The following is a 57,671-nucleotide window of genomic DNA, read 5'->3' on the forward strand; positions in this document are numbered from 1 at the left end:
CCCCGCCCCCGCGCCACCCCGCACACCCCCCCCCCCCCCCGCGGGGGTGGCTTGCGCGCCCGCCTCTCTCGGGGGGGGGGCCGCACCGGGGGGGGCGCCCCCCCACCGCCGTTCGAACAACCGGGAAACAGGCCGCTGCTGCGGCCTGCCGCCTACTTCTCCCGCTGCTTGCGCCAGCGGATGCCCGCCTCCAGGAAGCCGTCGATCTCGCCGTTGAAGACCGCCTCCGGATTGCCCATCTCGAACTCCGTACGCAGGTCCTTGACCATCTGGTACGGGTGCAGGACGTACGACCGCATCTGGTTGCCCCAGGAGTTGCCGCCGTCACCCTTGAGGGCGTCCATCTTGGCCTGCTCCTCCTGGCGGCGCCGCTCAAGGAGCTTCGCCTGGAGGACGTTCATCGCGGACGCCTTGTTCTGGATCTGCGAGCGCTCGTTCTGGCAGGAGACGACGATGCCGGTCGGGAGGTGGGTCAGGCGCACCGCGGAGTCCGTGGTGTTGACGCCCTGGCCGCCGGGGCCCGACGAGCGGTACACGTCGACGCGCAGCTCGGACTCGTCGATCTCGATGTGGTCGGTCTGCTCGACCACGGGCAGCACCTCCACGCCCGCGAAGGACGTCTGGCGGCGGCCCTGGTTGTCGAAGGGCGAGATCCGGACGAGCCGGTGCGTGCCCTGCTCGACGGAGAGCGTGCCGTAGGCGTACGGCACCTGGACAGCGAAGGTGGTCGACTTGATGCCGGCCTCTTCCGCGTACGACGTCTCGTAGACCTCGGTCTTGTATCCGTGCCGCTCGGCCCAGCGGATGTACATGCGCTGGAGCTTCTCGGCGAAGTCCGCGGCGTCGACGCCGCCGGCCTCGGCGCGGATGTTGACCAGGGCCTCGCGGGAGTCGTACTCGCCGGAGAGGAGCGTACGGACCTCCATCTCGTCCAGCGCCTTCCTGACCGACTCCAGCTCGGACTCGGCCTCGGCCAGGGCGTCGGCGTCGCCCTCGTCGTGGGCGAGCTCGAAGAGGACTTCGAGATCGTCGATCCGGCCGCGGAGGGCCTCGGTCTTGCGGACCTCGGCCTGGAGGTGCGAAAGCTTGCTGGTGATCTTCTGCGCCGCCTCCGGGTCGTCCCAGAGGGAAGGCGCGGCCGCCTGCTCCTCGAGCGCGGCGATGTCCGCCCTCAGCGCATCCAGGTCCAGGACGGCCTCGATCGACCCCATGGTGGAGGAGAGGGACTTCAGCTCTTCGGAAATATCGACGACTGCCACGGGTCCAGCGTAACGGCTGTCGGCGCGGACATTCCTCGGGCCGCATGATCACGACTCGGTGACCGTGCGCGCGAGACCCCCGCGGGCCGTACGGCGACGGGGGTGCCCGCCGGTTTCCCCCTCCGGCCCCGCACACCGCCGAAAGCCGCCGGGAGCCGCCTGCGGGCCCCGGCTCAGGGCGCTCCGGGTGCCGAGTTCTTCGTGTCCTGCGCGGGCGCGTCCGTGCTGTCGCCGCCCAGTGCGAGCCAGCCGCCCACGCCGAGGGCCACCACCAGCACCAGCGCCGCGGCGCCCAGCGTCAGCCGGCGCTTGCGGACGGCGGCGGACTTGTTGCGGGCCGAGCCGGGCCGGGGCCGGCCCGGGGAGCGGGGCGCCCGCGCGGTGCCCCGGGGGCCGCCGGAGAGCTCGTCGGGGGCCGGGACGCGCATGCTCGTGTGGGTGTCGCGGTTGGAGTCGGCGGACGAGCCGGGGACCAGGGGCACCGCGCCGCGGCGGCGGGGTTCCTCGGGCGCGGGGGTGTACTGCTGCTCGTCGTACGTCCGCGGCTCCGGTTCGGTCTCCGGCTCGTCCACGTCCAGCGGCGGGATGCCGGCCAGCTGCGGGAGCTGCTCGCGCAGCCGGGCCGCGAGCTCGGAGGCGCGCAGCCGGGAGGCCGGGGCCTTGGCCAGGCACTGGATCAGGAGCTGCCAGAGTTCCTCGGGGATGCCCGGGAGGGGGACGACCGTCTCCGTGACGTGCCGGCGCAGGACGGCGCCGGGGTGTCCGCCGCCGAAGGGTGTGAAGCCGGCGAGGAGTTCGTACAGGACTGTGGCGAGGGCGTAGATGTCCACCGCGGCGCGCGGCGGCAGCCCCTCGACTATCTCGGGGGCCAGGTAGTCCGGCGTGCCGATGATCTTGCTTGCCTTGGTGCGGCGCGGGGTGTCGATCAGCTTGGCCACGCCGAAGTCGGTGAGCAGCGCCGGGTGCGAGCCGCCGGGGCCGAGCGGTCCCTCCATGTCGAGCAGGATGTTCTCCGGCTTGACGTCGCGGTGGACCACTCCGGCGGCGTGCGCGGCGGCCAGGCCGTCGGCGACGTCCGCGATGATCGCGACGGCGGCCTCGGGCGCGAGACGGCGTTCGCGGTCGAGGCGGGTGCGCAGGTCCGTGCCGCGGACCAGGTTCATGACCAGTGCCAGGTCGTTGCCGTCCACCACGAGGTCGCGGACGGCGACCACATGGGGGTGGTCCAGTCCGAGCAGGGCGGTGCGCTCCTGGACGAAGCGGCCCACGAGCTCCTGGTCGGACGCGAGGTCCTCGCGGAGCAGCTTGATGGCCACCGGGCCCTCGGGCCCGTCGCCGAGCCACACCGTGCCGGCGCTGCCGCGCCCCAGGATCTGGTGGGCGGTGTACCGGCTGCCGATATTCCGTGCCAAGACTGCTCCCTCAGCGGCTGGCGATGGACCGTCGCTCATGACCCCCGGTCGACAAAGTTACGCGTCGATCGGGGGGTTGAGTGCCCGGGATGGGGCCAACCCTCACTTCCGCGGGCGAATTGCGGGGGAAACTGGCCCACGGAAGTCGATATAGCTACAGAGTTGATGATGTGCCGGCGACTCAGGAGCCGCTGCCGCCACCCAGTTGCGAGACCCAGTCGGTCACGCTGGAGAAGGCGTCGCTGATCGCCCGCCAGAAGCTCTTGCCCTGGCCGATCCAGTCCTGCAGCGGCGTCAGTTCCCAGATCAGCCAGCCCGCGACGAACAGCAGCACCAGAGTGAACAGGCAGCCCTTGAGGCAGCCGAGGCCGGGAATCCTCATCGGGTTGGCACTGCGCTGCCTCGGCTCGCGGGGCTGCCGCGGCGCCGGCTGCTGCGGCGGTGGCTGCTGGGGCTGCTGCGGCGGCGCGTACTGCTGGCGCTGGTACTGCTGTTGAGGCTGGTGCTGGGGTTGCGGCTGGTACTGCTGCTGCCGGGGCTGGGGGTACTGCTGCGGCTGCTGGTACTGCTGATGCTGCGGCGGCTGCTGCTGTCGCTGGGGCTGCCGCGGCTGCTGCTGCGGCTGGGGCCGCTGGGGGCGGCGGCGCAGCGGGTCCTGGTCCGGGTCGAGGTACTGGACCTGCGTCGGCTCGTTGCGGTCGCGGGCCGCCTGGAGCTGGGACTGCCAGGGGTGCGGCCCCTCGGGCTGCGGGGGGCCGTCGGGGTGCGGCGGTACGGGCGGCATGACCGAGGTCGGGTCGGCGTGCCCGCCCGCGCCCGGGCCGGGGGCGTGCTGCATGACGCTGGTCGCGGCGTTCGGGTCGTACGAGCCCGCGTTGCTCGGCAGCACCTGTGTCGGGTCGGCGGCGCCGGGGGTCCCCGGCACGGCCGCGGGCGCCGGGTCGGGCGCGAGCAGGGCGCCCACGCCGTCGGCCGCCGCGATCTGGGCGGCGTTGGCGTGCACGCCGATGCCGGCCGCGACGGTGCGCAGTCCGCGGGCCAGGTTCTCGGCGCTGGGCCGCCGGTCCGGGTCCTTGCTCAGGCAGCGCTCTATCACCGTCCACAGCGGCGCCGGGACGGTGGTGGGGCGGCGGGGCTCCTCGCTGAGGTGCCGGTGCAGGACTTCGAGGGCGGTGCCGCCGGCGAACGGCGGGCGGCCGGTGACCAGCTCGTACAGCAGGATGCCCGCGCCGTAGATGTCGACGGCGGAGGTCTGCGGGCGGCCCTCGGCGGACTCGGGCGCCACATAGGCGGGTGTGCCGACGAACTCGTGGGTCCGGGTGAGCCCCGGGGAGTCCGCCAGGCGCGCGATGCCGAAGTCGGTGAGCATCGGGTGCATCTGGCCGTCGCGCTCGTCGAGCAGGACGTTGGCGGGCTTCAGGTCGCGGTGGACGACGCCGTCGGCGTGGCTGGCGGCGAGCGCGTCCGCGATCTGCGCGGTGAGCAGCGCGGCGGCGACCGGGGTGAGCGGGCCGTTCTCGCGGAGGTAGCGGTGCAGGTCCGGGCCGTCGACCAGGTCCATGACGAGGGCGAGGAGATCGCCCTCGACGACCAGGTCGCGGGTGCGCACGATGTTCTCGTGGGTGAGCCGGAGCAGCACCGAGCGCTCGCGCAGGAACCGCATCACGATGTCCGCGTCGTTGGCGAGCTCTTCCTTCAGGACCTTGATCGCCACGGTCTCACCGGGCTGGCCGGCGACGGCCGCCTCGGCACCTGCGGTCTCCCGCTGGCGGGCACGCCAGACGGTGCCCGTGGCGCCGCGTCCCAGCGGCTCCTCGAGCAGGTACTTGCTGCCTACCGGCCGCACGTCATGCGCTCCCTGCGATCGTGGTGCTTGCGGTGCTCCCGGACACACCCGGGAGTTCCGGCCCACTCTAGTGGGGTGACCGGCGGGGTCGGGCCGCTCCGTCCGGTTGCCGTCGCCCGCCCTGTCCGCTGTGCCCGAGTGCCTCCCGGGGGAGGTAACGGCCGGTTGCGGAACAAGACGCTCACACCGGGCGGATGGTTGCCGCACACACGTGCGACGAACCGTGCCGGACACGCACCGTGAACGGTTCCGACGTGACGCAAAAGCTTCCCAGCAGGCATGGGGGAGCCTCCCAAGCAGGCACGTATGGGCGTACAGCCGACCTTTCATGATCACTTAGCGGTGGCCCCCGGGCGTGTTGTCAGTGGCAGGTGCGAGGATGCCTCCAGCACGGACTGTGGGGTAGGGAGCCCCGCGGTACGTGACGAACCTGTACCGGACGACGCGTCCGTGTCGGGTGGGGGGAATCACAGGGCGTTTCCCCTGCCCGGCGCCCCGCGCAGAAGGGACCGCTGACGGCGATGCAGATCCGGCTGACCGTCCTCGCGCCGCGCAGCGGCCAGACCCCGGCGCGCGCCTGCGACGTGCTGGTCACCGCCCCGTCGGGGACGGCGCTCGCCACCGTGGCGTCCCATCTGGCCGCGGCCGTCTCCGGGCCGGACGGCTCGCTCGGCAGCGGCGCGGTGGTGCTGTTCGCCGGGCGCGAGCGGCTCGACGCGCAGCGGTGCGCGCTGGGTGAGCCCCCGCTGGTCGACGGAGCGGTGGTCTCGCTCCAAATCCCGGGCGAGGACGAGGCGGCGGACGACGCCGTCCCGGCGCAGCTGCACGTGGTCGCGGGGCCCGACGCGGGCGGGGTCCATCTGCTGCACGGCGGCCGGATCCGGATCGGCCGCTCCGCCGACGCGGACGTCCCGCTCGACGACCCCGATGTGTCCCGGCTGCACTGCGCGGTGACGGTCTCCGCGGACGGCCTGGTCTCGGTGGCCGACCTGGGCTCCACCAACGGCACCTCGCTCGACGGCACGGAGGTACGCGACCGCCCGGTCCGCCTGCGGCCCGGTGATCTGCTGCGGCTCGGCGAATCGACGCTCCGGCTGACCTCCGGCGCGCGTACGCCGACGCTGCCGACCGCCCCGGACGGCGAGGGGCATCTCCGGGTGTCCGGTACGGCGGGCGCCGCCGAGGGGTGCGGCTCCGGCCACGGGTACGCCCCGGCCGCCGCCCCCGGCTCCGGGCCCGCCGCGCACGCAAGGCCCGGCGACCGCCATGCGTACGGGAGCGGCGAGGACGGGCCTGCCGACACCCGCCGCCCGTCCGTCCCCGGGCTTCCGGCCCGCGCCCCGGGGGAAGAGGCGCCCCGGCGCGGCGGGATAGGCGCCTGGGCGCGCAGACTCGCGGGCAACAAGGGCGAGCCGGTCCACGAGGCGGCGCCCGACGAGACGGGCGCGGCCGCGCAGCCCTTCACGGCCGCCGCCCCCGAGGCGCCCGCGAGGGGCGCCGGGGAGAGCACCTGGCCCGACCCCGCGGCCGTGCTGCTGACCGCGCTCGGCCCCGGCCCCCGGCTCTGGGAGCGCGACACCGCGCACCCGGAGGCGCTCGTGGTGCGCCTGGGGACGACGGACCGGGCCGAGCTGCCCGCCGTCCCGGTGACCGTGGGGCTCCGGGAGGCCGGTTCCCTCGGGCTCGCCGGGCCGCGGACCCGGCTGGCCGGACTCGCCCGCTCGACGGTCGCGCAGCTCGCCGCGCTGCACTCCCCCGCCGATCTGGAGATCGTGCTGATCAGTACGGACCGCGCCCGCACCGCGGACGAGCGCAGGCGCGAGTGGGCCTGGCTCGGCTGGCTGCCCCACCTGCGCCCGATGCACGGCCAGGACTGCCGGCTGCTCCTCGCCTACGACCGCGAGCAGGCCCTCGCCCGTACGGCGGAGCTGGTGCGCCGGCTGGACGAGGGGCCGCTCGGGCCCGGCTGGCCGAGCCTGGACCGGGACACGGTCGCCGAGGCCGCCGCGCGGTACGCGGGGCCGTACACCGTGGTGGTCGTCGACGGCGACCCCGGCTCGGCGGTGCTGCGCGAGAACACCGCCCGGCTGGCCTCGGCCGGCTCCGCCGCCGGAATCCATCTGATCTGTCTGGCCGAGACCCCGGCCGCCACACCCACCTCGCCGGTCGCGGCGACGTACGAGGCTGCCTGCCACGCCTCGATCGCGTTCCGCGAGTGCGGGGCCGTGGCGATGCTGAGCGGCGATGTGGCGACGGCCCTGCGGCTGCTGCGCACGGCGGACGGGCGGGCCGCGGGCCGCGGCACGGTCGCGACCGTGGACGCGGTGTCGGCGCACTGGGCCGAGCGGTTCGGCCGGGCGCTGGCCCCGCTGCGCACGGAGGGTTCGGTGACGGCCCACGGCCGGCCGGCCTCGGCCGCGCTCCCGAGGACGGCCCGCCTGCTGGACGAACTGGGCCTGGCCCGCGCCACCCCGGCCTCCCTGATGGCCCGCTGGGCCTCCACCGCCGACGACCAGCCCGGCGCCACGGTCCGCGGTTCGGGCCGTACGGAGTACCCGCGCGGCGCGAGCTCCCGCGTGGGCGCCCAGCGCACGGGCGGCGGCCCGGGACCGGACGCCCCGGGACCGGGGCGCACCCCGTACCCCGGCAGCGATACCACCACGCACGTCGGCACGGTGAGCCACGGCCTCGCGCGCGACGAGGGCCACGACACCCGCGGCTCCGGGCGCACCCCGTACCCCGGCACCGCCGCGCCCCGTGTCAGCGGCGGGCGTTACGGCGGCTCGCCCGGGGGCACCCCGAGCTCCCGCACCGTTCCCGGGTCCGGTTCCTGGGGCGGCGGTGATGTCCAGGGCGCCGACGGCCTCCGTCCGGGCGGGTCCGGCCGGAGCACGAACCGGGTCAGCGGGCCGCGCGGCAACGACACGCCCCAGATCGCGGCGCGGGCCGCCGTGGACCCGGGGACGGGCACACCCGCGCCCGCCTCCGCCTCCGCGCCCGCCTCCGCCGAGGGCACCGTCCTCGTGGCCGCCGGGCGGCCCGTCGTGGTGCTCGGGGCCGGGCCCCGGGGCGCGGTCAGCGTGGATCTGTCGGAGGAGGGCCCGCATCTCCTCATCGAGGGTCCGGCCGGCAGCGGACGTACGGAGTTGCTGCGGGCCGTCGCCGCCTCGCTGGCCGCGGCCGCCCGGCCCGACCTGCTGGGCATACTCCTGGTCGACGGCGCCGGTGGCGAGCGCGGCGAGAGCCTGCGCCCGTGCACCGAGCTCCCGCACGCGTTCACGCATCTGGTGGCCTGCGACCCGGTACGGATGCGGGAGTTCGCGCAGGCGCTGGGCGGCGAGCTGAAGCGGCGCGCCGAGCTGCTCGGCCCGTACGACTTCACCGAGTGGCACCACCGGCACGAGGTGGCGCAGCGGATGGTCGGTCAGCGCCCGCCGACCGCCGCGGAGCAGCGCGGTGACGTGGACTCCGCGATGAGCGGGACACTCCGGCTGCGCCCCGCCGCCGCACGGTCCGCGGAGTCCGGTCCGTCCCCGCTGCCCCGGCTCGTCGTCCTGGTCGACGACTTCGACGCGCTGGTCGCCCCGGCGCTCGGCAGCCCCGGCCGCCCCGCCGCCGGTTCGGTCGTGCGGGCCCTGGAGGCCGTGGCCAGGGAGGGCGGCCGGCTCGGCGTGCACCTGGTCGCGACGTCCGCCCGCCCCGACCGCACCGAAGACACGGATCTGGCCCACGGGGCCCGGCTGCGCATCGTGCTCGACGCCCCGGTCGTCCCGCCGTCACCGGAGGATCCGGCGCCCGGACGCGGCCGGCTGGGACATCCGGACGGGCGGGTGACCCCGTTCCAGGGCGGCAGGGTGACAGGACGCATTCCGCGTACGGCGACCCAGCGCCCCACCGTCGTCCCGCTGGAGTGGGAGCGGATGGGCGATCCGCCGACCCGGCGCCCGGTGCGCGAGCTGGGCAACGGCCCGACGGACCTGGCGCTGCTGGCCAGTGCGCTGGAGCGGGCGGCCCGGTCGGTGAACGCCGAGCCGATAGCCCCGTTCGGGTCCGTCCCTTCCTGAGCCACGGCCCCGAACACGTACTGACATCACGTCACGAGCCCATCACGATCAAGGAGTTGAGGCCGGGAGCGGTATTGCGGCGCTCGTACACCCGGCGTAGGACTGTGCGCACACGACGATGTGAGAGACGGGGCAGCGATGCGCACAACCCTTCGGATCAGCAGGGCCGCCATGGCGTTCACCGCCATCGGCGCACTGGCCCTCACCGGCTGCAGCGACGACGGCGGCGGCGGAAAAGGCACGTCGGACAAGGACTCCGAGGGCGGCAAGGAGAGCTCGTCGAGCGTCGTACTACCGAAGCTGGACGGTGAGAAGCTCTCGGTCGCGGCGGTCTGGACCGGGGCCGAGCAGGCCAACTTCGTCAAGGTCCTCAAGGAGTTCGAGAACCGCACGGGTGCGAAGGTCACCTTCGTCCCGGCGCAGGACCCGATCGTCAACTTCCTCGGTACGAAGATCGCGGGTGGTCAGCCGCCGGACGTCGCGATGATCCCGCAGGTCGGCGCGGTCCAGCAGGCCGCGCGGAAGAAGTGGGCCAAGCCGGTCGGCGCCGAGGCCAAGGCCCAGCTGGCCAAGAACTACGCGAAGGTCTGGCAGGATCTCGGCGCGGTTGACGGCACCCAGTACGGCGTCTACTTCAAGGCCGCCAACAAGTCCCTGGTCTGGTACAACACCAAGGCGTTCGAGAACGCGGGCGCGTCCGAGCCGAAGACCTGGAAGGACTTCCTGGCGACGGCCGAGACGGTCTCCGCCTCCGGTGTCACCCCGGTCTCCGTCGGTGGCGCGGACGGCTGGACGCTCACCGACTGGTTCGAGAACATCTACCTCTCCCAGGCGGGCCCGGAGAAGTACGACCAGCTGGCCCAGCACAAGATCAAGTGGACGGATCCGTCCGTCAAGGACGCGCTGACCACGCTCGCGCAGCTCTTCGGCAAGCCGTCACTGATCGCGGGCGGCGCCGACGGCGCGCTGCAGACCGAATTCCCGGCCTCGGTCACCCAGACCTTCACCGGCGGCGACCAGCCCAAGGCCGCGATGGTCTTCGAGGGTGACTTCGTGGGCGTCAACATCGCGCAGACGAAGGCGAAGATCGGGACCGACGCCAAGGTGTTCCCGTTCCCGGCGGTCGGCGCCGAGTCCCCCGTCGTGACGGGTGGCGACGCGGCGGTGGCCCTGAAGGACGGCAAGGGCGCCCAGGCCCTGCTGACCTGGCTGGGCTCGACCGACGCGGCGAAGATCATGGCCGAGCAGGGCGGGTTCATCTCGCCGAACAAGGCCCTGGACGCCGCCGCGTACCCGAACGAGGTGCAGCGCACGATGGCGAAGGCGCTGATCGCGGCGGGTGACGCGGTCCGGTTCGACATGTCCGACCAGGCCCCGCAGTCGTTCGGCGGGACGCCCGGGAAGGGCGAGTGGAAGACCCTCCAGGACTTCCTGAAGAACCCGAAGGACATCACGGGGACTCAAGCGAAGCTGGAGTCCGACGCGGCCAAGGCATACAAGAGCTGACGCGATGACGACAGCCGCAGCGGGGGGCGCCGACGCGGTGCCCCCCGCCGACAAGCATCCGTCCGGCCGGCCACCGGTACCCGGGCCCAGGACGCCGTCCGACGGTCCGGCCGGCGGCCCCGGGCGCAGTCGCCGGAGCGTGACCGGCACCCGCCGGTTCATCGCGGCGCTGTTCCTGGCGCCCGCGCTGGTACTGCTGGGCGCGCTCGTGGTCTATCCGATCGTGTACTCCGTCTACCGGTCGTTCCTCGACCAGGCCGGGACGGGCTTCGCCGGATTCGACAACTACAAGGCGCTGTTCACGGACGACACCATCCGTACGGCGGTCAAGAACAACGCGATCTGGGTCGTACTCGCGCCGACGGTCTCCACGGCTCTCGGGCTGATCTTCGCGGTGCTGACGGAACGGATCCGCTGGGGCACGGCGTTCAAGCTGGTCGTCTTCATGCCGATGGCGATCTCCATGCTCGCGGCCGGCATCATCTTCCGGCTGGTGTACGACGCGGCCCCGGAGCGCGGGATCGCCAACGCCGTATGGGTGGGTGTGCACGACACGTTCACCGAGTCGGCGGGCTACCCGAAGGCGCATCCGCTGCCCGTCCACCCGCTCAAGGCGGGCGGCGGCGGCTCGTTCGTCACCAAGGCGCCGGTGCGGGCCGGACAGCCGGTGCTGCTGCCGCTGGTCGGTGTGGCACCGGCGAAGATGCCGAAGGACGCCGAGCCCGCGAAGGCGGCGAAGGCCGGCTCCGGGGAGATCACCGGGACCGCCTGGCTGGACTTCACCAGGGGCGGCGGCGGCCGGCCGAACGTCATCGACGCCAAGGAGCTGGGGCTCAAGGGCATCAAGGTCGAGGCGGTCAAGGAGGGCGAGGTGGTGGCCTCGGCGACAGCGGGCGCGGACGGTACGTTCACCCTGCCCGCCGCGGCCGACGGTGCCGAACTCCGGCTCCCGGCCTCGAACTTCAAGGAACCGTACAACGGGGTCGAGTGGCTCGGCCCGACCCTCGTCACCCCGGGGATCATCGGTTCCTACGTGTGGATGTGGGCCGGATTCGCGATGGTGCTGATCGCGGCGGGCCTGGCGGGTCTGCCGCGTGAACTCCTCGAAGCGGCCCGGGTGGACGGCGCGAACGAGTGGCAGGTGTTCCGCCGGATCACGGTGCCGATGCTGGCGCCCGTCCTCGCGGTGGTGCTGGTCACGCTGATGATCAACGTGCTGAAGATCTTCGACCTGGTCTTCATCATCGCGCCCGGCTCCTCGCAGGACGACGCGAATGTGCTCGCGCTCCAGCTCTACCGCTCCTCGTTCGGCACGGACGCGGACCTGGGGATCGGCAGCGCCATCGCCGTACTCCTGCTGCTGCTGGTACTTCCGGTGATGTATGTCAACATCCGCCGGATCCGGAAGGAGGGGCGCCGATGACGACGCCGAACACGGCCGCGGCACCGGGCCCGGCCGCCGCGACCACGACAGCCGGAGCCGGACCGGCGAAGGCCGAGCGGTCCCTCGGTGCGCGCATCGCCGCCCGTACCGGCGGCGGCGCGATGCGGGTCTTCCTCGTCCTGGTGGGCCTGTTCTGGCTGATGCCGACCATCGGGCTGCTGCTCTCCTCGCTGCGCAGCGCGGACGACATCGCCTCGACCGGCTGGTGGAAGGTCTTCACGGCCCCGTCCCAGCTCACTTTCGACAACTACTCCCGGCTGCTGGACAATCCGACCATCACGCACTCCCTCCTCAGCACGGTCATGATCACCGTCCCGGCGACCGTTCTGGTCGTCGTGATCGGTTCCCTGGCCGGATACGCCTTCGCCTGGATGGAGTTCCCCGGTCGCGACTGGTGGTTCCTGGTGGTCGTGGGGCTGCTGGTGGTGCCGGTGCAGGTCGCGCTGGTCCCGGTCTCCAAGCTCTTCGGCGCGGTCGGGATCTTCGAGACGACCTTCGGTGTGGTCATCTTCCACACGGCCTTCGGACTGCCCTTCGCGATCTTCCTGCTGCGGAACTTCTTCGCGGAGATCCCGAGGGAGCTGCTGGAGGCGGCCAGGCTCGACGGCGCGGGCGAGATCCGGCTCTTCACCCGGGTCGTGATGCCGCTGGGCGGACCGGCGATCGCTTCACTCGGGATCTTCCAGTTCCTCTGGGTGTGGAACGACATGCTGGTCGCGCTGATCTTCGCCGACTCCGGTTCCCCGCCGATCACCGTGGCCCTGCAGCAGCAGGTGCGGCAGTTCGGCAACAACATCGACGTGCTGGCGCCCGGCGCCTTCGTGTCGATGGTGATTCCGCTGGCGGTGTTCTTCGCCTTCCAGCGCCAGTTCGTCTCCGGCGTGATGGCGGGCGCGGTGAAGTAGGCGGAGCGGAGCCGGTACGCACAGCTGTACGTCAACACGGGGCGGTCCTGTTGCTCACAACAGGACCGCCCCACCTGCCGTTTTGCGGATTTGCCATATTTTGACGTAACCCTGTCACTCCAACGGACGTTTGCGGACCGCCCGCCCGCGCTGCGAACGACCCATGGATGTGTTGTGCCCCGGTTCAGTGTCATCGTGCCCGCGTACCGGGTTCAGGCGTATCTGCACGAGAGCCTGGACTCGGTGCTGGCCCAGTCCTTCGAGGACTTCGAGCTCATCGCGGTCGACGACTGCTCCCCCGACGCCTGCGGCGCCGTCATCGACGAGTTCGCCGCCCGCGACCAGCGGGTACGGGCCCTGCACCTGCCGGAGAACGTGGGCCTGGGCCGGGCCCGCAACGCCGGGATCGCGCAGGCCACCGGCGACTACCTGATCTTCCTGGACAGTGACGACACCCTCGCCCCCGGCGCCCTGCGGGCCGTCGCCGACCGGATCCGGGCGACCGGGGAACCGGACGTCCTGGTCTACGACTACGCCCGCACGTTCTGGACCGGCGAGAGCGTACGCAACACCTTCGCCGAGCACCTCGCCGAGACCGGCCCCGCCACCTTCACGCTGGCCGGCCGCCCCGGGCTGCTGAAGGTGCTGATGGTCGTCTGGAACAAGGCATACCGCCGCGCGTTCGTCGAGGCCGAGGGGTTCACCTTCCCGCCCGGCTACTACGAGGACACCCCGTGGACGTACCCGGTGCTGATGGCCGCCCGCTCGATCGCGGTCCTCGACCGGGTGTGCGTCGGCTACCGGCAGCGGCGCCAGGGCAACATCCTGGCCACCACCAGCCGCAGGCACTTCGACATCTTCGAACAGTACGACCGGGTCTTCGCGTTCATCGACGCCCGACCCGGACTCGCGCCCTGGCGACCGGTGATCTACCGCAGGATGCTCGACCACTTCTGCACGCTGTTCACCGCCCGGGGCCGGCTGCCGCGCGACAGCCGGGCCGAGTTCTTCCGCCGGGCCCGCGCCCACTGCGGCCGCTACCGCGCCCCCGGCATTCCCGCCCCGCGCCGCGCCCGGCTGCGCCACGGCCTGATCCGGCTGGGCGCGCACCGCACCTACCGTGCGCTGTGGGCCGCGCAGTCGCTGCACAGCCGGCTGCGGAGGGCCGGCGCGGCCGTCCGCCGGGTGCTGCGGGCCGCCGCCCTCCAGGCGTACTACCGCGTCCAGTTGCGGCTGCCCGTCCAGGCGGACCGGGCGGTGTTCGCCGCGTACTGGCACCGCGGCTACGCCTGCAATCCGGCGGCGATCGAGGCGAAGGCCCGTGAGCTGGTCCCCGGTCTGCGGACCGCCTGGATCTGCCGCCCCGAGGACGCGCACACCGTGCCCGCGGCGACGCGCCGGATCACCCCCGGGACATACGGCTACTGGCGGGCGCTGGCCCGCTCCCGGTATCTGGTGAACAACGTCAACTTCGACCGGCGGCTGGTCAAGCGGCGCGGCCAGGTGCTGCTCCAGACCCACCACGGCACCCCGCTCAAGACCATGGGCCTCGACCTTCAGAACCGGCCGGCCGCGGCCCGCGGGACGGACTTCGGGCAGCTGCTGGCCAACGTCGACAAATGGGACTTCTCCCTCTCCGCGAACCGGCACTCCACCCTCGTCTGGGAGAGGGCCTATCCGTCCGCCTCCGCGAACTGCGTGATGCTGGAGTACGGATACCCCCGCAACGACATCTACCAGCGGGCCACCGCCGAGGACGTGGCGCGGCTGCGCGCGTCGCTCGGCATCCCCGAGGGCGCCCTGGCCCTGCTGTACGCGCCCACGCACCGCGACTACCGGCGCGACCAGCACCCCGGGCCCGACCTGGCACGCGTCCTGCGGGTCCTCGGGCCCGGCGCCGTGGTCCTGACCCGCGCGCACTATTCGTACGGGGACGTGCCGGCCGGCGAACCGCACCCGCGGATCATCGACGTCAGCGGCCATCCCTGCGTCGAGGCGCTCGCGCTCGCCTCGGACGCGCTGATCACGGACTACTCGTCGCTGATGTTCGACTACGCCAATCTGGACCGGCCCGTCGTCATCCACTGCGGCGACCGCGAGGCGTACGAAGCGGCCCGCGGCACCTACTTCGACCTGCACTCCTGCCCGCCCGGCGCGATCGCGCACAGCGAGGACGAGCTCGTCGACGTCTTCGCGACCGGCCACTGGCGCGGCGCCCGCTCGGCCCGGCTGCGGGAGGCGTTCCGGGAGCGCTTCTGTCCGTACGACGACGGGCACGCGGCGGAGCGGGTGGTGCGCCGGGTCTTCCTGGGCGACACGGCCGCACAGCCGCGCGCGATCCCGCCCGCCGAGCGGCGGCCGGCACCGGCGGCGGGCCGTCCGGCGCAGATCCCGGCCCCCGCCGCGGCCCCCGCGGACGCGCAGGCGCCCGCCGGCCTCGGCCTCGCCGCCGCCCGGCCCGCCAACCGCCCCTGAGCGCGGCCTCCCCTCCCCGCGCACCCGAGAATCCCGAGTCCGAGAAAGAGCCCGTATGCCCCGGCTGAGTGTCATCGTCCCCGTCCGCCGCGCCCGAGGGCAGCTGCGCGAGTGCCTGGAGTCGGTGCTCACGCAGTCGTTCACGGACGTCGAGGTGATCGGGGTCGACGACGGCTCGCCGGACGGTTCGGGGCTGCTCCTCGACGAGTTCGCCGCACGGGACAGCCGGGTGCAGGCCATCCATCTGCCGCCGGGGGCGGGCGCGGACGGCCGGCGCAACGCCGGGGCGGAGCGGGCCGTCGGCGACTACCTCCTCTTCCTGGAGGGCACCTTCGTCCACCTGCCGGGCGCCCTGCGGGCCGTGGCCGACCGGCTGGACGCCACCGGCGACCCCGAGCTGCTGCTGTTCGGCCATCACCGGCGCCCGTTCCGGGGCCGCCCCCGGCCGACCCGCTCGCTGGAACTGCTCGGTGAGCTGCCCGGCGGCCGGCTCACCCTCGCCGGCCACCCGGGGCTCCTGGACATCGCACCGGTCTCCTGGAACCGCGCCGTGCGCCGCACCCTCCACGAGGGCGAGAAGCTGGCCTTCGGGCCGGGGCAGCACGGGGAGCGGATGTACGCGCTCCAGACCCTGGCCGCTGCCGAGTCCGTCGCCGTACTCCCCGCCGCCTGTGTCGAACACCGCAGCCGGCGCCATCCGCCCGCCGTGGCCGACGCGGCGGAGCCGGTGGACGGCTCGACCCCGCACGAGCTCGTCGACGCGTACGCCGGTCTGATGGAGTTCGTACGGGAGCGGCCGCGCCTGGACCCCGTACGCACCCCGCTCTTCGAGCGGGCGATCCAGGAACTCCTCGCCGGGTACCCGGCGGTGAGGCGGCGGCGCAGACGCTACGTCCGGTCCGTGGCGGCGTTCCACCGCGCGCACCGGCCCGGGGGGCAGCGCTTCCCGGGCGGCGCCAAGGGGCTGCGGCCGCGGCTGATGGGCGGCGGCCGGTACGTCGCCCTCGGCGCCCTCGACACGGTCCTGGCCCTGCGCCGGAGCCTGCGGGCGGCGCCCGGCGCGGTCCGGGCACTGGCCAGGCGCACCCTGGCCGCGCGCTACTACTGGTGGCAGCGCAGGCTTCCGCTGGACCCGGGGCTCGCCGTCTACGCCGCGTACTGGAACCGCGGGGTGAGCTGCAATCCGGAGGCCGTCTTCCGCAAGGCCCGGGAGCTGGCCCCGCAGGTGCGCGGGGTGTGGGTGGTGTCGAAGAACCAGGTGGACACGGTGGACGGGGACATCGACCACGTGGTGCCGGGAACCCGCCGCTACTGGCGGCTGCTGGCCCGTGCGACGTACTTCTTCAACAACGTCAACTTCCCCGACCATCTGGTCAAACGCCCCGGCCAGGTGCATGTGATGACCCATCACGGCACCCCGCTGAAGATCATGGGGCTCGACCAGCAGGACTACCCGGCCGCGGCCCAGGGGCTGAACTTCGACCGGCTGCTCCAGCGCGTCGACCGGTGGGACTGGAGCGTCTCCGCCAATCCCCACTCCACCGAGGTGTGGGCCCGCGCCTATCCGGGCGCCGCGCGGTCCCTGGAATCGGGCTACCCGCGCAATGACGTCTTCGCGACGGCGACGGACGGGCAGGTCGCCCGGATCCGCGAGAGCCTCGGCATCCGGCCCGGCCGGCGCGCCATCCTGTACGCGCCGACGCACCGCGACTACGAGGCGGGCTTCGCCAGCCGGCTCGATCCCGTCCGGCTCTGCGAGGCGCTCGGCCCGGACACCGTGGTGATGGTCCGTGCCCACTACTTCTACGAGGGTGCCGGGCTGCCGGAGCACCCTTCGCTCCTCGACGTCTGCGGCCATCCGCGGATCGAGGAGCTCTGCCTGGCCGCGGACGCGCTGGTGACGGACTACTCGTCGGTGATGTTCGACTACGCCCATCTGGACCGCCCGATCGTGGTGCACGCCCCCGACTGGGAGACGTACCGCACGGTCCGGGGGGTCTGCTTCGATCTGCTGTCCGGCAAGCCCGGTGACACCCCCGGTGCGGTCTCCACCGACACCGAGGAGCTGGCCCGGATCTTCCTCGACGGCAGCTGGCAAAGCCCGGCGAACGAGGCGCTGCGGGCCGCTTTCCGGGCCCGGTTCTGTCCGTACGGCGACGGGCGGGCCGCGGAACGGGTCGTGCGCAGGGTGCTGCTGGGTCAGGTGGCGCCGGCCGGCGGACGGGCCTGAGGACGGGGCCCGTCCGGCGGCGGGCGCTCAGCGCTGCTGGCCGGCCATCACCGTGACGAGGCCGATGACCACGAGCAGCGAGCCGCCCCAGGTCCACATCGAGGTCCGCTCGTGCAGCACGGTCGCACCGGCCAGCACGATCAGCAGATACCCGAGGGCGTTGAACGGGTAGGCGATGGACAGCGGCACCTTGGCCAGGGTGGTCATCCAGGCGAGGGCGGACACCGCGAAGACCACCAGGCCGAGGACGACCCACGGGCTGGCAGCGGCACGCAGGGCGACGGACCCCCCGCCCTGGGCGGCGGCGGTCGCGGCGCCCTTCATCCCGTGCTTGAGCATGATCTGGCCGCCCGCCGACGAGAACACGGCGAACAGCAGCAGCAGCAGACTGGGGAGGGTCAAGACCTTGCTCCTGACTGCGGCGCCCGGGGTTCCGGACGCCGGGGCGGGGGTGGGACGGGGGGCGGCCGCCTCAGACGCCGACCCGGTCGGCAAGGGCGTACTGTCGGTTGAGGATGTCCTGTACATCGACGTGCTCTCCAGCGATGATCGTCTCGGCCGCGTGCGGGGTGAGCAGGGCGACGTGCTGATAGCCGAACAGCGTCGGCCGGATCCGGGTGAGCAGCTTCGACATCCCGCCGAGGACCGCGGGGAGCGGTCCGCCGCCGAGCAGCGCCCAGAACGGGGCCCCGGTGGAGGCGATGTGGAGGACGTCGTAGCCCGCGCTCCTGACCGTACGGCGCAGGCTGGCCCGGGTGAAGAAGCGCAGATGCGTTTCGTCGAGGATGCCGCGCCGGTCGTAGTCGAAGACCCCGAGCGCGACCCGCAGCCTGGAGTACCAGTGGCTGAAGTTCGGTACGGAGAGCAGCACATGGCCGCCGGGCCGCAGCACGGTGGCGACCTCGGCAAGCACCCGCTCGGGGCGCGAGAGGTGCTCGATGACATCGCCGGCGACCACGTAGTCGTAGTCGGCGCCGATCTCCACGGGCAGCCCCTCCTCCAGGTCGGCGAGGTGGAAGCGGGTGCATTTCTCGCGTACGCCGGGGACCTCGACGTAGTCCACGCCCGTCACCTCGTGGCCGAGGGCTTCGAGGCGCTCGGCGAACAGGCCGCCGGAGCAGCCGAGATCGAGGACCCGGCCGGGCGGGAGGGCCCGCATCTTCTCCAGGATGACGGCGTGCGAGGAGCCGTCGCCCTCCTTGAACGCGTACTCGACGGGTTTGGGGATCCAGGCGCAGGTGCCGAAACCCTTGACGGCGAGCCGGTATTCGAGGACGTCCTTGACGACGTCCTTCGCGTACTTCATGCCGTTGACGTAGCAGATCTCGTCGCCGTAATAGGTGGGGACGGGGATCTCCTTGATCCGCATTCCTTCGTTGAGCAGCTGCACGATGATCTGGGTGTCGAAGTCGAACGCGTCGGTGTTCCGGTGGATGGGCAGTTTCTTGAGTGCCGCGACACTGTAGGCGCGGTAACCGGAGTGGAATTCGGTGAGCCGCGAGCCGAGGAGGGTGTTCTCCACACGGGTGAGAATGCGGTTGCCGAGCCATTTGTACAGCGGCATGCCGCCCTTGAGCGCGGATCCGGATTTCATCATCCGTGAGCCGAACACGGCCTCGCATTCGCCGCGTTCGATCGGCGCCACCATCTCGGGAAGGAATTCGGGGGCGTACTGCCCGTCGCCGTGCAGCAGGACGACGATGTCGAGTCCGTGTTCGGCGGCCAGCGCGTATCCGGCCTTCTGGTTTCCGCCGTAGCCGAGGTTCTTGGTGTGCCGCATCACCACGGTCCGCGGCATCCCCTCCGTCTGCGACCAGCGGCAGCCCGCGGTGAAGGTCGCGTCGTGGCTCGCGTCGTCGAGGATGAGGACCTCGGCGACCTTGGACCGGAAGTCTTCCGGAATGCGGTCGAGGGTCCTCTCCAGCGTCGTCTCGGCGTTGTACGCGACCACCAGGATGCCGATCCTGGGGCTCGGGCTTTCCTTCACGGGGCGTTCTCCAGTGTGCTCGGTGCTCAGGGCTTGGCGGGAGCGGTCAGTTGACGGCGGAGCCGGTGGGCTGCGCGGTGCGGGGCGCCTTGACCAGGGGCCGCTCGGCGCAGGATTGCGGGGGCACGGCCGCCGGCGCGGCGAGGATCTTGCGGATTCCGCTGAGGAGGCCGGCGGCGAGGACGAACCAGCCGGCCTCGCCGAAGTGCAGCACCGTTTCGCTCCAGCGCACGGCCGAGCGCCCCTGGTAGCCGAGGACCGCCGTCAGGCCGAGCAGGCAGCCGTACGAGGCGCCTTCCCAGAACCCGATGACGAACAGCCCGGCGGCCGCCCAGGTCAGGTACTGCAGGGCGGACGCGGTGGAGAGCAGCAGCAGGAGGCCCATCGTGACGCCGACGACGCCGGGCAGCTGCGCGGGTCGCATCCAGGCGAGCCAGACCCCGGCCGCCACGCAGACCAGCACGAAGAGGAAGTGGCCCTGGCCCTGGACGAAGGTGATGAAGGACTGCGGCAGGCCGAGCGCGTCGGCGAACCGGACGAGACCCCACAGGCGGTAGCTGCCGCCCGCGTACTCCAGGACGTTCTCCTTGAGGTTCTGCGGCACGGTCACCAGGACCGGCCCCCAGACGAGGGCGATCAGGGCGGTGAACCCGGCGGTGAACCGGACGAGTGCGGGCCGGCCGGCCCGCAGCGCGACGACGAACAGCGCCGGGATCACCACCACCGGGATGAACTTGACGCTGATGGAGAGCGCCGCGGTCACCCCGGCGGCCAGCGGTGCCTTCCGGTCCACGAGCAGATGGGCGGCGGCCAGGGCGAACGTGATCGCGACCGCGTCGGTGTTGCCGTGATAGCCGGACGTGGCGATGAGTACGGGGCTGAGGGCCACGCCCGCCCCGCAGGCGACCGCCGTGCCGAGGGAGCCTCGCCGCCGCACGATTTCGAACACGATGAGCGCACAGCAGAAGTCGGCGATCGAGGCAGGTGATCTGATCAGCGTTCCGAACGGGATTCCGAGTTCGGAGAGCCTGTCCAGTCCGAGGAGCATCCAGCCGGCCAGCGGTGGGTGGTTGTAGACGGGAAGTCCGGGCAACGGCTGTTCGTAAATCCGAATGGGGCCGTAGCGCACGATGGCCCGCGCGAATCCATGAAAGATCCGCACGTCGGCCGGGCCCGGCATATTCGCCGCGATCAGCATTCGGATCAGGAGTCCGATGGCCGCGGCGATGAGCACCACCGTTCTTGCCCGTCGTACGTCCCAGTTCTCGCATCGCATTCGGATACCCATGAAAACAGAACGTAGCAACCAGAGGACGCTGAGCAACGCACCGTCGGCCATGCTTATGGGGATCGGACTTCGATGCCCCGTCCATGTGCGCAGACGTCCGAATTCCCGAATCACTCGAACGGTTCAGACGGCGCGGGCCGCCCCGGGGCCGCTGCCCGGCCGGTCAGGGCCGGGCGCGGTCCTGGAGCATCCGGTCGACCACCCCCGCCGCCGCGTGTCCGTCGTCCAGGTCGCAGAAGTCCCGGCGAAACGCCTCGTACGCCTGCGCGTGTCCCGCGGTGGCGCGCTCCGGGTCGCGCAGCGCCTCGATCAGCCCGTTGGAGCCGGGGATCAGCGGGCCGGGCGCGCGGGCCTCGAAGTCGAAGCAGAACCCGCGCAGGGTGTCGCGGTAGTGCGCCAGGTCGTAGGTGTGGAAGAGCATCGGGCGGCCGGTCTGGGCGAAGTCGAACATCAGCGAGGAGTAGTCGGTGACCAGTGCGTCGCTGATCAGCATCAGCTCGCCGACGTCCCCGTAGCGCGAGACATCACGGACGAAGCCGCTGCCGCTGTCCGGCAGGCGGTCGGTCACCAGGTAGTGGCGGCGTACCAGCAGGACGGTGTCCGCGCCCAGTTCGCGTTCGGCGGCGGCCAGGTCGAGCCGCAGGTCGAGGGCGTAGCGGCCGCCGCCCTGCGGCCGGTCCTCGCGCCAGGTCGGCGCGTACAGCACGACCCGCTTGGCCGCGGGGATGCCGAGCCTCTCCCGGACCGACGCGGCGACCTTGGTCCGGTCGGGGGCGTGGAACAGGTCGTTGCGGGGGTAGCCGCACTCCAGGACCTCGCCCCGGTAGCCGAACGAGCGGCGCAGGACGGGGGTGGAGAAGCGGTTCGGGGAGACCAGGACGCTCCACTGCCGGGCGCGCTGCTCGATGGAGGCGAGGTAGGCGGCGTTGGCGTGGGCGGTGCCCGCGAGGTCGAGGCCGATGCGCTTGAGGGGGGTGCCGTGCCAGGTCTGGACGACGCACTGGCCCTCGCGCCGCTCGAACCACTCCGGCAGCTGGGTGTTGGTGACGAGGTGGCGGCTGGTGGCCAGGGCCTCGTGCCAGGCGGTGGAGCCGTGCTCGACGGCCGTGGCACCGGCCGGGACGCGGGCCTGCTGGTCGCTCACCACCCACAGATGCTCCGACTCGACGCCCCTGCGGGTCATTTCCTCATGGATGGCGCGGGGCGAGTCGGAGTACTGGCGGCCGTCGAAGCTGCTGTACAGCACGGTGTCGCGCAGGGGTGCGGTGCGTCGGCCCCGGTACGCCTCGCGCAGCAGCCGCTTGCCGCGCGCGCCGCGTTCGGCGGGGGTGAGCACCGATGCGCTGTTGATCAGCAGCTGGTCGTGGTAGCGCCGTTCGACGAGGTACGTCCGGCCGGTGAGGGTGCGGGCGGCCGGCAGGGCGCGGTGGGCGGCGGCCGGGATGCGCAGCGGGGCGTCGTACGCGTCGTCCCGGGCGCCCTTCTCGTGGAGGAAGAGGTACCAGTGGCCCTCGCCCAGCGGCGCCTTCCCGCCCGGTCCCTCAACGGCGTCCGGCCGGAGCGCGGCTCTGAACCGGCGTGCGCCGACGGCCCCGGAGAGGGTCAGGGGGAAGACGGCCTCCTCGCCGTGTCCGCTGTGCCGGGCCACCAGCTCGACGGGCCGCTGCGGGTCGTCGGGGAAGGTGCCCTCCAGGAGGAGTTGTCCGTCCTCCGTCCAGGTCGCCAGGTCGACGGCGGGCTGCACGGTGCGGTCGCTGATCAGCAGGTTGCCTCGCGAGCTCGCGGTGAGACCGAGCTCGCGCCGCCGGCCGCCGTCCCCGCCCAGCGGGTAGCGGCCCGGCGGTACGGGCCCCGGGACGTCGATCGGCGTCCTGCGCCCGTCCGGGCCGACGAGGTGCAGGCTGTACGGGACCTGCGCGGCATCCGCTCCCTCCCCCGCGCCCTCGCGGGCGTCGGCGAAGGCGGCGAGCGGGACGTCGGTGGTGAAGCGGCGCCATCCCGCCGCCGAGGGCACGGCCCCCTCGTGCACGGCCACCGGACAGTCGAAGGAGGTGCCGGAGGCCCGGTGGGTGAGGGCGAGGCGCAGCGGCCCCTTGCCGAGGCGGTCGCGGATCATGCCGTCGATCACCACGGTGGCGGCGCCGTCGCCCGTGTCGCCCGCGCGGTGCGTCTCGAAGCGGGCGTCGATCCGCTCGGCGTGCAGCACCAGCCTGCCGTTCTCGAAGGCGGGCACGATCCGGTGGTCGCCGTCGGGGCGGTGCGCGGGCGGCGGTGCGGCCGCCTCGTTCGTCGAGAGGTCGGAGCGGCGCAGCATGCCGTGTCCGGCGATGCCGATCTCCAGGCGCCAGGTGAGCCGCTCGACGCCGCCGTCGGCGCCGATGCGGAGCCTGGCCGGGTCGATGACGGTCTCGAAGCCGGAGCGGTCGTAGTCGTGCAGGCTCTGCCGGGAGCGGACGGTGGCCTCGGGGTCGGCGACCGTACGCAGCCGGAGCGGCACCACATGCCGTCGCCCCGCCCGCAGCCAGCCGGCCCGGAACTCGCTGCCGCGCGAGGTGGCGGGCAGGTTCCGGATGTAGGCGTACCCCTTGAGGTGCAGCCTGCCGCCCTGCCAGTGGGCGTCCCGCAGGCGGGCGGTGAGCGGCAGGTCCCGGTCGGTGACCCGCAGCACCGGGCGCGGCACCGGCCGGGTGAGGGCCGGGAAGGAGGCGCTGCGGCGGCGCACGCCCCGTACCGCGAACGCTCCCGGCTCGGCCTTGTCGGCGGCGAGCAGCGCCAGCAGTTCACCGGTCCGCCGCTCGCGCACGAGGTGCCACATCAGCCGCAGCCGCAGCGGGAGCGCGTCGAGGACGGCGGGGTCGACCTGGTCGGTGAACTCGTTGGCGTACGTGAGGAAGGCACGCCGGTACTCCTCGTCGCCGTCGGGCAGCGCCTCCATGAAGTACCAGAGGTCATGGGCGAGGACATGGGCCTCGTAGCGCCGCTTGTCGGCGGCGCCGCGGTGCTCGTCGAGGAAGGTGGAGACGCCCAGCACGTGCGAGGCCCGGTCCTGGACGCCGCGGACGACGGCACGGCGGGTGGTGATCGAGCCCGCGCGGTCGCGCCAGTGGTAGACGGCGTCCTTCAGTACGTCGACGGAGCGGGCCAGGAAATGGGCGGGCAGGACGACCGGGATGTCCTCGTAGAGGGCGCCGACCGGGAAGGCGAAGGCGTGTTCGTCCCAGAAGGACCGGCGGAAGACCTTGTTGCAGGCGATCCGGTCGGCCGCGAGGTCCCAGTCGCGGGAGATGTGGGTGCGCAGCCGGGTCGTCGCCATCGGTTTGCGGAAGTTGGGCGACTGCTGCAGCTTGCCGGAGGCCCGCAGCCGCAGCACGTTGCCGGACGCGAGGTCCGAGCCGGTCTCGTCCAGGGCGCCGACGAGGAGTTCGTACGCGCGGGGCGGCAGCACGTCGTCGCTGTCGACGAAGGCGAGATGGCGGGCGCCCGGGTCGCAGTGGCGGACCCCGGTGTTGCGGGCGTGTCCGAGGCCGCCGTTCTCCTGGCTCACCAGCCGGAACCGGCCGTCCTGTGCGGCGAACCCGGCTGCCAGGTCGGCACTGCTGTCGGTGGACCCGTCGTCGACCATCACCACCTCCAGGTCGCTCATGGTCTGCTCCGCGAGGGACTTCAGGCAGTCCGTCAGATAGAGCTCGACGTTGTGGACGGGTACGACGACACTGAGCCGTGGCGGCATGTTGAGCACGTCCGTTCATCGGGGGCCTGGTTGTCCGTACGGCTCAACCCCGTGACGGGCCGGGGGTCACCGGTCGCGGTCTCTCCCGAACGGGTGACATCGGCTGCGCCGGGCTTACGGCCTCCCCCGGGAGGCCGCGGGGGGAGGGCCGCTACAGGAAGAGCCGCCGCACCACGCGTTCGGCCGCGTGCCCGTCGTCGTACGGGCAGAAGCGCGCGCGGAACGCCGCCCGCAGCTCCGCCGTCCGCGCCGAGCGCCATTCGCCCGTCCTGAACAGTTCCAGCAGCTCGTCCTCGGTGGTGGCGACCGCGCCCGGGGTGTCGCCGGGGCGCCCCGAGAGCAGGTCGAAGTAGGTGCCGCGCGAGGCCCGGTAGGCGGCCCAGTCCGGGGTGTGGCTGATGATCGGGCGGTCCAGGCAGGCGTAGTCGAACATCAGCGACGAGTAGTCGGTGATCAACGCGTCGGAGACCAGGCAGAGTTCCTCGACGGACGGATGTGCCGTCACGTCCACCACCCGGGAGCTGTCCAGCCCCGCCGAGCGGCCGTAGAAGTAGTGCGCGCGGACCAGTACGACGTACTGCGGCCCGAGTTCACGGGTCAGCCGGTCCAGGTCGAGGTGGGGGACGAAGCCCTTGCGGTAGTCGCGGTGGGTGGGCGCGTACAGCAGCACGGTCCGGCCGGGGTCGAGGGAGAGGCGCTGCCGGATCGCCGCGACCTGCTCGGGGGTGGCGGTGAAGAAGATGTCGTTGCGCGGGTAGCCGAGGTTCAGATGCTCGTATCGGGACGGGTAGACCCGGTCCCAGATCTCGGTGGTGTGCGGGTTGGCGGAGAGGGAGAAGTCCCACTGGTCGGCGTGGGCGACGATCCGCTCGAAGCTGATGCCGTTGGTGAGCGCCGGGTAGGCGCGCTGGTCCAGGCCCATGGTCTTCAGCGGGGTGCCGTGGTGGGTCTGGAGATAGCGCTGGCCCGGACGTTTGGTGAAGCCGCCGGGGAAGCTGGAGTTGTTGATCAGGTACGTGGCGGTGGCCATCGCCCGCCAGTAGGCGCGGGAGCCCTCGATGACGTACGGGATGCCGGGCGGCACGCGGTCGAGGTGACGGGACGAGACGGCCCAGACGCCCCGGATGTGCGGGGCGAGTTCGAGGGCCTTGGCGTGGATCGCCGCCGGGTTGCAGGCGACGCCCCGGTTCCAGTAGGCGCCGTACACCGCGAGGTCGGGGTCCAGGGGGCGGTGCAGGTCGGCGCGGTAGGCGGCGCGCATGACGCGGGCCCGGACCGTCTTCTTGCGGCGGCGCAGGGCTGCTCGGGCCCGGACGCGGCCGGTGCGGGCGGCCTCCCGGGCACGGTGGCCGGGATAGCTGCCGGGGAGGGCCGCGGCGCGGTGGAAGGCGGCGCGGTCCCCGGGGGCGATCCGGCCGGGGTCGGCGAGGACGGCGCGCAGGTGGCGGGTGCGGGCCGCCCGGATCCGCGGGTCGCGGCCGGTCGCGGCGAGCAGCCGTTCGTACGCTTCGAGGATCGCGAAGTGGTGGCGCCCGGGGGTGGTGGCGAAGGTGCCCGAGCGGCGGATGCGGTGGCGGACGCAGATCCGGTCGAGGGCGTCGAGGGTGCCGGCGTCGGAGGCGAGGAGGGCGGCGCGCAGGACGGGGAGGACGTCCTCGTAGGGGCCGTCGGTGAAGCGGAGGCCGTGTGCGGTCCAGAAGGCGCGGCGGAAGAGGCGCGGGGTGCCGACGGAGAAGGCGCCGGCCCGGAGGCCGTCGGCCCCGGGTGCGGGTGCCCCGGGCGCGGGTGCCGGCGACCGGACGTCGCCCCACCAGTCGATGTGGTCGTGGCCGAGGAGGAGTACGTCCGGTTCGCTCCCCGCCAGCCGGTCGCCGATCGCTTCGAGCGCGCCGGGGCGCAGCAGGTCGTCGCCGTCGAGGAAGAGCAGATAGCGGCCGCGCGCCCCGTCCGCCCCGGCGTTGCGGGCCGGACCCGCGCCGCGGTGCTCGGGGAGGGTGAGCACCCTGACCCTCGGGTCGCGCGCCGCGAACTCGGCGGCGATCCGGGCGCTGCCGTCCCGCGACCCGTCGTCGACGACGAGCAGTTCCAGTCCGCCGGGGCCCCGGCCGAGCACGGACTCCAGGGTCGCCCTGAGATATCCCTGAGCGCGGTGGACGGGCACGACAACACTGAGGAGCATGGCAGCCGAGCGTAATCGCGCATCCACCGCGCACCGAATCGCGTGTTCACCCGTTCGGGGCAGTGTCGGTGACCCGGGGCGTCCGCCCCGGTTGAGCGGGCATGAAGCCGCGCCTCAGTGTCGTCGTCCCGGTCTACAACGTCGAGGAGTATCTGGAGGACTGCCTGCGCTCGGTGGCCGAACAGTCGGCCACCGACATCGAGGTGGTCCTCGTCGACGACGGTTCGACGGACGGCAGCACGGCCGTCGCCCAGACGTTCGCCGCCCGCGACCGCCGCTTCCGCTATGTCCGCCAGCCCAACGCGGGGCTGAGCGCGGCCCGCAACACCGGCGTGCGGCACACCAGGGCGGGCGTGCCGTACCTGGCGTTCGTCGACAGCGACGACATCGTCGTCCACGACGCCTTCGCGCGGATGCTGGCCTCGCTGGAGTCGACCGGCTCCGACCTCGCGACCGGCAATGTGTGGCGGCTGAACGAGCAGGGGCGGCAGCAGGCCTGGCAGTACCGCTGGCTGACCGCCACCCGGACGCGCACCCACATCAGCCGCGATCCGCGGCTGCTCGCCGACCGGGTCGCCTGGAACAAGGTGTTCCGGCGCTCCTTCTGGGACCGGCACGCCTTCGCCTTCCCGGAGGGCAGGCTCTACGAGGACACCCCGGTGATGATCCCGGCGCACTTCCTCGCCGGCTCGGTCGATGTGCTGCACGAGCACGTCTACTACTGGCGGGTGCGCGAGGGGTCGATCACCCGGCGCCGTACGGATGTGCGGGGCGTGCAGGACCGCATCTCGGCGTGCGAGCAGGTCAGCGCGTTCCTGGCGGGCCGGGGCGGGGTGGCGAACAGCGGGGCGCGGCGCCGCTACGACCTCTCGTGCCTGCGGGACGACTTCGTGTACTTCCTGGAGGGGCTCACGATGGGCGGGCCCGAGTACCGGGAGGCGTTCATGGCGGGCGCGGGGGCATTCCTGGACCGGATGGAGCGGATGGACGGGGCGGCCAGATCGAGCCGGGCCGTGGCCCATGAGCTGCCGGCGGAGCTGCGGATCAAGTGGCGGCTGGTGAAGGAGCGCCGGCTCACGGAGCTGCTGGCCGTGCTCGCCTTCGAACGGGCCAACGGCGCCGGAACGTTCCTGGTCGGCGGTGTGCCGGGGCGGCGGCAGGCCGACTTTCCCGGCATCCCGGACACCACCCGTCTCGCCCGTACCGATCTCCCGGCGGTGGCACGGCTGCTGGAGGCGCAGTGGGGCGACGACGGCAAGCTGCGGCTGCGCGGATACGCGTACATCCGCAATCTGCCGACCTCGTCGCCGCGCCACTCGCTGAAGGTGGGCATGGTGCGCGCGATCCGCGGCCAGCAGTTGCGGACGATGCCGGTACGGAACGTTCCCGCGCCCGAGGCGACCATCAACTCCGGTCAGCAGTCGCACCGTTACGACCACTCGGGCTTCGAGCTGACCCTCGACCCGCGCCGGCTGCGGCCCGGTGGCTGGCTGGTGGGCATGATGGTGGCCGCCCACGGCACGGTCCGCCGGGTGGCCGTGCGTGCCGTGGAGTCGGGGGCGGTCCAGCCCCACGTACGCGACCTGGGTGACGGGCGGCGTGCGGTGCTCGACTACCAGGGCGGGCGGCTCCGGCTGACCCTGGCGCAGCTGCCGGCCCGCTGCGAGGACCGGCGCATCGGCGCGGAGCTGGAGCTGACCGGCCGGCTGTACGGGGGCGACCGGCCGAAGGCCCTGGTGCTGACCTGCGACGGGGTGGCGGACCAGGAGTTCGGCCACCCGGTCGAGTGCCGGGCGGACGGTCGTTTCACGGTACGGATTCCGCTCGCCGACCTCGCCGGGATGGCGGCCGCGCCCCGGGCGCCGCACCGGGCGCCGCGCGAGGTCGAGCCGGAGCCCGGCGGGCGGTGGCGGGCGCGGCTGGTGCTGGCGGACGGGTCGCGGGTGCCGCTGGCGGCGGCCCCGGAGCTGGCGCCGCCGGTCGTGGCCGATGCGGCGGGCGAGCTGGTGCTGGACCTGAGCGGGCAGCCGTTCGTGGACGGGGCCGTGTGGACCTCGGACGGGGCCCTGCGGATGGAGGGGGTGACCGGCGCCGGGGCGGGCGTACGGCAGGACGGGGGGCCGGCCCACCTCGTCCTGCGGCACGAGACGCTGCGGGAGACGGTGACGGTCCCCGTCACACACCACGAGGAGCCGCGCGCGACGGCGTACGAGGAGGCGCGCGCGGGAAAGCCCGAAGGGGGGCGCGAGAGAGCACCCGAGGGGCCGCAGACGGAGGCGGACGGGAGGGCCGAGCCGGCGTACGCGGGGCACCGCTTCACCGCGTTCCTCGCCCCCTCCGTGGCCGCGGGGCTGCACGAGGGCCGCTGGGACGCCTGTCTGGGCGGCCGGCCGGTCCGGGTGCTGGCCGCCCTCGGCACCCGGCTGCCGCTCCGCCGCACCGGCGCGCACACCGCGGCCCACGCCCCCGCCCCCGGCCGGGAGTTCGCCCTGGACCGCCGGTTCGGCGACCGGCTGACCGTGCAGGCCGGGCCGGTCCTCGCGGTCTCCGAGCGGGGCGCGTACCACCGGGCCGAACTGCGCGGCACGTACTATCCGGCCCGGCGCGCGCTGCCGCTGCGGGACGCCGTCCTCTACACGGGCGGCGACTCACCGCGCGCCGTCCACGCCGAACTCCTGCGCCGGGGAGTGGAGTCGGAGCACCTCTGGGTCACCGACGGGCTCCACGGCCACGTCCCGTCCACCGCCGCCCCGGTCGTCGAGCACAGTGCCGCCTGGCACGAGGCGCTGGCGCGGTCCCGCCGGATCGTCACCGCCGAGCAGCTGCCCGAGTGGTTCGAGCGGCGGCCCGGCCAGATCGTCGTGCAGACCTGGCACGGCACCCCGCTCGGCCGCTTCGGCGCGGACCTGGGCGGCACCCTGTACGCCGACCACCACGAGCTCGCCTCGCTGCCGCACCGGGCGGCGCAGTGGTCCGTGCTGGTCTCCCCGAGCCGCCACTCCACGCCGCTGCTGCGCCGTGCGCTCGCCTACCGGGGCGAGGTCCTGGAGGCCGGTTCCCCGGCCAACGACCTGCTCTTCTCGGCCGACCGGGCCAAGACCGCCGAGCGGGTCCGGCACCGGCTCGGCATTCCGGACGGCCGCCGGGTCGTGCTGTACGCGCCGACCTACCGCGACCAGCTGGCCCACCCGCCCGGTACGGGCGGCGAGCGGCCCCGCTACCGCTGGGATCCGGCGCTCGACCCGGCCGCCCTGGCGCGGTCCCTCGGCGACGGCCACACCCTGCTGGTGCGGCGCCATCCCCGGGTGACCGGGAGCGTGCCCGAGGGGCACGGCGTACGCGACGTTTCGTCGCACCCGGACACCGCTCAGCTGCTGCTCATCGCCGACGTGCTGGTCACGGACTACGCGGGACTGGTGTTCGACTACGCGCACACGGGCCGCCCGATGCTCTTCCACACCTACGACCTGGAGCACTACCGCGACACGGCGCGCGGATTCTGCCTGGACTTCGAGACCCGGGCGCCGGGGCCGCTGCTCACCGGCACGGACGAGGTGGCCGGGGTCCTGCGCGACGCCGGTGCCCTGACCGCGTCGGCGGCCCGGCACGCGCAGGCGTACGAGAGTTTCCGCCGGGACTTCTGCGACCTGGACGACGGCGGCGCGGCGGCACGGGTCGCGGACCGGCTGCTGGCCGAGGGGTGAGACCTCCCCGGCCCGCGAAGGCGCTCAGCTCTTGAGCGCGGCGACGGCGGCCGCGGCCAGGTCGTCGAGGTAGCCCTTGGGCAGCGGGGCGCGGACGACGGCGAGCCGCCAGTAGAGCGGCCCGACGATCAGGTCCAGCGCACGGTCCGGGTCGCTGTCCTCGGGCAGTTCGCCGCGCGCCACGGCGTCCCGTACGACGACGGCGGCGATGCCCTGCTGCGGGTCCAGCAGGGCGGCCTTGATCGTGTCGGAGATCTCCGGACTGCGGGCCGCCTCGACCAGCAGGTCCGGGATGACCTGCGAGGCGACGGGGTGGCGCAGGGCGTAGGAGGCGAGTTCCAGTACGGCGCGCACGTCCCCGTACAGCGAACCGGTGGCCGGAGCCGGCATGCCCTGGACGGCGACGGCGGAGACCAGGTCGAGGACCAGGGCCAGCTTGGACTTCCAGCGGCGGTAGACCGCGGTCTTGCCCACGCCCGCCCGCCGGGCGATGCCCTCGATCGACATCCGGGCGAAGCCCACCGCGGCCAGCTCCTCGAAGACGGCGCTGCGAATCGCATCGGTGACGTCCTCGCGCAGCACAGCGGCTCCGGCGGGGACGCGGCGGCGGGTTCCCGGGTCGGTGGTCATGGCCGAATCATAGTCCGTAGCGACGAAACGGTTGCGTTGCGACGCGGATGCGCCCTACTCTCGGCGTTGCGACGATACGGTCCCGTCCCGTCGACCGTCGTGATCCCGCCCTCCCGTCGAAAGCGATCGTGGTGAGCCAGACAACAACCCCAGCGGCCCCGGCCGACACCCCTGCCGCGACACCCTTCCCGGTGTACGCGCCGGGTGAGCTCGCCGCGCTCGCCGCCCGGCACGGACTGACCATGAGCGGGGCCCGGCCCACGCTGGGCGCGTACATCCGGCAGCTGTGGGGGCGGCGGCACTTCATCACGGCGTTCGCCACCGCCAAGCTGACCGCGCAGTACAGCCAGGCGAAGCTCGGCCAGATCTGGCAGATCATGACGCCGCTGCTGAACGCGACGGTCTACTACTTCATCTTCGGCGTCCTGATGAACACCAAGCGCAACGTCGAGGACTTCGTTCCGTTCCTCGTCACGGGCGTCTTCATCTGGACCTTCACCGCCAGCTCGATCACCGCGGGGACCCGTGCGATCAGCGGCAACCTGGGCCTGGTCCGGGCCCTGCACTTCCCGCGCGCCTCGCTGCCGGTCGCGCTGGCCCTCCAGCAGCTCCAGCAGCTGCTGTTCTCGCTGGCCGCCCTGGTGCTGATCCTGGTGGGGTTCGGGCAGTTCCCCAAGCCGTCCTGGCTGCTGGCAGTTCCGGCGCTGTTCCTCCAGGCCGTGTTCAACACCGGTGTCTCCATGGTGGTGGCGCGGCTCGCCGCCCGGACGCCGGACATCGCCCAGCTGACACCGTTCATCCTGCGCACCTGGATGTACGCCTCCGGCGTCATGTGGAGCGTCGACACGATGCTCAAGGGGGACCGGGTCCCGCACTACGTGATGGTGATGCTGGAGTGCAATCCGGCCGCCGTCTTCATCGACCTGATGCGGTTCGCGCTCATCGACAGCTTCGGTGCGTCCCATCTGCCGCCGCACGTGTGGGCGATCGCCGCGGGCTGGGCGCTCGTGTGCGGGGTGGGCGGCTTCGTGTACTTCTGGCAGGCGGAGGAGCGGTACGGACGTGGCTGACAACCTGGCCGGGAACCCGGCCGACAACGACGAGCGGGTACCGACCGTCGTCGTGGACGACGTGCACATCACGTACAAGGTCAACGGCGCCCGTACCGGAAAGGGCAGCGCCACCTCGGCGCTCAGCCGGATCGTCTCGCGCCGGCAGGCCCCCGGGGTGCGCGAGGTGCACGCCGTGAAGGGGGTGAGTTTCGCCGCGTACAAGGGCGAGGCCATCGGCCTGATCGGCTCCAACGGCTCGGGTAAGTCGACGCTGCTGAAGGCCATCGCCGGTCTGCTGCCCGCGACGAAGGGCCGGGTGCACACGCAGGGCCAGCCGTCGCTGCTCGGGGTGAACGCGGCGCTGATGAGCGATCTGACCGGCGAGCGCAACGTCGTGCTCGGCGGCCTCGCGATGGGGATGACACGGGCCGAGATCCGCGAGCGCTACCAGGGGATCGTGGACTTCTCCGGCATCAACGAGAAGGGCGACTTCATCACCCTGCCGATGCGGACGTACTCCTCCGGCATGGGCGCCCGGCTGCGCTTCTCGATCGCGGCCGCCAAGAGCCATGACGTCCTCCTGATCGACGAGGCGCTGTCCACCGGCGACGCCAGGTTCCAGCGGCGCAGCAAGGAGCGGATCATCGAGCTGCGCAAGGAGGCCGGCACGGTCTTCCTGGTCAGCCACAGCAACGGGTCGATCACCGAGACCTGCGACCGGGCGATCTGGCTGGAGGCGGGGACACTGCGGATGGACGGTCCGGCGGACGAGGTCGTGGCCGCGTACGAGAAGTTCACCGGCAAGAAGTAGCGGAAGCCCCCCGCGGGGGGGGAGGCGACGGAGCGCGGCGGCGCGCGGCGGATCGGAGGGGCGGGCGGACCTGACGGGCCGGGCGGATCGGGATCGATCTGGACGAGCCCCGGGTCGCGGGCCCCGACGAATTCACCGGCAGCGACGACGAACTGGAGCTGAGCGAGGCGTCGGGCGGCAGCTGGAGGTTCCGCACCCCGATGGGCAAGAGCACCGGAGCGACCCCCGAAGAGTGCCTGCAGGGCTCGCAGTCCGACGTGCTGCGAACTCACCCTGTGGCAGCGGTAGGTGCGTCGCCGCCGCGGCTCCACAGCCGCAGCAGCACCCGCTCCTCCGGCTCCCCGCGCGCCGGCAGCGCGGCCGCCCGCGACCAGGCGGCGGCGGGCAGCCCGTAGCCGGAGGTCAGCCGGTGCAGTACGGGAGCCGGGCCCGGCAGCATCAGGAGTTCGCCGAGCAGCCGGGCGTCGGCCGGCGGTGCGTCGGTGGCGAGGACCAGGGCGAGCGCGTCCGAACCGAAACGCTCGACGAGCGCGAGTCCGTCCTCGCCGGCCGCCGGCAGCCACGGGGTGAGCCGCCCGCTCTGCCCGCCGTGCTTCTCCCGCTGCTCGCGCTGCCCGGCCCGGCGTTCGGCGGCTTCGGTCCGCTCCCTCAACTCGGCCTTCGGGCAGGCGAGTTCCTGCCCGGCGATCGGGAACAGCCCCGGGCACGCGGCCCGGGTGCCGTACCGTCCGATCCCGTCCCGCCCCGCTCCGTCCCGCCCGATCCCGTCCGCTCAAGTCCGGGTACGCGAGGGCGGGGGGGGGGGGGCCGCCCCCCCCCCCCCCCCCCCCCCCCCCCCCCCCCCCTCCGCCGGGGCGCTACGCGCTGAGCGGGAACACGTCGCCCAGCTCCCGGAACACCGCCGTGTTCAGCGCGAACGCCCGCTTGCACTCGTCGACGACGCGCTGCTTCTCCAGGTCGCCCGCGTTCACCGCGTCCAGCAGCTCGCGGTAGCCCCGCTTGAACGAGGCGGGGTTGGAGATCTCCTCGAAGACGTAGAACCGGACCCCGTCGCCCTTGCGCGCGAAGCCCCAGGTCTTCTCCGCCTTGTCGCGGATGATCTGGCCGCCCGAGAGGTCGCCGAGGTAGCGGGTGTAGTGGTGCGCGACGTATCCGGCGGGCCAGGTGCGGGCGCACTCCTCGACCCGGGCGGCGTACGCGGCCGTGGCGGGCAGCGGCTCCAGACCGTCGCGCCAGCCGGCGCCCCGCAGATGGGCCAGATCGCGCTCCAGCTCGGCGGTGCGCATCAGCTCGGGCTGTATGAACGGACCGGCGACCGGGTCGTTCCGCAACGCCTGGGCCCCCTCCTCCAGCGCCTGGTACACGAACCACAGCTGCTCGGTGTAGCGCGTGTACGCGTCCACACCGAGGCGTCCGCCGAGCAGGTCGCTCATGAAGGTCGAGGTCTCCGCCTCGGTGTGCTGCTCGTGCGACGCGGTGCGGATCAGCGTCGAGAAGGGAGTGGCGGCGGTTGCGTCCAAGGCGGGCCTCCGGGGACCGAGGGGGACGGGAAGTCCAGAAAGGATCAGGAACGGGGACAGAAGTGTCGGCAGCGACTGCGTGCGGCAGCGGCTGTCGACATCTCCGATCTTCCTACTTAGGCTTACCTAAGTCAACAACTTCCCGACGGTCTGTCGGTAAAAACGATACGCCTGCTTCCGCCGCCGCGCGGGAGGAGGGGCGTACGCGAAAGCGGCCGCCCGGGAACGGGCGGCCGCTTTCGGTGGGGCTGTCCGCGTGGTTACGGGAGCGTCAGGATCTCGGCGCCCGTCTCCGTCACCACCAGCGTGTGCTCGAACTGGGCGGTGCGCTTGCGGTCCTTCGTCACCACGGTCCAGCCGTCGTCCCACATGTCGTAGTCATGCGTGCCCAGCGTCAGCATCGGCTCGATGGTGAAGGTCATGCCCGGCTGCATCACAGTGGTCGCGTGCGGGCTGTCGTAGTGCGGAATGATCAGCCCGGAGTGGAACGACGCGTTGATCCCGTGCCCGGTGAAGTCCCGCACCACCCCGTACCCGAAGCGCTTCGCGTACGACTCGATGACCCGGCCGATCACATTGACCTGCCGCCCCGGGCGGACCGCCTTGACGGCCCGGTTCAACGACTCCTCGGTGCGCTCCACGAGCAGCCGGGACTCCTCGTCCACGTCGCCGCAGAGGTATGTGGCGTTGTTGTCGCCGTGCACACCGTTGATGTACGCCGTGACGTCGAGGTTCACGATGTCGCCGTCGCGCAGCACCGTGGAGTCCGGGATGCCGTGGCAGATCACCTCGTTGAGCGAGGAGCAGAGCGACTTGGGGAATCCGCGGTAGCCGAGCGTCGACGGGTAGGCGCCGTGGTCGCACATGAACTCGTGGGCGACCCGGTCGAGTTCGTCCGTCGTGACGCCCGGGGCGATGTGCTTGGCGGCCTCCGCCATCGCCTGGGCGGCGATCCGCCCCGCGATGCGCATACGCTCGATGGTGTCGGCGTCCTGGACCTCCGGACCGGTGTACGGGGTGGGGGCCGGCTTGCCCACGTATTCGGGACGCCGGATGTTTCCGGGTACGGAACGGACGGGAGTGATCTCCCCGGGTACGAGCAGCGACTGGCCAGACATGTCAGCGAGTCTAACCAGCGTGCGTGGGGCAGCATGGCCCCGAGGGAAGGAGCCGGAGATGGCCCTGTTCAAGAAGCGCACGGTCGGCAAGCCGGGCGAGTGGTACTACTGCCTGCAGCACCGGAAGGTCGAGGAGGGCCCCGAGTGCCCGGCCAAGGACCGCTTCGGGCCGTATGCCTCCCCGGAGGAGGCACGGCACGCGATGGAGACGGCGCAGGAGCGGAATCTCGAATGGGAGACGGACCCCAAATGGCAGGACCGGGGGGAATCCGGCCCGTCCGGCGATTGAGGACCGGGGAGCCGGGGGCGGCGCCCCCGCTCCTCAGACCGCGGAGGGGCTGGCCTCTCTGGCCTCGCGCCTGCGTACCGCGTCCTCGTCCGTCTCGGAGTCGTACGTCAGCAGCTTCGGCAGCGCCGCCGTGAGCAGCGCGACCGAGGCCAGGCACGCCACGCCCCCGCTCCAGATCGCGGAGCGGGTCCCCGTCCAGCCCGCCATCGCGCCGGCCCGCACCTGGCCCAGCTGCGGGCCGACGCTGTACGAGAGCACCTCGATGCCCGCCAGCCGGCCGCGCAGCTCCTCCGGGATGGTCTGGTTCCAGATCGTGGAGCGGCCGAGACCGCTGAGCATGTCCCCCGCGCCCGCCACCGCCAGGCAGACCAGCACGAGCCATACGTTGGCGAACCATCCGGCCGCCGCGATCGCCAGCCCCCAGGCCGCCGCGCCGAACACCACGAACAGCCCGTGCCGCCGCACCCGCGACGTCCAGCCGCTGGTCAGGCCCAGGACCAGCGAGCCGACCGACCCCGCCGCATACATCAGCCCCAGGGACCAGTCGGCGTCCAGCTCGTCCGCGAGGAACGGGAAGATCGTGTTCGGGAAGGCGAAGAACATCGCCGCGAGATCGACCGCGTACGTCCCCAGCAGCACCGGCCGGCTCCAGGCGTACCTCGCCCCCTCGGCTATGCCGCGCAGCGAGGGCTTTCCGCTGTCCTGTGCGGGCGGCGCGGGTGCCAGCCGCAGACACAGCAGCACGGACACGGCGAACGTGACCACCGTGACCGTGTACGCCGTGGCGTGCCCGGCGTAGGCCACCACCAGCCCGGCCACCGCCGGGCCGGTGATCGCGCCGAACTGCCAGCGCAGCGAATTCAGCGCGGCGGCCGCGGTCAGCTGCTCGTGCGGCACGATCCGGGCCATCAGCGAGTCCAGCGCGGGCCGCTGGAGCCCGGAGAGCGCGGAGACCCCGCCCGCGACGAGGTAGAGCGGCCAGAGCATCGGGTCGGGCAGCGCGGCGTTCACCAGGAGCACGAGAGCCAGCAGCCCCAGCCCCGCCTCGGTGCCCAGGATCACCTTGCGGCGGTCCGCGGAGTCCGCGAGCGCCCCGCCGTACAGACCGAAGACGACGAGCGGCACCAGCTCGACCGCCCCCATCGCACCGACGGCCAGGGGCGAGCCCGTCAGTTCCTTGATCTGGAGCGGCAGCGCGATCAGCGCCATGAAGCTGCCGAAGTAGGTCACCAGGCCCTGGATCCACAGCAGCCGGAAGTCGGCCGAGGAACGCAGGGGCGAGAGATCGGGCAGCAGCGCGGCGAGCCGGCCTGCCGGTGAGGGAGCTGAGGTCACGAGGGGTCATGGTCCGGCGCCGCAGATGCTTCCTGCAACAGGTTTTCTCTGGCGGCAGGGGAGGCCCGGCGGCCCGGAGGACCCGGCGGCGGACCGTCCGGCGGCAGGGCTGCGCGTACGGCGTCCATGGCCCGGCTTCATGGTGCGGGACCCGTCCCCCGCACCGGTGGACGGCACCGGACCAGCCGAACGGGGGCAGGTGCCGTGACGGATGTCGCAGGGGCACGACGCTGCGTTCCCCTCCATGGCGCGCAGTAGTGTCGGGCCCATGACTACGAACGACAGCGGCAGCGCACCCAAGCCCCCCGCCAAGGACCCCTGGGACCTCCCCGACGTGTCCGGGCTGACCGTCGGGGTGCTCGGCGGCACCGGGCCGCAGGGCCGCGGACTCGCCTACCGGTTCGCCCGCGCCGGGCAGAAGGTGATCATCGGCTCCCGCGCCGCCGACCGCGCACAGGCCGCCGCCGACGAGCTGGGCCACGGCATCGAGGGCGCCGACAACGCGGAGTGCGCACGGCGCAGCGACGTCGTGATCGTCGCCGTGCCGTGGGACGGCCACGCCAAGACCCTGGAGTCGCTGCGCGGCGAGCTCGCGGGCAAGCTCGTCATCGACTGCGTCAACCCGCTCGGCTTCGACAAGAAGGGCGCCTACGCCCTGAAGCCCGAAGAGGGGAGCGCCGCCGAGCAGGCCGCCGCCCTGCTGCCGGAGTCCCGGGTCACCGCGGCCTTCCACCACCTCTCGGCGGTGCTGCTCCAGGACGAGGCCATCGAGGAGATCGACACCGATGTGCTGGTGCTCGGCGAGGCCCGCGCCGACACCGACCTCGTACAGGCACTGGCGGGCCGGATCCCCGGCATGCGCGGCATCTTCGCCGGGCGGCTGCGCAACGCCCACCAGGTCGAGTCGCTGGTCGCCAACCTGATCTCGGTCAACCGCCGCTACCAGGCGCACGCCGGTCTGCGTACCACCGACGTCTGAGGGCGTTCCCGGCGCACCCTGCGGTGAGCGGAACGGGGCATGAGGGACACTGGACGGGACCGTGCACCACCCCGGACAGGAGCCGCTCCCCATGCCCCGCCTCGCTCTCTACGCCCTCGCCGTCTGCGTCCTGGCCGTCGTCGCGGCCGTGCTCTCGTTCGTCCAGGGCAGCTGGCTCGGGATCGTCTGGGTGCTGCTGGCCGGGCTCTCGTCCAACATGGCGTGGTTCTACCTGCGCCGACGGCGCGCGGAGAGCGCCGCGGGCTAGGTGTACTGCCCTGTGAGGTCGGGGACCGCCGCGGCTCAGCCGCCGACCGCGCAGACCGGGTCGGCCGTCCGCCAGAAGCGGTAGGTGTCGAATCCGCAGTACGTCGTGAGATCGCTGACGCCCAGCGCCCGCAACAGGGAGTGGATCGCGTCGAAGAACGCGTGGTTGGCCTCGGGAATCCACAGGATGCCGAAGACCGCGATCAGCCCGAACGGGGCGAACGGCTCGACCTGCCGGCGGATCCGGTACGAGAGCCAGGGCTCGATCACGCCGTAGCCGTCCAGCCCCGGTACCGGGGCGAAATTGAGGATCGCCGCGGTGACCTGGAGCAGTGCCAGGAACCCCAGCGCGTACCGGAAGAGGACCGGGACGCCGTCCAGCGCGTGCAGCCAGAACGGCGCCGTGCAGACGAACGCGAACAGCACATTCATCAGCGGGCCCGCCGCCGAGATCAGGCTGTGCTTCCAGCGCCCCCTGATCCGGCCCCGCTCGATGAAGACCGCACCGCCGGGCAGACCGATACCGCCCATGATCACGAACAGCACCGGCAGGACGATGCTCAGCAGAGCATGGGTGTACTTCAGTGGATTCAGGGTCAGATAACCCTTCGATCCGATGGAGATGTCCCCGCTGTGCAGCGCGGTCCGGGCGTGCGCGTACTCGTGCAGACAGAGCGACACCACCCAGGCCGCCGTCACGAAGAGGAAGACGGCGACTCCGGGCTGCTGTGCGAAATCCGTCCACACCGCCCAGCCCGACACCGCCGCCACGGCGGCGATTCCGAGGAAGACCGGGCTGATCCGCCGGTCGCTGCGGGCTGCTGCGGTGGTCATCGGCGAACTCCTGGTGGCTGGCCGGAAGGGGGACGGGGAGATGCGCGGCGAGAGCGACCGTACAGGCGACACGTCACGAACGTCTCGCGTCGGGGCAGTGGTTCCGTGAAGGGTGGGGCCATGAAGAGCGATCCCGGCACACGGCGGACCCCGTGCACAGGGTGCACACGGGTGCGGCCGCACGTATGTCCACTTCCCGATCCCGGTCACGGAGAATAGGCGCGTGCGCTACTGCATCCTCGGGACCACCCAGGCACTCCGCGACGACGGCACGGCCGTCACCCTCGGCGGGGCACGGCTGCGTGCCCTGCTCACCGTCCTCGCACTGCGCCCCGGCCGCACCGTTCCGGCCGCCGTGCTCGTCGACGAGGTGTGGGACGGCGACCCGCCGGCCGACGCGGTGGGCGCCCTGCAGGCGCTCGTCGGACGGCTCCGGCGGGCCCTCGGCCACGCGGCGATCACCTCGGCGGAGAGCGGCTACCGGCTCGCCGCCGAGCCGGACGCGGTCGACCTCCACCGCTTCGAGCGGCTCGCGGGGGAGGGGGCGCGGGCGCTGGAGGAGGGCGACGCGGCGAAGGCCGTGACCGTGCTCGACGACGCCCTCGCCCTGTGGCGTGGACCGGCCCTGGCCGATCTGCCCGACCGCGGCGCTCTCGCGGCCCGCTGGGCGACCCGGCGGCTGGACGCCCGCCGCGGCAGGCTCACCGCGGCGCTCGCCCTCGGCCGCGCGGACGAGGCCCTGCCCGAACTGGTCGCCCTGTGCACCGAGCACCCGCTCGACGAATCCCTTCAGGCGCTGCGGCTGCGGGCCCTGCGTGATGCCGGGCGCACGGCACAGGCGCTGGCCGCGTACGACGAGGTGCGCACCGTGCTCGCCGACCGGCTCGGCGCCGACCCCGGACCCGAACTGCGCTCCCTGCACGCCGAGTTGCTCCGCCAGGAACCGGCGGTCCGGACGAGCCCGACGGGCCCGACGGGCCCGGCCGCGGCCGCGGCCGCCGCACCGGCCGCGGAGACCGCCCCCGCCGCGCCCGCCGCAGCGGCCGCACCGGCCGCACCGGCCGCCACCGTGGTCCACCCGCACCGGCCCACCTGTCCCCGGCCCCCGGCCGCCGCCCCGCAGGGAAACCTCCGGGCCAGGCTCACCAGCTTCGTCGGGCGCGAGGGGGACATCGACGCCCTGCGCGTCGACCTCTCGCACGCCCGGCTGGTCACCCTCCTGGGCCCCGGCGGCGCGGGCAAGACCCGGCTCTCGCAGGAGGCCGCCGAATCCGTCGCCTCCGCCTGGCCGGACGGCGTCTGGCTGGCCGAACTCGCCCCCGTCGACGACCCCGAGGCCGTACCGGAGGCCGTGCTCACCGCGCTCGGCGCCCGCGAGACCGTGCTGCGCGGGGCGGGCGCCGAGGAACTCCGGGTCGCCGAGGGGTACGCGGGCGACCCCCTCGTACGCCTCACCGAGTACTGCTCCCGGCGCCGCATGCTGCTGCTCCTGGACAACTGCGAGCACCTCGTCGGGGCCGCCGCCGCCCTCGCCGATCATCTGCTCTCCCACTGCCCGGAACTGACCGTGCTCGCGACCAGCCGCGAACCCCTCGGCGTGCCGGGCGAGTTCGTCCGCCCCGTCGACCCGCTGCCCGACCCGATGGCGCTCCGGCTGCTCGCCGACCGCGGCGCCGCCGCGCGGCCCGGCTTCCGGACCGACGCCGACGAGGAGACCGCGGCCGCCGCCGCCGAGATCTGCCGCCGCCTCGACGGACTGCCGCTCGCCATCGAACTCGCCGCCGCCCGGCTGCGGATGCTCACCCCGCGCCAGATCGCCGACCGGCTCGACGACCGGTTCCGCCTGCTCACCAGCGGGGCCCGTACCGTACTGCCCCGTCAGCAGACCCTGCGCGCCGTCGTCGACTGGTCCTGGGACCTGCTCGACGCCCCCGAACGCGCCGTCCTGCGCCGCCTGTCGGTCTTCTCGGGCGGCTGCACCCTGGCCGCCGCCGAGGCCGTCTGCGCGGACGGACCGCGGGACGCGCGCGAGGTCGCGGGGCTGCTCGGCTCGCTCGTCGACAAGTCCCTCGTCGTCGCCGCGCCCGCCGACGACGGCGAGATGCGCTACCGGCTGCTGGAGACCGTCGGCGAGTACGCCGCCGAACGGCTCGACGCGGCGGCGGAGCGGAACACCGTGGAACGGCGCCATCTGGTGTTCTTCCGCGAGCTGGCCCGAACCGCGGAACCCCGGCTCCGCGGCGCCGGACAGCGGTCCGTCATCGAACTCCTCCAGCGCGAGTACGAGAACCTCCGCACCGCCCTGCGCCGTGCCGTCGCCGCCCGCGACGAGCAGGAGGTGCTCTGCATGGTGCTGTCGCTGTGCTGGTACTGGCAGATGCGCGATCTGCGCAGCGACGCCCTGCAGTGGGCCGACGCGGCCGCCGCGCTGGGCCCCGACCCCTTCGCCCCACCCGCCGAGCCCGCGCCGTCCCTCCACGAGCGGTGCATCGACGCGCCGCCGCCCATGTCGCCCGAACTGCTCCAGGAGGCGCGGCGCGAGGTCGCCCTGGTCCAGCTGGTCAGCATGGACCACGCCAAGGACGTGTGGGTCGACGAGAAGGGCATGGCCCGGCTCCGGGTCATCGCGGAAACCTACCGGGCGGGCCAGCCGCAGACCTGCCGCACCCCCGGGTCGCTCTGGTTCTTCGCGGTCATGATCACCGGGCAGGTCGGTGAACTGCGCGAGGTGCTGGACGAGACGGTCCGCGCCGGCCGGGAGTACGGCTACGAGTGGGAGCTGGCCGGAGCCCTCCAGATGCGGGCGACCGTGCTCGCCAACCGGCCCGACTGGGCGGGCGACGCCCAGCGGGACGCCGACGAGAGCCTGGAGATCTTCAGCCGGCTCGGCGACGACTGGGGCGCCGCCGAATCGCTCTCCTGCCGGGGCGAGGCCAGCGAGAGACGGGGCGAGTTCGCGCGCGCGGCGGAGGACTTCCGGGCCGCCATCGGCTACGCGGAGAGGCTCGGCGCGCAGTCCCAGGTGGCGGTCCTGCGCGCCAGGTACGCGTCCGTCCTCACCGAGCTGGGCCGGGGCGACGAGGGCGAGAAGATCCTGCGCGAGGTGCTCGCCGAGGATCACCGGGCGAGGCACGAGGCGCGGCCGGCCGCCCGGCTCTATCTCTCCATGTGGCTGGGCCGCAGTGGCCGTACCGATGAGGCGCGCGAGCAACTGACCGTGCTGCGCGAGGAGTTCAAGTCCGAGACGGTGGCGATCTTCGAGGGGTTCGTGGTGGGCGGGCTGGCCTGGCTGGACAACCAGGACGGGCTGTACGCCGAAGCCCTGCCCCAGGGCCTGGAAGCGCTGGAGCGGTCCCAGGAACCGCTGTCGCAGATGGTGGCGCCGCACATGTCGGTCATTCATCTCCTCTCCCTCGCCCGGTCGCTGGCCGGAATCGGCGGCGAGGAACGGGCCGCGCTCGCCGCCCGGCTGCTGGGGGCCGGCAAGGAGCTGCTGCCCCAGGGGCATGTGCCGACGTCGATGGAGCGGCACGACTGCGCCCAGACGGAAGAGCTGGCCGTCGCCGTCCTCGGCCGGGCCGCCTACGACGCCGCGTACGCCGAGGGCGGCGGCCTCACCCTGGAGGAGGCCACCGCCCTCGTCGACGCGTACCGGGAATGAACCGCGGCGGGGCCGCGCCTCAGGACTTCTTGCGGAACTTGGCGACCGCGAGCGGTGCCGCCACCGCGGTGATCACCGCGGCCCAGCCGAGCGTCACCCACACCGAGTGGGCGATCGGACCGCCCATCATCAGACCGCGCACCGCGTCCGCCAGATTGGACAGCGGGTTGTACTCGGTGAACGTCTGGAGCCATCCGGGCATCGTCTTGGTCGGGGCGAAGATCGAGGAGCCGAACTGGAGCGGCATCAGTACGAGCATCCCCGTCCCCTGAACCGCCTGGACCGTCTTCATGGTCAGCCCGAGCAGGATGAAGATCCACATGATGGCGGCGCCGAACACCGCCGACAGCGCGATCGCCTCGATCAGCCCGAACACCGAGGACTGGAGCTCCATGCCGAGCGCGAAGCCCATGCCCAGCAGGATCAGGGTGGCGACCATCATCCGGCCGAGCTCGACCACGATCTTCGCGATGAGGACGGAGGAGCGGGCGATCGGCATCGTCCGGAACCGGTCCATGACGCCCTTGCGGAAGTCGTCGTTGACACCGGAGCCGACCGCCGAGGCGATGTTCATGCCCATCATCGCCATCAGACCGGGTATCAGGTAGTTCAGATACTCCTGCCGGCCGCCGCCCATGCTGCCGCCGACCGAGCCGCCGAACACGTACACGAACAGCAGCGTGAAGATGACCGGCATCATGAGCGCGTCGAACATCGACTCCGGATCCTTCTTGATCTGGAGCAGATTGCGCCGCGCCAGCGCACCGATGTGGCGCAGATTGCTGCGCAGCCCGATCCGGCCCTCGTCGTGGACCGGCTTCACACGCGCGGGCTCGGTGGGCGTGGGTGTCAGAGTCGCTGTGCTCATGCCGCGACCTCCTCGGGGATCGTGTCGGTGGCGGAAGCGCTCTTCTCGCCGGTGATGGCGAGGAACACCTCGTCCAGGCTGGGCAGCGCGGTGGCGACGTGTGCCAGCGAGAAGCCCCGGGCGCCGAGCAGGCCGATGACGGCGGTCAGCTGCTCGTCGCTGAGGATCGGTACGTACAGCAGTCCCTCGTCCGGGACGGCCTGCGCGCCCGAGACCCCGTCCAGTCCCGCTTCCCGGATCGCCTGCGCCATCGCGTGCAGCTGCGCCGGGTCCGACGGCCGGATCTGCAGGGTGCGGCCGCCGACCTTGGCCTTCAGCTCGTTCACCCCGCCGCGGGCGATGATCCTGCCCTTGTCGATGACGGTCAGCTCGTTCGCGAGCTGCTCGGCCTCTTCCATGTACTGGGTGGTGAGCAGCACGGTCGCCCCCTCCGCGACCATCCGCTGCACCTCGTCCCAGACCTCGTTGCGGGTCCGGGGGTCGAGCCCCGTGGTCGGCTCGTCCAGATACAGGACGGCCGGGCTGCCGATCATGGAGGCGGCCAGGTCGAGCCGGCGCCGCATGCCGCCGGAGTAGTCCATCGCGGCACGCCTGGCCGCGTCGGTGAGCGAGAACCGCTCCAGGAGCTCGTCGGCCCGGGACCGGGCGGTCCTGCGCGGCAGATCGAGCAGCCGCCCGATCATGTAGAGGTTCTCCCAGCCGGAGAGCTTCTCGTCGACCGAGGCGTACTGCCCGGTCAGACCGATGGTGCGGCGCAGCTGCCGGGGCTGCTTCACCACGTCGTAGCCCGCCACGGTGGCGTGTCCGGCGTCGGGGAGGATCAGGGTGGACAGGCAGCGTACGAGCGTGGTCTTGCCGGCTCCGTTGGGGCCGAGCACACCGAGCACGGTGCCCTCGCGGACATCGAGGTCCACGCCGTCCAGAGCCTTGGTCGAGCCGTAGTGCTTGACCAGCCCCCGGACCTCGACGGCGTTCGAGCCGCTCCTGGGGTTCTTGTCGATTCGCGTCATGCCCACCATGGGACCAGGCGCCGCCGACACTCCGCCGACAGCGGGCCGACAGCCCGCCGATGGGGGATGTCGGCGGGCTGTCGGTGGTGCGGGCAGTGGTCCGTGTCAGGGCCTGTCCGGACGGCCAGGCCCTGATGGGATCAGTGGAAGGTGTGCTCGGCGGCCGGGAAACCGCCGCCCACGACCTCCTCGGCGAACTCCTTCGCCGCGTCACCCAGCACCTTGCGCAGGTTCGCGTACTGCTTGGTGAAGCGCGGCACCTTGCCGCCGGTCAGCCCGACCATGTCGGTGTAGACCAGCACCTGGGCATCCGTGTCCGGACCGGCGCCGATGCCGACGGTCGGGATGTGCAGGGTGCGGGTGATCTCGGCGGCCAGCTCGGCCGGTACGAGCTCCAGGACCACGGCGAACGCGCCCGCGTCCTGCACGGCCTTGGCGTCGCGCAGCATCTGCTGGGCCGCCTCCTCGCCGCGGCCCTGCACCCGGTAGCCCATCGCGTTGACGGACTGCGGGGTCAGGCCGATGTGGGCCATGACCGGGATACCGGCATCGACCAGCAGCCGGATCTGCTCGTGGCTGCGCTCGCCGCCCTCCAGCTTGACCGCACCGACGCCGGACTCCTTGATCAGCCGGGTGGCGTTGCGCAGGGCCTGGACGGGGCCTTCCTGGTACGCCCCGAAGGGCAGGTCGGCGACGATCAGGGCGCGCCTGGTGCCCCGGACGACGGCGGCGGAGAGGATCGCGATCTCGTCCATCGTGACGGGCACGGTGGTTTCGTAACCGAGGTGGCAGTTGCCCATGGAGTCGCCGACGAGCATGACCGGGATGCCGGCCTCGTCGAAGACGGACGCGGTCATCGCGTCGTAGGCGGTGAGCATGGGCCACTTCTCGCCGCGCCCGGTGGCGGCGGCGATGTCGTGGATGGAGATACGGCGGGTGCTCTTGCCTCCGTACAGCGCCTTGCTGCTGTCGGTGGGGGTACCCGCGGGGGTTGCGGCGGACTTGTTCTGCGCAGCCTGCAGCGACATGTGCCAACGGCTCCTTCGTCATCTCGAGGCGCCCTGTCGGCGTCCCCGGACCGGTTCCATGGTGGCATCCCGCGGCCGTCCACGGGAAGTGGGCCGGTAAAGACTTTCCGATACGAGACGGTCTCGTATCGGAACCGGATAGGCTCCTGACATGTCAATACCGTCGGGCGCTCGCCCCGCCCTGCCCCAGGTCCCCGAGGCGGTCCACCGCCGTCGATGGGCGATCCTCGTCGTTCTGATGTTCAGCCTGCTCATCGTGGTGCTGGACAACTCGATCCTGAACGTCGCGGTCAAGATCATCGCCAGCCCCGCACCCACCGGCCTCGGCGCCACCCAGAGCGAGCTGGAATGGGCGATCAACGCCTACACGCTCGTCTTCGCCGGCCTCCTCTTCACCGCGGGCCTGCTCGGCGACCGCGTCGGCCGCAAGAAGGTCCTGCTCTTCGGCATCCTGCTCTTCGGTGTCGGCTCCGCCCTGGCGGCCATGTCCGATTCGCCCGGGGAGCTGATCACCTGGCGTGCCGTGATGGGCTTCGGCGCGGCGTTCGTCATGCCGGCCACGCTCGCCGTCCTGATGAACGTCTTCGAGCGCGACGAGCAGCCCAAGGCCATCGGGATATGGGCCGGCAGCGTCGGCCTCGCCATCGCCATCGGACCGATCACCGGCGGACTGCTGCTCGAACACTTCTGGTGGGGCTCGATCTTCCTGGTCAACGTGCCCGTGGTGATCGTCGCGCTGATCGCGATGGTGGTGCTGGTGCCGGACTCCAAGGACCCGAAGCCGGGCCGGACCGACCCGCTCGGTGTGCTGCTGTCCGTCGTCGGCCTGGTCCTGCTGGTGTACGGCATCATCCGCGGCGGCCAGCTCGCCGACTTCACCGACCCCGGCGTGCTCGCCGCGACCATCGGCGGCCTGGTCGTGCTCGCCGGGTTCGTCTGGTACGAGAAGCGCAGCAGCCACCCGGCCCTCGACATCTCCTACTTCCGGGAGCCGTCGTTCTCCGCGGCCGTCGCCGCCATAGCGCTGGTCTTCTTCGCGCTGATGGGCGTGACCTTCTTCTCCGCCTTCTACATGCAGAGCGTGCGCGGCTGGAGCGCGCTCCAGGCCGGTCTGCTGATCCTGCCGCTGGCCGCCGCCCAGATGATCTTCGCGCCGCGCGCCCGGCTGGTCGTCGACCGGTTCGGCGCCCGTGCGGTCTGCACCGCCGGGATGCTGCTGGTCGCGGTCGGCCTGGCCTCGTTCGCCCTGTTCGACGCCACCACGCCGATCTGGGTGCTGTGCGTGATCTTCTTCGTCCAGGGCACGGGCATGGCCCATGTGATGACACCGGTCACGGTCTCCGTGATGCAGTCGCTGCCCAGGGAGAAGGCCGGTTCCGGATCGGCCGTCAACAACACGTTCCGGCAGGTCGGCGGGGCGCTCGGGGTCGCCGTGCTCGGCTCGGTCCTGTCCACCGTCTACCGCGGCAGCATCGAGGGGCACCTCGGCGCGCTCCCGGCCGGTGCCAGGGAGGCGGCGGGGGAGTCGATCGAGGCGACGCTCGGCATCGCGGACAAGCTGGGCCCGGCGGGCGCTCCGCTGGTCGCCGCCGCGAACGACGCGTTCCTGAAGGCCATGCACGTCACGGCCGCCGGCTCCGCGGCCGTCGCCCTGGTGGGCACGGTCGTGGTGGCGCTGTTCCTGCCGGGGAAGGCGCCCGCCGGCGAAAGGGCCGGCGGGGCCGGCGAGGGCGAACGGCAGCCGCGCGTCCGGGCGGACCGGTGACGGCCCGGCCGAGCTGAATCGCGCCGCCCCAGGATTCCGGGCAGATCGCCGGAACCCCGGGGCGGCCCACGGAGGCACCGCCGCCGTCGGCGAGAATCGGACGGGGGACGGTGCGGCGAGAGGTGGATTCACGTGCGGGTACAGGCGCAGACGCAGAACCGGAACCATCCGGTCCGGCAGGATCCGGAACCGCGAAGGGGCCGGCCGCGCAGTGCGGCGGCCGAACGGGCGATCCTGGACGCCGTCGTCGGACTCCTGGAGGCCGGTGAGCCCCTCGCGGGACTGTCCATCGAGCGGATCGCCCGGACCGCGGGCGTCGGCAAGGCGACCATCTACCGGCGGTGGAGCGGCAAGGAGGAGCTCTTCGTCGACGTCCTGCGCGCCATCGAACCCCCGGAGCCCGCGGTCTCCGGCACCGCCGGTCTCGACGATCTGCGGATGCTGCTGGAGTCGATGCGCGGACGCGGTCTCGCCCAGCGTTCCTCCGCCCTGCTCCACAACGTCTACGCGCAGATGAAGAGCCACCCCATGCTGTGGAGCGAATACCACTGCACCGTCATCGAGCCCCGCCGCGCCGCCGTGCTGGCCGCCGTGCGACGGGCGGTCGACGCGGGCGAGCTCCGCGCGGACCTGGACGTGGAACTGATGAACGACCTGTTCCTGGCGCCCATGCTCGCACGCACCGTCCACCGGCCCGAAGCACCGCTGCCCGAGGACCTCGCCGACCGCATCATCCAGGCCCTGACGGAGGGCCTCGCCCCCCGGCCCGCCCCTGGCGGCTGATTTTTTGCCCGCCGACGGCCGCCCCCTGCCCTGACGAGTGACTCCTGCCCGTAGGCGGTCGCCCCTGCCCTGGTGACCGACTCCTGCCCCCGGCGGCTGCCGCCCCTGCCCGGACCTGGCCCGGCGACCGGCCGCGACCCGCCGCAGGCGGCCGACCTGCCCGGACCCGCCCGAGTGTGATCGTTCTGTCACAAGCCCCCGCAGACCCCTCCCGGCAGGAACCTTCCGGGCCCCGCCCTTCGTCCTCGTGGCAGTACAGCCGCCGTGGACGGCGGGAAACGCGCCGCACATCGCCTAGGGTCGAGGGCGCGGCGACACGCAAGGCAAGGCAGTGAGGACAGCGCGATGGTGCAGGAGTACGGAGCGGACACCGGGAACGACCGTGCGGAGCCGCGGCGTACCGGAACCGGATCCCGCTTCCGGGACCTGCTCGAAAGATGGAGGCGCGACAAGGGCATCTGGCGGCGCGGGATCGTCCTCGCCGTCTGCGCGGTCCTCCTCACCCTGGTGATTGCCTTCCACGCGGAGATCCCGAACACCATCGGCAACCTGGGCAGCCTCACCGAGACGTTCCTGCCGTGGTTCGGCGTGTTCCTCCCGGTGCTGCTGATCCTGGGCCTGGTGCGCCGCTCGGCGACCGCGCTGATCGCCCTGCTGCTGCCGGTCGTGGTCTGGCTCAACTTCTTCGGCGGGCTCCTGCTCACCGACAAGTCCGGCAGCGGTGGCGAGCTCACCGTGGCCACCCACAACGTCAACGCCGACAACCCCGACCCCGCGGGCACCGCCCGGAAGGTCGCCGACTCCGGCGCCGACATCATCGCCCTGGAGGAGCTGCCGAGCGGCCGGGTACCGGCGTACGAGGCGGCGCTCGCCGACCGCTTCCCGTACCACTCGGTGCAGGGAACCGTCGGCCTGTGGAGCAAGTACCCGATGAGCGGCACCCGGCCGGTCGACATCAAGATGGGCTGGACCCGGGCGATGCGCTCCACGGTGAAGACGCCCAAGGGCGAGGTCGCCGTCTACGTGGCCCACCTGCCGTCCGTACGGGTCAAGCTGCACGCCGGATTCACCGCCAACCAGCGCGACGACAGCGCGGACGCCCTGGGCGAGGCCATCGCCGACGAACGGCTCGGCAAGGTGATCCTGCTCGGTGACCTCAACGGCACGATGAACGACCGCTCGCTCAACGCGGTCACCTCGCAGTTGCGGTCCACCCAGGGCGCGGCCGGTGACGGCTTCGGCTTCAGCTGGCCGGCGTCGTTCCCGATGGCGAGGATCGACCAGATCATGGTGAAGGGCGTCGAGCCGATGTCGTCGTGGACGCTCCCGGCGACCGGCAGCGACCACCTTCCGATCGCCGCGCGCGTGGAACTCTGACGAAGCGGCCCGTTCACCTGCGGGGGAGGGGCCGCGCCGCTTTGAAGCAGCGGCCGCACTGAAAGCGCTGAAGCAGGCTGCCGCACGGAAGCGGAGGCACACCGAATCGGGACGCGCCGAATCGGGACGTGCTGGGGACGGCCGCGCATTCTCCGGGCGCGACGCGCCCGGAGAATGCGCGGCCGACCGCTCAGACCGACTCGCGCCACCGATTGGTGATCGGCAGCCGCCGGTCCTTGCCGAAGCCCTTCGGGGAGATCTTCGTGCCCGGCGGGTACTGCCGCCGCTTGTACTCCGCCGTATCCACCATCCGCAGCGTCTTCGCCACCAGCGCGGCGTCGAACCCGGCCGCGACGATCTCGTCCAGACCCCGGTCCCGGTCGACGTACAGCTCCAGGATCCGGTCCAGTACGTCGTAGTCGGGCAGCGAGTCCGTGTCGACCTGTCCCGGGCGCAGTTCGGCGCTGGGCGGCTTGGTGATGGACGCCTCCGGGATCGGCGGGGTCTGCCCGCGCTCCTCGGCGGCGCGGTTGCGCCACTTCGCGAGGCGGAAGACCGACGTCTTGTAGACGTCCTTGATCGGCCCGTACGCCCCGACCGAGTCGCCGTACAGCGTCGAGTAGCCGACCGCCAGCTCGGACTTGTTGCCCGGCGCGAGGACGATCTGGCCCTCCTGGTTGGAGACCGCCATCAGCATCGTGCCGCGCAGCCGTGACTGGAGGTTCTCCTCGGCGAGGCCGGTGAGCCCGAGCGAGCCCATGTACGCGTCGAACATCGGCTCGATCGGTACGGTGCGGAAATTCAGCCCGGTGCGGCCGGCCAGCTCGGCCGCGTCGCCCTTGGAGTGATCGGAGGAGTACTTCGACGGCATCGAGATGCCGTACACGTTCCGTGCGCCCAGCGCGTCGCAGGCGATCGCGGCGACCAGCGCCGAGTCGATCCCGCCGGAGAGCCCGATCAGCACACTGCTGAAGCCGTTCTTGGCGGCGTACGCACGCAGACCGACGACCAGCGCCGAGTACAGCTCCTCGTCGTCGTCGAGCCGCTCCGCGTAACCACCGGCCAGCTCCGGCTCGTACGCCGGGACGGGCTCCTCGGAGAGCACCACGCGGTCGATCCGCAGCCCGTCGTTCACCACACCGGACGGCGGCTCGGCGGCGGCGGCAGGCAGGTCCAGATCGAGGACGACGCAGCCCTCGGCGAACTGCGGGGCGCGGGCGATCACGTCGCCGTTCCGGTCGACGACGATCGAGTCGCCGTCGAAGACCAGCTCGTCCTGGCCGCCGATCATCGCCAGATACGCGGTGGTGCAGCCGGCCTCCTGGGCCCGCTTGCGGACCAGTTCCAGCCGGGTGTCGTCCTTGTCCCGCTCGTACGGCGAGGCGTTGATCGACAGCAGCAGTCCGGCACCGGCGGCCCGCGCGGCGGGCACCCGGCCGCCGTCCTGCCAGAGGTCCTCGCAGATCGCGAGCGCCACGTCGACGCCGTGGACCCGCACGACCGGCATCGAGTCGCCCGGCACGAAGTACCGGAACTCGTCGAAGACGCCGTAGTTGGGGAGGTGGTGCTTGGCGAAGGCCAGCGCGACCTGCCCCCGGTGCAGCACCGCGCCGGCGTTCTGCGGGGCGCCGGCGGGCTGGCCGTAGCGCGGCTGGGCCGTCTCGGACCGGTCGAGGAAACCGACGACGACCGGCAGCTCCCCGAAGCCCTCCGCGTCGAGACGTGCGGCGAGCGCGCGCAGCGCCTGACGCGAGGCATCGACGAAGGACGGCCGCAGGGCCAGGTCCTCGACGGGGTAGCCGGTCAGCATCATCTCGGGGAACGCCACCAGGTGGGCGCCCTGTTCGGCGGAGTGCCGGGTCCAGTGGACGATCGCCTCGGCGTTGCCGGAGAGATCACCGACGGTCGAGTCGATCTGATTCAGTGCGAGGCGTAGTTGAGGCACGCCGCTCAGTGTAATCGTCTGACTGACGCGATGTCCTGGCGGGCCGCGCATCCGACCGGCCGCCCGCCAGGAACGGGTCAGCGGCGGTAGCCGACGACCGTCATCATGCCCACGTCCGAGTGGTAGATGTTGTGGCAGTGGAGCATCCACAGCCCCGGGTTGTCCGCGTTGAACTCCACGGCCAGTGAGCTGTTCGGCCGGATGATCGCGGTGTCCTTGCGCGCCCAGGCGGCCTGGCCGCGCCGGGTGGCCCGGTGTCTCGGCCCCGCCGCTCCCACGAGGCCGAACGAGTGTCCGTGCAGATGAATGGGGTGCCACATCTCCGTGACGTTGTAGAACTCCAGCCTGACCCGCTCGCCCGCCTCGACCGGATGCCGCTGGCGGGGGTTGTACGGCTTGTGGTCGAAGGCCCAGTTGTACGCCGCCATGCTGCCGGTCATCCGGAACCGGAGGGTCCGGTCGGGCTCGCGCACGGACAGTGCCACGGACTCGTCCGGCGACAGCTCGCGCGCCTCCACCAGCCTGCCGTCCAGCTCCTTGGGCCGTACGGACGCGGTGGGCGCCGCACCCTTTCCGGTTCGGAGCAGGGCCAGCGCCGACGCCCGCTTGCCCTCGGCGAGCGCGGTCAGCGGGAACACCCCGTCCCCGGCGGTGACCAGCACGTCGTACCGCTCGCCCATGCCCAGCAGCAGGGCGTCCGTCGTGGTGTGCCGGACGGGATAGCCGTCGGTGTGGGTGATCGTCATCCGGTGGCCGCCGAGCGCGACACGGAAAGGGGTGTCCCCGCCCGCGTTGATGATGCGCAGGCGGATGCGGTCGCCGGGCCGGGCGGTGAAGGAGGTGGGGGCCTTCGGGATGCGGCCGTTGATCAGGTAGTACGGGTAGGCGACATTGCCCCCGTGGCTGTTGAGCAGTTCGCTGTAGGAATCCCTCGCGATCCGCGAGGGGCCGGAACGCTTCTTGGCGGTGCCGGGGTTCCTCCGGGACCTGGGGTCCTTGGGAGACCCGCCGGGCCCGCTGCCCCCCGTGTCGCCCTTGTCGTCCATCCCGCCATGGTCCATCCCGCCATGGTCCGAACCGCCGTGGTCCATGCCGCCCCTGCCCCCGCTGAGCTCGTCGAGCACGGAGTCGGGCGTGGAGCCGTCCACCCCGTCGACCCAGTCGTCGAGGACGACGACCCACTCCTTGTCGTACTTGAGGGTCTCCTTCGGGTCATCGACGATCAGTGGCGCGTACAGCCCCCGGTCCTGCTGGACGCCCGTGTGCGGGTGGAACCAGTACGTCCCGGGGTGCGGCACCTTGAAGCGGTACGCGAATTCCGCTCCCGGCCGGATGGGCTTCTGGGTCAGGCCGGGCACGCCGTCCATGTCATTGCGCACGTTGAGGCCGTGCCAGTGCAGGGTGGTCGCCGCCGGAAGGTGATTGGCGAGGTTGAGCGCGACGGTGTCGCCCACCGAGACCCGCAGCTCCGGTCCGGGCAGCCGGGCGTCGTAGGCCCAGGAGCCGACGACCAGCCCGCCGCCAAGATCGAGCCGGGACGGGGTGGCGGTGAGGTCGATCTTCCGTACAGGGCCGGAGGGCCGCTTGGCCTCGGCCGCGGCGACCTCCTCGCCGTCGGGGGAGACGTACTCGCCCCGGGACCTCCCGCGGGGAGAGGTCCCGTGGTTCGCGCCGCCGGGGTTCGCGCTGCCGGACTTCGTACCACTGCGGTCCGTGTCGGATTCGCCGGAGCACGAGGCCAGAGCCGCCGTACCGGCCGTGGCGACGGCGGCGCCGAGCACGGCGCGTCGGGTGGGTGGAGTGCGCATGACGGAGAGCACCTCGGGGTGTCGTCGGTATTTCGGTCTGCTGGGGGAGGGGGAGGCGCCCCTCCTATATACGCAGCACCGACAACGGGGCACGGCGGATCCGGCCCGGCCGCGAAGCCGGCCACGGCACCGGGAAGAGCCGCCCCCCGCCACCCCCGAGGAGGTGAACGATCCCGATGAGCAGCGCGACGAACAGAGACAACTGTCCGTAGGTCGCACATCTACTCAGAGTCATGTCGAGCACCCTACCCCCGCTGGGTATGGGGCGCGCGCGGAAACGTATCGCCACAGCTCTCCGGGGCTTTTCGGGAGACGCCCGGGACGCACGCGGGCTCCCGGGGCGCACAGTGCGAAGAGCCCGGTACCCCACGTGCGCATGGGGTACCGGGCATCGATCCGGGTGTTCGCGAGCCGGTCAGCCGCTGGGGGAGTAGACCTTCTCCACCCAGTGGGCGATCTGCTCGTCGGTGAGGTGCTGCGCCAGATCGGCTTCGCTGATCATGCCGATCAGCTTCTTGTTCTCGACCACCGGAAGCCGGCGGATCCGATGGGTCTGCATCTCCTCCAGAACCATCTCCACGTTCGCCCCCGAGTCGATCCAGCGAGGGGTGCCGTGGGCGAGTTCGCCCGCGGTCATCTTCGACGGATCGTGTCCCATCGCCACACAGCCGATCACGATGTCGCGGTCCGTGAGGATGCCGACCATCCGGTCCTGTTCGCCGTTGGCCGAGATGGGCAGCGCGCCCACCTTGTGGTCGCGCATCAGCTGTGCGGCGCGGTCGAGCGTCTCGTGCGCGGGGATCCAAGTGGCCCCGGTGTGCATGATGTCCTTGGCGGTGGTCATGAGGGATTCCTCCTGCGTGCCGGTGGGCATGCTGTTCGACCCCGAGCGAACCCATCGTCATGGGCCCGTTCGGGGTACGCGACCGCTATCACCCGTTCGGGTGCAGATGCGGGTCGGCGGGAGTCTCTCAGGACCGGGGCTTCGCCCCTCGTGCCGCCAGCATGCCGGCCATCGTGTCCAGCTCGGACTGCTGGGCCTCGGCCATCCCCCGGGCGAGGCGCTTCTCCACCTTCACCGCGCACAGCCGGGCGCAGCCCCGGGCCATGCCGATGCCGCCCTTGTGGTGGTCGCTCATCAGCTGGAGGTACAGGACCTCGGCCTTTCGGCCGCTCGCCCCGCGCAGCCGGTCCAGCTCGGTCCGGGTGGCCATGCCGGGCATCAGGGAGCCGTCGTGGGCCCGGTATCCGGACCCCGCCCCCGTCCCGTCCATGCCCGCCATGCCGTCCATGGCGTGTCCCCCGTGCCCTCCCGCCATCCAGGCCATCGGCTCCTGCCCGGCGGCGGCCTTCGGCAGCTCCCACAGGTCCAGCCAGCCGAGCATCATGCCCCGCTGGTTGGCCTGCGTGTTGGCGATGTCGTACGCGAGGCGGCGTACCTCCTCGTCCTGTGTACGGTCGCGCACGATGAAGGACATCTCCACGGCCTGCTGATGGTGGACCGCCATGTCGCGGGCGAAACCGGCGTCCGCGGAGTCCACCGCGGGCGTGCGCGGGGCGGGCGCGGTGGCGCGGTCCGTGCCGTCGCCCCGCGCGGAGGCGACCGTCGCCACCCCCGCGAGGAGCAGCGTGAGCGCGACGGCGGAGCCCGCCGCCCACGCGACGCGCCGGCGGCGCCGTACCGCGGTCATGAGGCCCCCAGCCCGCCCGTGCACGCCGCACCGGGCTCGGGCGTCTGCGCCCCCTGCACGAACTTGGTGAAGAACTGGTCGACCCGCGGGTCCTCGGCGCCGTCCACCGTCACCTGATTGCCCCAGGCACTCAGCATGATCGCCCCGGCCTGGCCCTCGTACGGGCTCATCAGCGAGTACGGCGTCCTGCCGACCCGCTCGGCGAGCTCGGCCACATCGGCGTCCGACGCCTTGTCCGTGTACGTCACCCATACCGATCCGTGCTCCAGCGAGTGCACGGCGTTCACGTCGGGGATCGCCTTCTCGTACACCTCGCCGTCGCAGTTCATCCACACGGGGTTGTGGTCACCGCCGACCGGGGGCTTCATCGGGTACGTGACCGGCGTGGAGACGTGGTTGCGGGTCAGCTTCTTCGCGTCCCACGTCTTCAGCCCCTCGATCGGCCCGTCGGCCGGCTTCTTCCGGTCCGCCTCGGGCGCCTTGGCGTCCTCCGCCCGCACGTCCGGCTCCTTCGCCGACGCCTCGGACTTGTCCAGCACCAGGTACGAGCCGAAACCGACCAGACCCGCGACGACGAGGACGCTCAGGCTTATGGCCAGGACACGGTTGCGGCGCTCACGCGAGCGGTCGGCGGTGCGCATGTGCTCTATGCGGGTCCTGCGGTCGAAGCTCATGTCGTCAGGTCCTTCTGCGAAGGGGAGGAGAGGGGAGGTGAGGGACAGGGAGCGGACGGGAGAACAGGCACGCACGGGACCGTCGCGAAACCGCTCCACCCCTTGCGCACCATGGGCGCCGATCGTAGTGGGTGGCCGGGTGCTCCATCTCACGTCGTGTGCGTAATCTGGGTGAAATCCCGGGTCGTGATACTGGAGCATCTCCCCTACCCCGGGCGGTGGTGCACGGACCGTCTGAACTGCAAGGATGTGGCTATGGACAAGCAGCAGGAATTCGTCCTCAGGACGCTTGAGGAGCGCGACATCCGCTTCGTACGGCTGTGGTTCACCGATGTCCTCGGCTACCTCAAATCCGTTGCCGTGGCCCCCGCCGAGCTGGAACAGGCGTTTGACGAGGGCATCGGCTTCGACGGCTCGGCCATCGAGGGCTTCGCCCGGGTGTACGAGTCCGACATGATCGCCAAACCGGACCCGGGCACGTTCCAGATCCTGCCGTGGCGCGCGGAGGCCCCGGGCACGGCCCGGATGTTCTGCGACATCCTGATGCCCGACGGCTCGCCGTCCTTCGCCGACCCGCGCTATGTCCTCAAGCGCATCCTCGCCAAGACCTCGGACCTGGGCTTCACCTTCTACACCCACCCGGAGATCGAGTTCTTCCTGCTGAAGGACAAGCCGGTCGACGGCAGCCGCCCCACCCCCGCCGACAGCTCGGGCTACTTCGACCACACCCCGCAGAACGTCGGCATGGACTTCCGCCGCCAGGCGATCACCATGCTCGAATCCATGGGCATCTCGGTCGAGTTCAGCCACCACGAGGGCGCCCCCGGCCAGCAGGAGATCGACCTGCGGTACGCCGACGCGCTCTCCACCGCCGACAACATCATGACCTTCCGCCTGGTGATGAAGCAGGTGGCACTGGAACAGGGCGTGCAGGCGACGTTCATGCCGAAGCCGTTCTCCGAATACCCCGGCTCGGGCATGCACACCCACCTCTCCCTCTTCGAGGGCGACCGCAACGCCTTCTACGAGTCGGGCGCCGAGTACCAGCTGTCCAAGGTCGGCCGCTCCTTCATCGCCGGTCTGCTCACCCACGCCGCGGAGATCTCCGCCGTGACCAACCAGTGGGTCAACTCCTACAAGCGCATCTGGGGCGGCTCGTCCCGCGCCGCGGGCGCCGGCGGCGAGGCCCCCTCGTACATCTGCTGGGGTCACAACAACCGCTCCGCGCTCATCCGCGTCCCCATGTACAAGCCCGGCAAGACCGGCTCCGCCCGGGTCGAGGTCCGCTCCATCGACTCCGGCGCCAACCCCTACCTGACCTACGCGGTGCTGCTGGCCGCGGGCCTCAAGGGCATAGAGGAGGGCTACGAACTCCCGGCCGGCGCCGACGACGACGTCTGGGCCCTGTCCGACGCGGAACGCCGCGCCATGGGCATCGAGCCGCTGCCCCAGAACCTGGGCGAGGCGATCTCGCTGATGGAGAAGAGCGAGCTGGTCGCCGAGACCCTCGGCGAGCACGTCTTCGACTTCTTCCTGCGCAACAAGAAGCAGGAGTGGGAGGAGTACCGCAGCGAGGTCACGGCCTTCGAGCTGAAGGCGCTGCTGCCGGTGCTCTAGGCGTGGGTCGCCGCACTGCGGCCTGGACGAGTCATTCCGATGTGATCAGTGGTCGTAAGCGATCAAGGATGGTGTGACGGGCTGGCTGGCCTTGTGGTTGTGCCAGATCGCTGCGGCCATCGCGAGGATGCGGGCCCAGCAGCCGTATCGCCTTCTTGACCAGCGGCAACGCTGTCCGCAGCCGCTTGTTCCCGCCTGGCTGCCTGGGCCCGTACGGGAACATCGATCCCAGCCGGGAGTCCACGAACCGCAGCCACCGCGACTCCGAGGTGAAGCCCAACAGAGCCTGCGCGACGGCGAGTGTCACCAGCTCGGAATCCGTCAGCTGCGGCGGGCGGCCCAGCCATCGGGTACCTCCTTGACGGAGGAGACGCGGGCCGCCCGTCGAAGCTCGTCGGCTGCTTGATCACTTCGGCTCGGAAACTCCGGCTGCTTTCGGTGCGAGTACGCTCCCGCGAGCGGTCGGCTCCGATTGGGGCGGAGTTCCGGGTTCGAGGGTGACGGAGGTGTAGTGGTTGGCGAAGAAGTACGAGTAGGACAGGCCTTCGTCGATGTTGCCGAACTCGTTGGTCTTCATGGT

At 72.2% G+C, this 57,671-nt stretch carries 40 protein-coding genes (1 of these 40 running past the window's edge); 17 read left to right on the forward strand and 23 right to left on the reverse strand.

The annotated features are described in order from the left end of the window. Positions 1-152: 152 nt before the first annotated feature. From prfB to ACIOMQ_RS27765, 3 genes are all read right to left on the reverse strand, one after another. Positions 153-1,259 carry a peptide chain release factor 2 gene (gene prfB, locus ACIOMQ_RS27755; protein WP_362209438.1) on the reverse strand — a complete coding sequence of 369 codons (1,107 nt, stop codon included), beginning with the start codon at positions 1,257-1,259 and terminating at the stop codon, positions 153-155. A gap of 173 nt (positions 1,260-1,432) precedes the next feature. Next, entirely contained in the window at positions 1,433-2,671 is a 1,239-nt protein-coding gene (locus tag ACIOMQ_RS27760) for a serine/threonine-protein kinase (protein ID WP_362209435.1), read from the reverse strand. A 181-nt stretch (positions 2,672-2,852) separates the two neighbouring features. Further along, on the reverse strand, positions 2,853-4,517 hold the full coding sequence (locus ACIOMQ_RS27765) for a serine/threonine-protein kinase (RefSeq protein WP_362209432.1): 1,665 nt from the start codon (positions 4,515-4,517) through the stop codon (positions 2,853-2,855). Positions 4,518-5,038: 521 nt separating this feature from the next. On the opposite strand from ACIOMQ_RS27765, the gene ACIOMQ_RS27770 reads away from it, so the two are divergent. From ACIOMQ_RS27770 to ACIOMQ_RS27795, 6 genes are all read left to right on the forward strand, one after another. Next, positions 5,039-8,581, forward strand: a complete 3,543-nt coding sequence (locus tag ACIOMQ_RS27770; RefSeq protein WP_402190814.1) for an FHA domain-containing protein — start codon at positions 5,039-5,041, stop codon at positions 8,579-8,581. Positions 8,582-8,719: 138 nt separating this feature from the next. Further along, positions 8,720-10,087, forward strand: a complete 1,368-nt coding sequence (locus tag ACIOMQ_RS27775; protein WP_362209426.1) for an ABC transporter substrate-binding protein — start codon at positions 8,720-8,722, stop codon at positions 10,085-10,087. Positions 10,088-10,091: 4 nt separating this feature from the next. After that, positions 10,092-11,510: a carbohydrate ABC transporter permease gene (locus ACIOMQ_RS27780; protein WP_401268439.1), complete on the forward strand. Its 1,419-nt coding sequence runs from the start codon at positions 10,092-10,094 to the stop codon at positions 11,508-11,510. Next, positions 11,507-12,436 (forward strand): carbohydrate ABC transporter permease, encoded by a 930-nt coding sequence (locus tag ACIOMQ_RS27785; RefSeq protein WP_401268442.1) that lies wholly within the window; start codon positions 11,507-11,509, stop codon positions 12,434-12,436. The genes ACIOMQ_RS27780 and ACIOMQ_RS27785 overlap by 4 nt, the downstream gene beginning before the upstream one ends. Positions 12,437-12,610: 174 nt before the next feature. After that, positions 12,611-14,911: a CDP-glycerol glycerophosphotransferase family protein gene (locus tag ACIOMQ_RS27790; RefSeq protein WP_402190818.1), complete on the forward strand. Its 2,301-nt coding sequence runs from the start codon at positions 12,611-12,613 to the stop codon at positions 14,909-14,911. A gap of 55 nt (positions 14,912-14,966) precedes the next feature. Then, a complete protein-coding gene (locus ACIOMQ_RS27795; RefSeq protein ID WP_401268445.1) occupies positions 14,967-17,141 on the forward strand; it encodes a CDP-glycerol glycerophosphotransferase family protein in 2,175 nt (724 codons plus the stop codon). A gap of 27 nt (positions 17,142-17,168) precedes the next feature. Here ACIOMQ_RS27795 and ACIOMQ_RS27800 read toward each other — a convergent pair whose 3' ends face one another. The 5 genes from ACIOMQ_RS27800 to ACIOMQ_RS27820 all read right to left on the reverse strand — a co-directional run bounded on the left by ACIOMQ_RS27800 (position 17,169) and on the right by ACIOMQ_RS27820 (position 26,325). Beyond that, a complete protein-coding gene (locus ACIOMQ_RS27800; protein ID WP_362209412.1) occupies positions 17,169-17,543 on the reverse strand; it encodes a hypothetical protein in 375 nt (124 codons plus the stop codon). Between the two features lie 70 nt (positions 17,544-17,613). Next, positions 17,614-19,128 carry a methyltransferase domain-containing protein gene (locus ACIOMQ_RS27805; protein ID WP_401268447.1) on the reverse strand — a complete coding sequence of 505 codons (1,515 nt, stop codon included), beginning with the start codon at positions 19,126-19,128 and terminating at the stop codon, positions 17,614-17,616. Positions 19,129-19,174: 46 nt separating this feature from the next. Beyond that, entirely contained in the window at positions 19,175-20,416 is a 1,242-nt protein-coding gene (locus ACIOMQ_RS27810) for a hypothetical protein (protein WP_362209406.1), read from the reverse strand. A 163-nt stretch (positions 20,417-20,579) separates the two neighbouring features. Then, positions 20,580-24,146, reverse strand: a complete 3,567-nt coding sequence (locus ACIOMQ_RS27815) for a CDP-glycerol glycerophosphotransferase family protein (RefSeq protein WP_401756982.1) — start codon at positions 24,144-24,146, stop codon at positions 20,580-20,582. A 151-nt stretch (positions 24,147-24,297) separates the two neighbouring features. After that, positions 24,298-26,325 (reverse strand): CDP-glycerol glycerophosphotransferase family protein, encoded by a 2,028-nt coding sequence (locus tag ACIOMQ_RS27820; protein WP_401756839.1) that lies wholly within the window; start codon positions 26,323-26,325, stop codon positions 24,298-24,300. Positions 26,326-26,426: 101 nt separating this feature from the next. On the opposite strand from ACIOMQ_RS27820, the gene ACIOMQ_RS27825 reads away from it, so the two are divergent. Then, on the forward strand, positions 26,427-30,029 hold the full coding sequence (locus tag ACIOMQ_RS27825) for a CDP-glycerol glycerophosphotransferase family protein (protein WP_401756837.1): 3,603 nt from the start codon (positions 26,427-26,429) through the stop codon (positions 30,027-30,029). Positions 30,030-30,053: 24 nt separating this feature from the next. On the opposite strand, the gene ACIOMQ_RS27830 is transcribed toward ACIOMQ_RS27825, so the two are convergent. Then, the gene (locus ACIOMQ_RS27830) at positions 30,054-30,659 is read right to left on the reverse strand and encodes a TetR/AcrR family transcriptional regulator (protein ID WP_401268453.1); all 606 of its coding nucleotides are present in this window, start codon (positions 30,657-30,659) and stop codon (positions 30,054-30,056) included. Positions 30,660-30,787: 128 nt separating this feature from the next. Here ACIOMQ_RS27830 and ACIOMQ_RS27835 point away from each other — a divergent pair, with 128 nt between their 5' ends. Both ACIOMQ_RS27835 and ACIOMQ_RS27840 read left to right on the forward strand, forming a co-directional pair. Further along, positions 30,788-31,729 (forward strand): ABC transporter permease, encoded by a 942-nt coding sequence (locus ACIOMQ_RS27835; RefSeq protein WP_362209395.1) that lies wholly within the window; start codon positions 30,788-30,790, stop codon positions 31,727-31,729. After that, positions 31,722-32,522: an ABC transporter ATP-binding protein gene (locus ACIOMQ_RS27840; protein ID WP_362209392.1), complete on the forward strand. Its 801-nt coding sequence runs from the start codon at positions 31,722-31,724 to the stop codon at positions 32,520-32,522. Before ACIOMQ_RS27835 ends, ACIOMQ_RS27840 begins: the two co-directional genes overlap by 8 nt. Before the next feature lie 268 nt (positions 32,523-32,790). Here ACIOMQ_RS27840 and ACIOMQ_RS27845 read toward each other — a convergent pair whose 3' ends face one another. From ACIOMQ_RS27845 to map, 3 genes are all read right to left on the reverse strand, one after another. Beyond that, on the reverse strand, positions 32,791-33,174 hold the full coding sequence (locus tag ACIOMQ_RS27845; protein ID WP_402190822.1) for a hypothetical protein: 384 nt from the start codon (positions 33,172-33,174) through the stop codon (positions 32,791-32,793). A 205-nt stretch (positions 33,175-33,379) separates the two neighbouring features. After that, positions 33,380-34,042 (reverse strand): heme oxygenase (biliverdin-producing), encoded by a 663-nt coding sequence (locus ACIOMQ_RS27850; RefSeq protein WP_402190825.1) that lies wholly within the window; start codon positions 34,040-34,042, stop codon positions 33,380-33,382. Positions 34,043-34,302: 260 nt separating this feature from the next. Beyond that, entirely contained in the window at positions 34,303-35,160 is an 858-nt protein-coding gene (gene map / locus ACIOMQ_RS27855) for a type I methionyl aminopeptidase (RefSeq protein ID WP_362210541.1), read from the reverse strand. 58 nt (positions 35,161-35,218) lie between these two features. Here map and ACIOMQ_RS27860 point away from each other — a divergent pair, with 58 nt between their 5' ends. Continuing rightward, positions 35,219-35,449, forward strand: a complete 231-nt coding sequence (locus tag ACIOMQ_RS27860; protein ID WP_362210539.1) for a hypothetical protein — start codon at positions 35,219-35,221, stop codon at positions 35,447-35,449. A gap of 33 nt (positions 35,450-35,482) precedes the next feature. On the opposite strand, the gene ACIOMQ_RS27865 is transcribed toward ACIOMQ_RS27860, so the two are convergent. After that, the gene (locus ACIOMQ_RS27865; protein WP_401263792.1) at positions 35,483-36,784 is read right to left on the reverse strand and encodes an MFS transporter; all 1,302 of its coding nucleotides are present in this window, start codon (positions 36,782-36,784) and stop codon (positions 35,483-35,485) included. 268 nt (positions 36,785-37,052) lie between these two features. Here ACIOMQ_RS27865 and npdG point away from each other — a divergent pair, with 268 nt between their 5' ends. Beyond that, the gene (npdG, locus tag ACIOMQ_RS27870) at positions 37,053-37,763 is read left to right on the forward strand and encodes an NADPH-dependent F420 reductase (RefSeq protein WP_362210534.1); all 711 of its coding nucleotides are present in this window, start codon (positions 37,053-37,055) and stop codon (positions 37,761-37,763) included. Positions 37,764-37,854: 91 nt separating this feature from the next. Next, on the forward strand, positions 37,855-38,031 hold the full coding sequence (locus tag ACIOMQ_RS27875; RefSeq protein WP_389797016.1) for a hypothetical protein: 177 nt from the start codon (positions 37,855-37,857) through the stop codon (positions 38,029-38,031). Positions 38,032-38,066: 35 nt separating this feature from the next. Here the strand turns inward: ACIOMQ_RS27875 and ACIOMQ_RS27880 are convergent, their stop codons facing one another. Continuing rightward, complete coding sequence (locus ACIOMQ_RS27880) at positions 38,067-38,864, reverse strand: site-2 protease family protein (RefSeq protein ID WP_362210528.1); 798 nt, start codon at positions 38,862-38,864, stop codon at positions 38,067-38,069. A gap of 223 nt (positions 38,865-39,087) precedes the next feature. Between ACIOMQ_RS27880 and ACIOMQ_RS27885 the strand changes: the two genes are divergently transcribed. Then, the gene (locus ACIOMQ_RS27885) at positions 39,088-42,525 is read left to right on the forward strand and encodes an AfsR/SARP family transcriptional regulator (RefSeq protein WP_402190829.1); all 3,438 of its coding nucleotides are present in this window, start codon (positions 39,088-39,090) and stop codon (positions 42,523-42,525) included. Between the two features lie 19 nt (positions 42,526-42,544). Here ACIOMQ_RS27885 and ACIOMQ_RS27890 read toward each other — a convergent pair whose 3' ends face one another. From ACIOMQ_RS27890 to panB, 3 genes are all read right to left on the reverse strand, one after another. Beyond that, positions 42,545-43,393 carry an ABC transporter permease gene (locus ACIOMQ_RS27890; RefSeq protein ID WP_362210522.1) on the reverse strand — a complete coding sequence of 283 codons (849 nt, stop codon included), beginning with the start codon at positions 43,391-43,393 and terminating at the stop codon, positions 42,545-42,547. After that, a complete protein-coding gene (locus tag ACIOMQ_RS27895; RefSeq protein ID WP_401937555.1) occupies positions 43,390-44,412 on the reverse strand; it encodes an ATP-binding cassette domain-containing protein in 1,023 nt (340 codons plus the stop codon). Before ACIOMQ_RS27895 ends, ACIOMQ_RS27890 begins: the two co-directional genes overlap by 4 nt. 131 nt (positions 44,413-44,543) lie before the next feature. Further along, positions 44,544-45,431: a 3-methyl-2-oxobutanoate hydroxymethyltransferase gene (gene panB / locus ACIOMQ_RS27900; RefSeq protein WP_362210516.1), complete on the reverse strand. Its 888-nt coding sequence runs from the start codon at positions 45,429-45,431 to the stop codon at positions 44,544-44,546. A gap of 151 nt (positions 45,432-45,582) precedes the next feature. Between panB and ACIOMQ_RS27905 the strand changes: the two genes are divergently transcribed. From ACIOMQ_RS27905 to ACIOMQ_RS27915, 3 genes are all read left to right on the forward strand, one after another. Continuing rightward, complete coding sequence (locus tag ACIOMQ_RS27905) at positions 45,583-47,196, forward strand: MFS transporter (protein ID WP_362210513.1); 1,614 nt, start codon at positions 45,583-45,585, stop codon at positions 47,194-47,196. A gap of 132 nt (positions 47,197-47,328) precedes the next feature. Then, positions 47,329-47,979: a TetR/AcrR family transcriptional regulator gene (locus ACIOMQ_RS27910; RefSeq protein ID WP_362210510.1), complete on the forward strand. Its 651-nt coding sequence runs from the start codon at positions 47,329-47,331 to the stop codon at positions 47,977-47,979. A gap of 345 nt (positions 47,980-48,324) precedes the next feature. Continuing rightward, a complete protein-coding gene (locus tag ACIOMQ_RS27915; protein ID WP_362210507.1) occupies positions 48,325-49,356 on the forward strand; it encodes an endonuclease/exonuclease/phosphatase family protein in 1,032 nt (343 codons plus the stop codon). Between the two features lie 190 nt (positions 49,357-49,546). Here ACIOMQ_RS27915 and ACIOMQ_RS27920 read toward each other — a convergent pair whose 3' ends face one another. From ACIOMQ_RS27920 to ACIOMQ_RS27940, 5 genes are all read right to left on the reverse strand, one after another. Then, positions 49,547-51,301: an NAD+ synthase gene (locus ACIOMQ_RS27920; protein WP_402190832.1), complete on the reverse strand. Its 1,755-nt coding sequence runs from the start codon at positions 51,299-51,301 to the stop codon at positions 49,547-49,549. A 77-nt stretch (positions 51,302-51,378) separates the two neighbouring features. Next, the gene (locus tag ACIOMQ_RS27925) at positions 51,379-53,109 is read right to left on the reverse strand and encodes a multicopper oxidase family protein (protein WP_402190835.1); all 1,731 of its coding nucleotides are present in this window, start codon (positions 53,107-53,109) and stop codon (positions 51,379-51,381) included. Between the two features lie 415 nt (positions 53,110-53,524). Further along, positions 53,525-53,953, reverse strand: a complete 429-nt coding sequence (locus ACIOMQ_RS27930; protein ID WP_362210497.1) for a CBS domain-containing protein — start codon at positions 53,951-53,953, stop codon at positions 53,525-53,527. A 127-nt stretch (positions 53,954-54,080) separates the two neighbouring features. Continuing rightward, positions 54,081-54,800 carry a DUF305 domain-containing protein gene (locus ACIOMQ_RS27935; RefSeq protein WP_402190838.1) on the reverse strand — a complete coding sequence of 240 codons (720 nt, stop codon included), beginning with the start codon at positions 54,798-54,800 and terminating at the stop codon, positions 54,081-54,083. After that, on the reverse strand, positions 54,797-55,474 hold the full coding sequence (locus ACIOMQ_RS27940; protein ID WP_402190840.1) for a DUF3105 domain-containing protein: 678 nt from the start codon (positions 55,472-55,474) through the stop codon (positions 54,797-54,799). The genes ACIOMQ_RS27935 and ACIOMQ_RS27940 overlap by 4 nt, the downstream gene beginning before the upstream one ends. A gap of 255 nt (positions 55,475-55,729) precedes the next feature. On the opposite strand from ACIOMQ_RS27940, the gene glnA reads away from it, so the two are divergent. Further along, the gene (gene glnA, locus ACIOMQ_RS27945) at positions 55,730-57,091 is read left to right on the forward strand and encodes a type I glutamate--ammonia ligase (protein WP_093897617.1); all 1,362 of its coding nucleotides are present in this window, start codon (positions 55,730-55,732) and stop codon (positions 57,089-57,091) included. Positions 57,092-57,497: 406 nt separating this feature from the next. On the opposite strand, the gene ACIOMQ_RS27950 is transcribed toward glnA, so the two are convergent. Further along, positions 57,498-57,671, reverse strand: partial view of a hypothetical protein gene (locus ACIOMQ_RS27950; RefSeq protein WP_362210487.1) — the end only. 1,398 nt of this gene lie beyond the right edge of the window; 174 of the gene's 1,572 nt are visible here — the last part of the coding sequence; its start codon lies off the right edge, out of view — the gene reads right to left on this strand; its stop codon occupies positions 57,498-57,500.

Source organism: Streptomyces sp. NPDC087845 (assembly GCF_044742755.1).
Classification (GTDB): domain Bacteria; phylum Actinomycetota; class Actinomycetes; order Streptomycetales; family Streptomycetaceae; genus Streptomyces.

Excerpts from the sequence above, each read along its gene's own strand:
- ACIOMQ_RS27770 (WP_402190814.1), top strand. The coding sequence starts at position 5,039 with ATGCAGATCCGGCTGACCGTCCTCGCGCCGCGCAGCGGCCAGACCCCG.
- ACIOMQ_RS27775 (WP_362209426.1), top strand. The coding sequence starts at position 8,720 with ATGCGCACAACCCTTCGGATCAGCAGGGCCGCCATGGCGTTCACCGCC.
- ACIOMQ_RS27780 (WP_401268439.1), top strand. The coding sequence starts at position 10,092 with ATGACGACAGCCGCAGCGGGGGGCGCCGACGCGGTGCCCCCCGCCGAC.
- ACIOMQ_RS27785 (WP_401268442.1), top strand. The coding sequence starts at position 11,507 with ATGACGACGCCGAACACGGCCGCGGCACCGGGCCCGGCCGCCGCGACC.
- ACIOMQ_RS27795 (WP_401268445.1), top strand. The coding sequence starts at position 14,967 with ATGCCCCGGCTGAGTGTCATCGTCCCCGTCCGCCGCGCCCGAGGGCAG.
- ACIOMQ_RS27810 (WP_362209406.1), bottom strand. The coding sequence starts at position 20,416 with ATGGGTATCCGAATGCGATGCGAGAACTGGGACGTACGACGGGCAAGA.
- ACIOMQ_RS27815 (WP_401756982.1), bottom strand. The coding sequence starts at position 24,146 with ATGCCGCCACGGCTCAGTGTCGTCGTACCCGTCCACAACGTCGAGCTC.
- ACIOMQ_RS27820 (WP_401756839.1), bottom strand. The coding sequence starts at position 26,325 with ATGCTCCTCAGTGTTGTCGTGCCCGTCCACCGCGCTCAGGGATATCTC.
- ACIOMQ_RS27825 (WP_401756837.1), top strand. The coding sequence starts at position 26,427 with ATGAAGCCGCGCCTCAGTGTCGTCGTCCCGGTCTACAACGTCGAGGAG.
- ACIOMQ_RS27830 (WP_401268453.1), bottom strand. The coding sequence starts at position 30,659 with ATGACCACCGACCCGGGAACCCGCCGCCGCGTCCCCGCCGGAGCCGCT.
- map (WP_362210541.1), bottom strand. The coding sequence starts at position 35,160 with ATGTCTGGCCAGTCGCTGCTCGTACCCGGGGAGATCACTCCCGTCCGT.
- ACIOMQ_RS27860 (WP_362210539.1), top strand. The coding sequence starts at position 35,219 with ATGGCCCTGTTCAAGAAGCGCACGGTCGGCAAGCCGGGCGAGTGGTAC.
- npdG (WP_362210534.1), top strand. The coding sequence starts at position 37,053 with ATGACTACGAACGACAGCGGCAGCGCACCCAAGCCCCCCGCCAAGGAC.
- ACIOMQ_RS27875 (WP_389797016.1), top strand. The coding sequence starts at position 37,855 with ATGCCCCGCCTCGCTCTCTACGCCCTCGCCGTCTGCGTCCTGGCCGTC.
- ACIOMQ_RS27880 (WP_362210528.1), bottom strand. The coding sequence starts at position 38,864 with ATGACCACCGCAGCAGCCCGCAGCGACCGGCGGATCAGCCCGGTCTTC.
- ACIOMQ_RS27890 (WP_362210522.1), bottom strand. The coding sequence starts at position 43,393 with ATGAGCACAGCGACTCTGACACCCACGCCCACCGAGCCCGCGCGTGTG.
- ACIOMQ_RS27895 (WP_401937555.1), bottom strand. The coding sequence starts at position 44,412 with ATGGTGGGCATGACGCGAATCGACAAGAACCCCAGGAGCGGCTCGAAC.
- panB (WP_362210516.1), bottom strand. The coding sequence starts at position 45,431 with ATGTCGCTGCAGGCTGCGCAGAACAAGTCCGCCGCAACCCCCGCGGGT.
- ACIOMQ_RS27905 (WP_362210513.1), top strand. The coding sequence starts at position 45,583 with ATGTCAATACCGTCGGGCGCTCGCCCCGCCCTGCCCCAGGTCCCCGAG.
- ACIOMQ_RS27915 (WP_362210507.1), top strand. The coding sequence starts at position 48,325 with ATGGTGCAGGAGTACGGAGCGGACACCGGGAACGACCGTGCGGAGCCG.
- ACIOMQ_RS27925 (WP_402190835.1), bottom strand. The coding sequence starts at position 53,109 with ATGCGCACTCCACCCACCCGACGCGCCGTGCTCGGCGCCGCCGTCGCC.
- ACIOMQ_RS27930 (WP_362210497.1), bottom strand. The coding sequence starts at position 53,953 with ATGACCACCGCCAAGGACATCATGCACACCGGGGCCACTTGGATCCCC.
- ACIOMQ_RS27935 (WP_402190838.1), bottom strand. The coding sequence starts at position 54,800 with ATGACCGCGGTACGGCGCCGCCGGCGCGTCGCGTGGGCGGCGGGCTCC.
- ACIOMQ_RS27940 (WP_402190840.1), bottom strand. The coding sequence starts at position 55,474 with ATGAGCTTCGACCGCAGGACCCGCATAGAGCACATGCGCACCGCCGAC.
- glnA (WP_093897617.1), top strand. The coding sequence starts at position 55,730 with ATGGACAAGCAGCAGGAATTCGTCCTCAGGACGCTTGAGGAGCGCGAC.